Source organism: Pedobacter sp. UBA4863, from assembly GCF_002399615.1.
Taxonomy (GTDB): Bacteria; Bacteroidota; Bacteroidia; order Sphingobacteriales; family Sphingobacteriaceae; genus Pedobacter.
In genome coordinates this window covers 93,566-151,236 of record NZ_DHDZ01000033.1, presented here as the reverse complement: position 1 = coordinate 151,236, position 57,671 = coordinate 93,566, and the positions used below count along the sequence as shown (strand labels likewise).

Below are 57,671 nucleotides of genomic sequence, written 5' to 3'. Positions count from 1 at the left end.
AATATTAAAGAAATCAAATGCCATTCCGTANNGTAAAGAAACGATCAATTGCCCAACCAGAAGTTAAACTTCCCAAAACAGCTCCTACTCCATTGGTCATCATCATAAATAAACCTTGTGCAGAAGAACGAATTTTAGAATCGGTATTGCTTTCTACGAATAAAGAACCTGAAATATTGAAGAAATCAAATGCCATTCCGTAAACAATACAAGAAAGCACAATCATCCATAAATTACCAGCAGGATCTCCGTATGCGAACAAACCAAACCTAAACACCCAGGCTAACATGGCAATAATCATCACTTTTTTAATTCCAAACCGCTTTAAAAAGAAGGGGATAGCCAAAATAAAAAGCGTTTCAGATACCTGAGAAATAGACATGATAATGGTAGAGTATTTTACCACAAATGATTCTGCGTATTTAGGAAAGTGTTTAAATTCATCTAAAAATACATCGCCATAAGCATTGGTTAACTGTAAAGCTCCTCCTAAAAACATCGAGAAAATAAAAAACAAAGCCATTTTATACGTGGCAAACAACTTAAAGGCATTTAAACCAAAAGTATCTAGGAAACTGGCTTTTTCTGAAATTAATTTAGAAGGCTTACATGGAGGCAAGGTAAATGAATATAAGCCCAATGCCAATGCACCGGTTCCAGCAATATAAAACTGATAGGCAGAAGCCTTGCTCCCCGTTAAATTAGTTACCCACATTGCCGCAATAAAGCCAACAGTTCCCCACACACGAATAGGAGGGAAATCCTTCACTACATCTAAACTGTTAGATTTTAAGGTAGTATAAGAAATAGAATTGCTTAAAGAAATGGTTGGCATATAAAAACACATGGCCAATAACATCGTCCAAAAAAACGAGTTGGGTGTTTCTACTTGAGGAATATAGAACAGTACAAAAGCGTAAAAAATATGTAGTATGGCATATAATTTTTCTGCATTAATCCATTTATCGGCAATAATGCCCGTTAAGGTAGGCATAAACAAAGATGCAAAGCCCATGGTTGCAAATATGGCTCCGAATTGAGTTCCATCCCATTGTTTGGTGCCAAACCAATAGTTGGCAATTGTAATTAGCCATGCACCCCACACAAAAAACTGCATGAAACTCATTATGGTTAAGCGTAGCTTAATATTCATAAATAATTATGTTTTTGTTTAGTTAGTTTTGAATGGTTTGAAGATAGGATTTTTTTTACTACATCATAAAATTTTATGTGTAGTTATATTTAGAAACTGTTTAAAATTTCAATGGATAAAATAGCTAGGCAGATGAGTTCTTTATCTTAAATAAGTTGCCAGCAAGTGCTTCTTGTTCTACACTAAATTCACAATTTCAAATTTTCACTAGTTTTTAGGATGTTTTTTATGAGCTTTTTACCGGAGTTTGTAGATGATTTACATCAATATTATTTACCAAAAACCTCATTTTTTAATTGTTTCGTTGAGGAGATTTTTTACCTGTGTTTTCTATTCATTATTGTAATAGTTAATGGTTTAAATGTGTTTTTAAGTACTTTTAATTGAGATTTTGATAAATAACGGTAAAAATGGTTAAGTTGTATTTTAGCTCATTTATATTGACCAATTCAGTACCAAAAATATATATGAAGTTAATTTGTTCAATGTCTTTTGTTTATTTGTGTAGCACCAAATTTATAACATTCCTGATATCATTTTGCTATGAACAAAGAATTAAGATTAGTTTTCATCTTTAGCCTTACTTTACTAAATTCAAATGCAGTAGTTGCTCAAGATATTGAGTCGAAAAAGATAAAAGTATTTACTACAGCTAAAAATACAACTGAGCGTATCAGCAGTAATGCAACGTTACAATTTAGGCCCAATAAACAACCGTTAGAAACCGAGCCAACCGTTTTTATAGATACAGAACGTACATTTCAAACTTTTGTTGGCATTGGCGGAGCAATAACAGATGCAGCAGCAGAAACTTATGCCAAATTGCCAAAAACCTTGCAACAGGAATTTCTAAAAGCTTATTATAGCAAAACAGAAGGTATTGGCTACACACTTGCCAGAACCCATATTAACAGTTGCGATTTTTCTTCCTACAGTTATACCTATGTTAAAGACAATGATAAAGAACTTAAAACATTCAATATTGCCCCCGACGAAAAACATAGACTTCCATTAATTAAGGCTGCTACAGCAATGGCAGGTGGAAATTTGCCTTTATATGTTAGTCCTTGGTCACCGCCTGCGTGGATGAAAGACAATAACAATATGTTGCAAGGAGGAAAGCTTTTGCCACAGTACCGTCAGGTTTGGGCAAATTATTACATCAGGTATATTCAAGAGTATGAAAAGAGGGGATTGCCGATATGGGGCCTAACCGTACAAAATGAGCCGATGGCAAAACAAACTTGGGAATCATGCATATATACAGCAGAAGAAGAGCGTGATTTTATTAAGGAATATTTGGGGCCAACATTACAAAAAGCAGGTATGGGCAACAAAAAACTAATAGCTTGGGACCATAACAGGGATTTGATTTATCAAAGAGCAAGTACAATTCTCAGTGATAAAGAAGCTGCAAAATACGTTTGGGGCATTGGTTTCCATTGGTACGAAACCTGGACAAAAAGCAATATGCAATTTTATAACCTTAAAAATGTAAAAGAAGCGTTCCCAGACAAGGAACTGATCTTTACAGAAGGGTGTAAGGAAAAATTTGATTTAGACAGCATCAACAACTGGTCGTTGGGCGAAAGGTATGGACACTCAATGATTAACGATTTTAACGCCGGAACTGCTGCATGGACAGATTGGAACATCTTGTTGGACGAAACAGGAGGGCCAAATCATGTTAAAAATTTATGTTTTGCACCCATACATGCAGATACTAGAACAAAAAAACTGATTTACACCAATGCTTACTACTATTTAGGCCATTTTTCTAAGTTTATCCAGCCGGGTGCTAAAAGGATTATTACTTCGCCTTCCAGAGATATTTTACAAACTATAGGCTTCATTAATCCGGATGGAAAAATTGTAATTGTAGTAATGAATGCTTCAGATAACGATTTGCCATACCAGCTATGGTTCAAGGGGTATGCCGCAAAAACAAATAGCTTGGCACATTCCATTACCACTTTTGTTATTAATTAAACACATAGGTGTACCAATCTATTTTGTTTGCAATAATACCTTCTGATTATTTAAAATACTTATTTACAGCTTACAATATCATTATTTATCAAAAACAATAACAGTCAACAGCTCAATCTGCCAATATTTTTGCATATTCGTTTTATAATAAGCGTATTGAATCCTCCATGCTTATTTTTAAACCATATATTTACTTTCTATTCCCAATGCGGAGATATTGTATGAAGGCTTTTGTTGTATTTTTGTTTTTTTCGGCTGTATATTCTTTAGGATACGCACAAACAGGAGATGAGTTTGTACAGATGGAAAAACGTTTAGACTATTTGCTGCAAAATCAAGATCTTTTTATAAAAAAGCGACAAGATGATATCGAGAAGCTAAAGAACAGTTTAACACATCCTAAAGACAATTTTAAAAAGAATTATCAACTGTTAGAGGCATACAAGAAATTTCAGATCGATTCTGCGCTAACCTATGCCCTAAAATGTAAAACATTATCGGTTAACCTTTCCGATTCTATTAAAACAATCATAGATTTAGATGTAGCATGGATCTATTCTACCATTGGAAGATACATTGAAGCAGAAAACCTTTTGCAAAAGGTGAATAGAGCATCTCTGCATCAAAATCTACTACCAAAATATTATGATACCTATTCTGCATTTTATAGCCATTATGGACAGAGTAACAATCATACTGTAAACTATCATAAGAGCGAACTCTACCGAGATTCGCTTTTATCTGTATTGAACCCCAACTCTCATGAGTACCGCCTGTCTTACGCTACCAAAATTTTGTTTATGGGTAACCGGCAAGAGGCGAAAAAAAAGTTGTTAGCGTTGCTGTCTACGGCATCAATAGAAGAAAAAGCAACTGTCGCATACTTCTTGGGCCTGATTTATAAGCACGAGAATAACATTGAAAAACAGCAATATTATTATATCGTTTCTACTTGTGCAGATATTGAAACCGCTACTAGAGACAATGCTTCGCTACAGGATTTAGCACTTACCTATTATGAATTGGGCGATTTTGACAGGGCTTTTAAACTGATTGATAAAGCAATAAAAGATGCCATTGCCTGTAATGTGAGATATCGTATTATAGAAGGAACATCGTTTTACCCAATAATTAATGCTGCCTATCAAAAAAAGATTGATAGCCAGAATAAAAAGTTAATGATGAACTTAATGCTGATTAGCTTTTTATCGATCATATTGATAGCTGGCCTGATTATCATTTATAGACAAGTTAAACGGTTAAATAGAATTAAGCAGGAGTTGTCTAAAACTAATACGCAACTGCAACAGCTCAATTCTCAAGTTAATGCAACCAATACACAACTTTCGGAAGCCAACCACATTAAAGAAGAATATATTGCCCAGTTTTTTGACATGTGTTCTTCATACATAGAGAAAATGGACAGCATCAGGAAACATTTGCTCAAAAAAGCCACCACCAACCAAACCAAAGCATTAATAGAACAATTAAAATCAACACAAATGGTCGAAAAAGAAGTGGAAGAGCTTTACCACAATTTCGACCAGATATTTCTGAATTTGTACCCATCTTTTGTGGAAGAATTTAATGCGCTTTTAAAGGAAGACGAAAAAATACTTCCTAAAAAGGGAGAACTGTTAAATACCGAGCTGCGTATATTCGCCTTAATCCGTTTAGGGATAGATGATAGCATAAAAATTGCAAGCTTTCTTCGTTATTCTCTTCGAACAGTTTATAACTATCGTACAAAGGTGAGAAATAAAGCATCGGTGTCTAGAGCAGATTTTGAAGATATGGTTAAGCAAATTGCTGTTTTGGAACGTTAGATTGAACATTTAAATAGCATTTACAAGGCCTTAAAACCCTATCATTTATTCTCTTTTTAGTACTTTTTAGTTTTTAAGATAATATTTAAAATGTTGATTTTAAGTGTTTTGTGTTTATTTTTTAGTACTTCTTTACAACTTAGCCATACAATTCATCTTATCTCCGAGTAGTTTTGTTGTAGCAAATGCAGCTTAACCTAAACAGATTGTCTGCCCAACTTTGCATTAACCATTTATAAACCCAATTCAAAATCTAATTTTCGAATGAAGCATCTAGCATCTTTACGTTATTTGGTTTTGGTTATTTGTTTGACGGTACCCATTCTTCAGGCACATTCCCAACAAACCATTCAGGTAAGCGGACGTATAACCGATGAGCAAACCAAAGAAACCCTTATAGGTGTCTCGGTTTCTGTAAAAGGAAGCACAGGGGGAACCCAAACCGACACCGACGGAAAATTTGTGATTTCAGTCCCACAAAATGCCGTATTGAGAATATCCTACTTGGGATACGAAACTAAAGAAGTGGTGGCAAGTTCATCCACTTTACAAATTACATTAACACCAGCTACAAACATGTTAGAAGGTTTGGTAGTTATTGGCTACGGTACTGTAAAAAGGAAAGACGTAACAACGGCAATCTCTACAGTTTCTACCAAAGATTTGGATCAACGGCCAATTGTTAACGTAGCTCAAGCAATTCAGGGTAGAGCGGCAGGTGTGGCAGTAATGCAACCAAATGGCACTCCTGGTGCAGAAATGGCCATTAGGGTAAGAGGTACAACTTCTTACAATGGCAGTAACGATCCTTTATATGTGGTTGACGGCGTTCCGGTAGATAATATCAGATTTCTTTCTCCCAATGATATTGCAAGTATGCAAATCCTAAAAGATGCGTCTTCGGCAGCTATTTATGGTTCCAGAGCGGCAAATGGAGTGGTGTTGATAGCTACAAAGGCGGGTAGTACAGGAAATGCAAAAATTAGTCTTAACACGCAATTAACCTACAACGTGGTTGACAATCCGTTCCAAGTATTAAATACTTCGCAATACCGAGATCTGCAAAATGAAATAGGCATGATAAGCCTGCCTATGGGTTTAACAGACCAAACAGACTGGTTTAATGAAGCTTTCAATACCGGACGGATAGAAAGCTATCAGCTATCAGTTTCCGACGGAACGGAAAAACTAAAATATTTTCTATCTGCTGGCTATATCAACGAAAAAGGCACTTTGGATGCTGCCTTTTTCAAAAGATATAATTTTAGGGCAAATGTAGATAACCAGATTAGGTCGTGGCTAAAACTAAATGCCAACATCAATTATGCCGATTATGGTAGTAACGGTATTATTACCGGTACGGGAGCTAATAGAGGAGGGGTAGTTTTATCTACCGTAAATACACCAACCTATGCGCCCATATGGAACCCATTAAACGAAGCAGAGTATTACAATAATTTCTACGGTATAAACAACATTACCAACCCATTAGAGAATATGGCCCGTAGCAAAAATAACATTGGCAAAGAAAACAGGTTATTGGCTTCGGGAAGTGCCTTATTTACTTTTCTGCCTAAATTAACCTTTAAATCTACGTTTGCTCTCGACCGTAGAAATGCATTGAACACCACTTTTTTGGATCCTATATCTACATCGTGGGGACGAAACCAGTTTGGAGAAGGGTCGGATACCAGAAATATAAATACCGTACTCACATGGGATAATGTGCTTACCTACACTACCAGCATTAATAAGCATAATTTAGAAACTATGGCAGGTAGTTCGTGGACAGACTCTAAATATTCGAATAGTTATATCTACGGATCACATTATAGGAACGACCAAATACAAACCCTTAATGCGGCCAATAAAATTTCGTGGGATGGTACTGGAAGCGGTGGCTCTACATGGGCAATGATGTCTTATTTTGCCCGGGCAATGTATAATTACGATAGTAAGTATTTATTAACGGCAAACCTTAGGGCAGATGGTTCTTCGAAACTACACCCAGATAGCAGGTGGGGATATTTTCCATCGATTTCTGCTGCATGGCGCATTTCTTCCGAATCGTTCTTAGATGGTACGAAAAACTGGTTAGATGATTTAAAAATTCGTGGAGGTTGGGGCCAAACAGGAAACCAATCTGGTATAGGCGATTATGCTTATTTGCAACGATATAACATTAGTAGACAACGTTGGTTTGAAACAGGGCTGCAAAATGCACTTCCAACTATTACTCCTGCTAATTTAAGAACAAAAGATTTAACATGGGAAACAACTACACAGTTAAATGTTGGTTTAGACCTTTCATTTATTAAAAATAGGTTTTCGGTAACGTTAGACTATTATCATAAAAAGACAACTGATATGCTAATGTATATTACATTGCCAGAAGGGGCAAATGCGATAACCAGTTTGGCAAGAAATGAGGGCGAAATGACTAATAAAGGTTTTGAGGTAGCCATCAGCTCTAAAAACCTGACTAATAAAAGTCTTATTTGGGATACCGATTTCAATATCTCGTTCAATAAGAACAGATTGGACAAATTGGCTACGCAGCAAATCTATAGTACGGCGAGAACCAGTGAAACCGTAAACGAAGATGTAGTACGTAACGTACCCGGAAGACCTTTAGGTGGATTTTATGGCTACATTAGCGATGGTGTTGATCCTGAAACAGGAGAACTGAAATACAGAGACCTTAACGGTGATGGTAAACTATCAACCTCTGATAGAACCTACATTGGTGATCCTAATCCAAAATTTACCTATGGTATGACCAATAATTTCTCATGGAAGAACTTCAATTTAAGTGTATTCATTCAAGGAACTTATGGCAACGATATCTTTAACGCCAGCAGAATGGAAACAGAAGGTATGTACGACGGCAAGAACCAAACTACAAGAGTTTTAAACAGATGGCAAGTACCCGGGCAGATCACAGATGTTCCTAAAGCCAATTTTAATATGAAAAACTCAACCTATTTTATAGAAGATGGCAGTTATCTAAGGCTAAAAAATGTGTCGCTGAGCTATAATTTCGCTACTGATAAATTAAAGAAAGTGGGCATTGGCAAATTGCAACCTTATCTTTCGGTAAGCAACCTATTTACGCTAACAAAATATACTGGGATAGATCCAGAGGTAAACCAATGGGGAAACAGCGGTTCTGTTCAAGGTATAGATTGGGGGACTTATCCGCATAGCCGTTCATTTGTAGTAGGATTAAATCTCGAATTTTAATTGTAGAAAATCATGAAACATTCAAATATATTACCTGTTTTAATAGGCATATTAACAATTGGGCTGGCCTCATCATGTGAATTGGCAAGAGACCCAGTTGATACTTATTCTGATGTAACAGAAGGCGTTACAGCACAAGGAAAAGAAGTGGTCTTTAAAGATAAGGCGACAATTCAAAATTATCTTGCCTTTTTATATCAGCAAATGCGTGACCGCCAAGAGCATTGGTATTTAGATTTATTGCTTATTGCAGAATCTCATTCTGATAACGCTTATGCTGGTACAACCGGAGCGGAGGTAATTCCGTTTGAAAATAATTCTATAGAAGGATCTAACTCTGTAATCAATAGAGATTGGCGCAGATATTTGGAAGACATTGGCAGGGCTAACAGGCTAATTGTTTATGCAGATAGCGTGGCCGATAATTCCTTAAGCCAAAGCGAGATAAGTTTATTTAAAGCACAAGGAAGACTTTTTAGAGCATTGGTAATGTTTGATATGGTGCGTATTTACGGTTCAATCCCAGTAATTACCACAGTAGCGGGAGATATTACCGCAGAAACTATCGGTACAGTATATAAAGACTATTTTCCAAAACAATCACCAGAAATTGATGCTTATAGACAGATAGAAGAAGATTGTTTGTTCGCCCTTCAAAATGCACCAAATAATAATGCGGCAAATAAAACCATTTTCTCAAAATCTGTAGCTAAGGCGTTGTTGGCAAAAATATATGCCGAAAAACCTTTACGCGATTATACAAAAGTAATACAATATAGCGATGCTTTGACAACAGACGGCTTTGACATTATAGGGGATTATACCGACCTATTTGGAATGAATGCAGCCAATACAGATGCCAAAGTAAGAAATACCCAGGAATCTATTTTGGAAGCGCAGTTTTTGCCGGGAGCAGGTAACTGGGCAACTTGGATGTTCGGTCGTGATTTAGCTAACTACGCCGTTAATTTTACATGGGCCAAATGGGTAACACCTTCGCGAGATTTGATCCAAACTTTCCAAAACGAGGGAGACACTAAACGTTTTAGTGAATCTGTAGTTTATTACACCACCACTTGGAGCAATTATTATCCATCTACCAATTATCCATTTATGTACAAACTGCGTTCTGCATTTAGTAGCATTATTAAAATACGCTATGCAGATATTCTTTTGCTTAAAGCAGAAGCCTTGGTAATGGGACCAAATAAAAACTTGGAAGCAGCAGCAGTAATTGTAGATAAAATAAGAAACAGAGTTAACCTACAACCACTACCATTTAATGTAAGAACCAACCAAAAAGCGATGGAAGATGCCATTTTAAAAGAGCGTAGGCTAGAATTGGCATTTGAAGGGCAACGTTGGTTTGATCTGGTACGATTAGATAGAGTAGAGGAAATTATGAACGCAGTATATGCAAAAGATTCGGGAAGAAAGGCGAGAGTTTACCCATTTGTGAAAAACTCATACAGGCTTCCTATACCACAATCGGCTATAGACCAAAATCCAAATTTGGTACAAAATCCGGGTTATTAAACAGAAAAATATATGAAAAATCTTAATAAAAAAAATATGCTATATACTACCTTATTGCTCTCTAGTTTGTTTTTAGCCAATTGTGAGCGTAGTAGTTATCAGGCTTCTCTTGCGGATGATGGCCTTAAAAAAAGCGGAAATGTGGCACTTTACGTAACGACCAACAATCGCTCTTATGATTTTCAGAAACTTTATCTGGATTTCAGCACAAAATTCAACATGTCGCCAAATACTATCACCATAGATCCGGCCACGACGTATCAAACTATGGATGGTTTTGGAGCGGCAATTACGGGTTCTGCCTGCTATAATCTCATGAAAATGAGTAAAGCGGATAGAACAAAGTTCTTAACCGAAACATTTTCTGATAAAGATGGTATGGGAATGAGCTATGTACGTATTGCTATAGGTTGTTCGGATTTTTCTATGAGCGAATATACTTGTTGGGATACGCCAGGAAGAGAAAATTTTGGGTTGCAAAGCGAAGAAAAGCAATATATCATTCCAGTATTGAAAGAGATATTAGCGATTAATCCTAACCTAAAAATCTTGGGTTCGCCCTGGACATCACCTAGATGGATGAAAGTAAACAACCTAACCAGTTTGCAACCATATAACTCATGGACTGGCGGGCAACTTAATCCTCAACACTACCAAGACTATGCATGGTATTTTGTAAAATGGCTACAAGCGTTTAAAGCAGAAGGTATAGAGGTAGGAGCAATTACTCCGCAAAACGAACCTTTAAATAAAGGTAACTCTGCATCGTTATATATGCCGTGGCAAGATCAGTTGGCCTTTGTTAAAACAGCACTTGGGCCACAATTGCGACAAGCGAGCTTGGCAACAAAGATCTATGTTTTTGACCATAACTATAACTACGATGATATTGCCGAACAAAACGATTATCCAATTAATATATACAACGATCCAGTTGCTGCCTCTTTTATTGCTGGGTCTGCATGGCACGATTACGGAGGCAACAGGGCTGAACTGTTGGATATACATACCAAACGTCCCGATAAGGAAATTATATTCACCGAAACATCTATTGGCGAATGGAATGACGGAAGGAACTTAGGAGTAAGATTAACCCAAGATATGGCTACAATAGCTCTGGGAACTGTTAATAATTGGAGCAAGGCAGTAATTGTATGGAATTTAATGCTCGATTCCGATAAAGGTCCAAATCGATCGGGAGGGTGTCAAACCTGTTACGGGGCAGTAGATATTCAAAAATCAAACTACAAAGCTATCACACGTAATTCCCATTATTACATCATCGGGCATTTATCGGCCGTTGTTAAACCTGGTGCAACGCGTATTGGCGCTTCTGGTTATAATGCAGAAGGTTTGCAATACCTTGCATTTAAAAACACAGACAATTCGTACGCCGTAGTATTATTAAACGATTCTGGAGAAAGTAGAAAGATTACACTTAATGATGGTAAGAACCATTTTAGCTACGAAGTACCCGCTAAATCTGTAGTGTCATACCGTTGGACCAAATAATTGAACAGTTATGAAGAGAATTATTTATAGTTGTATATCCCTAGGGATTATTCTTTTTGCAGCGTGTAAAAAAGAAGAACAATCATATGCTTATTTTAAGGGCAATCCGGTGCTAACATTAAAATCAAGTGTAACATCTGCCCATTTTGGAGATAGTTTAGCTTTTAATGTACAGGTATCAGATACAGAGATACCGCTTTCTACAGTAAAGGTCCAATTATTTTATACAGACGACAAAGTTCAGGAAGTGACCATTAGAACAAAAGAAAACGGCGAATACTCGGGAAAGATTTATGTGCCTTTTTATAAAAATGTACCAGATGGAGCGGCTACCATAAAGTTTGTACTACAAAATATCAGTAAGAAAACCACAGAGCAATCTTTTGATATCAATCTTTCTAGGCCAGATTATGAATATCTGTCATTGATTACCGAAACAGGCACGTTAAGAATGGATAAGGTTGGGAGAAATGAATATGCCATCACCGCAAATCTTCCTTATCAGGTAAAGGGATATATAGAAGCTCCAAAAGTGGGCGCACAGGGTAATGTGTTAAATTTTGGCTGGCAAAATAATACTGTCGAGTTTGGTTCTACATCGCCAATTCCTTTTTCCAACTCATCTTCGGGTGTGTATACCATCCGTTTCAACACCTTAAATTACGAAGCTTCTCCTTTTATTGTCGCTTATGCGGTTAACGGAACAGTAATGAACAGGGTAGATGACAGTAATTACAGGGCCGATATCAATTTAACAAAAGATGCCGAAGTTGTTTTTGATGGTATACAGGATTTGACCAGCTGGTGGATAGATTCAGATTTCTTTACAAAAACAGGAGGGAAATTATTCTTTAATGCATTAAGCGGAAAATACAGAATTACGGCAAACTTTACCAATAAGTACTTTATAGTAGAGGCTATGGATGGCAATAATTTGGCTACCTTAAAAGGCGATGGTACTGGAGCAATATGGATAATAGGTACTGATATTGGCAAACCAAGCTTGGCAGCAAATGAAGTTGGATGGAATACAGACAAGGCATTGTGTTTAGCTCCAATAGGCAATAAGAAATACCGAATTACTGTGGTTGGTGGGCAAACCATAAAAAGAGATGCCATTAACTTTAAGTTTTTCCATCAAAAAGGTTGGGGTGGCGAGTTTACAAATGCAGCACTATCAACCACAAGCGATATTGTTTTTGTAGGAAGCGGAGGCGCCAGTGGCAGAGATCCTGGGAACCTTGGTTTGATAGCCGGAAAGACATTTGAGGAAGGAAGAACCTATGTGTTTGTAGTAGACCTATCGCTGGGAAACACACAGGCAGTTTTAACGGTAACCCCACAATAAGAGTTTATAGACTTACGAAGTTTAAGCATATATAATTAAACCTCGTAAGTCTTCAAAATACCTTTTTGCTGTTATATACATAACGGTATGGTCATCTTTTGCTTCAATAAAATTTATTAAACCAATAAAGTAAAAATTATGAATAGAAAATTTACAAAACTAACATTGTTTATTTTTGTGTCTATGCTGCTCTTTATGGGCAAAGCAAGTGGACAGGCTTATTATTTTACAGGGCCAGTTAAGAATACTAACGGTGGAGCCAATGTTGTTTCTGGCTATGTAACCAACAATGGTGGTGCTTTCGATTTTGCAGAAGGGGTAGTAGAAGGCTGGATAAAACCCGATTTTGATTCGGGCAATCCCTATGTGGATGATCCTTCTAATGCAGAAAACCCGTTTATATTTTCTGTGATGGATTGGGGAGGTCTACGTTGGGGCATAGCAATGAGTCCAGATTATTGGGGCATAGGTGCAATAGGACAGAATTGGGGGGCGCAGGATTGGAAGCCATATTCCTTTCAAAAGGGGCAATGGTACCATATTGCTGCGGTATTTACAGCAGATAACAAATTTAGGGTATATATCAACGGTCAACCAATTACAGATCCCGTATCGGTTGGTACAGACCAGACTGGTAAACCATTTAAAATTGGCATCAGTAATTCGTGGGAAGGCAAGAACTTGTTTAAGGGAGCAATAGACGAGGTAAGAGTTTGGAACGTGGCACGTACACAAACAGAAATTCAAACCAATATGAACACCACCGTTTCTACTTCAAGTACTGGTTTGCTTGCATATTATAAGTTTGACCAAGTAGCATCTGGTACTTTCCCTAATTTACCTAACGCAACAGGAAATACTGCTTTAGACGGAAATATAGGCCCTTGGGTATCAAATGCATCGGCGGTTAACAATGCTCCTACCTGGATAGCAGGCAATACCGTACTTCCCCTAGATTTTGTATCGTTTAAGGCTGTTAAATATAACAACGCTATTTTGCTTAACTGGCAAACTGCCAATGAGGTAAACACCAGCCATTTTAACGTGCTGCATAGCACCAACGGCACAAATTGGGCTGCGGTAGGTAAAATTGACACAAAAGGCTTGGTTAGCAATAGCTATAACTACAAACATATTGGTGCAGCAGTAGGAAATAACTATTACAAATTACAGCAGGTAGATGCCAATGGCGATTTTACCTTTAGCGAAATAAAAATAGTAGATTTTGCATTGTCAGCTGCTGCCGTAATGGTATACCCAAATCCAGTTACTGAGACTTTAAACATGCAATTACCTTATGTTGCTAAGGCAGTAAATTATGCCATCTATAGCACTAATGGGCAAAAATTAAAAGAGGGTATAATCAATTCGAGCTATCACGCTGTTGATGTTAGCACATTGACAAAAGGTGTATATCTTGTAAAAATTGATGGCGAAGCATCTGTTAAGATAATTAAGAAATAAATAATCTATTATAGAAGGAGTGTTGATTATTTACCTGCATTCCTTCTATTGATTTCATCCCTTATTCGGGCAGCTTTTTCATAAGCTTCCTCGGCAAGGGCTTTTTCTAATTTTTGTTGTAGTTCTTCTACGGATAAACTTTGAAAACCCGAAACAGGTATAGGAGAGGAGATTTCTTCGGTTGGAGAGTTGGTAATACCTTCCATGTTTTCTAAGAAAAGAAAATCATTTCCTTCTATAACAATACCGGCTGAGGCTAGAATAAATTCATAGGTGTAGATTACAGCATTAAACCTTACAGCAATGGCAATGGCATCAGATGTTCGGGCATCTATTTCTATTTGTTCCCCATCTTTATTGCACATTAATTTGGCAAAGAAAACACCATCAACAAGATTGTAGATTAAAACTTCGTTAACTTCTACCTGATAAGCTTGCGCAAATGATTTGAATAAATCGTGGGTTAACGGACGGGTAGGAGACATTTTCTCTATTTCGATGGCAATGGCTTGTGCTTCAAACGCTCCAATAATAATTGGCAATCTTCTTCTTCCATTAACTTCTCCGAGGACTAGGGCATAAGCACCAGATTGGGTCTGGCTATAGGAGAGGCCTACAATATCGAGTTTTACTTTCTTCATATACAAAATTAACCCTTATCGGTTTATGAGCGATAAGGGTCTGATTATACAAAGTTAAGCTTTATGTGCCTTTAATGCTGCAATTATTTTCGGAACTACTTCAAAAGCATCGCCAACAATACCGTAATCGGCTACTTTAAAGAACGGCGCCTCTGGGTCTTTATTAATTACAACAATTACTTTGGATGAACTTACACCTGCCAAGTGTTGTATTGCACCAGAAATACCGATAGCAATGTACAGATTAGGGCTAATGGCAATACCCGTTTGGCCAACGTGCTCAGAGTGAGGTCTCCAATCGGCGTCTGATACTGGTTTTGAGCAAGCTGTAGCTGCACCCAACAGATCTGCCAATTCTTCAATCATGCCCCAGTTTTCTGGACCTTTTAAGCCTCTACCACCAGAAACTACAATTTCTGCATCGGGTAAAGAAACCTTATTAGTTGCACGAACAATCTCTTTAACAATGGCCGTTAAATCGTTAGCTTTTATTTCAGGATTAAAGGCTTCGATAGCTATACTACTTACATTTTCCTTTATCCCAAAAGAGTTTGGATTTAAGGCAATCACTTTATTTTCAGAGGTTAAAGTAGCAATAGCGAAAGCTTTACCTGAAAAAGCTGTTTTCTTTACAGAGAAACCACCATCTGCAGTTGGTAATTCTACTGCGCCATCAACCAAACCTGCTTTAAGCTTTACTGCAATACGAGGCGCTAAGCCTTTACCAGAGAAAGAGTTAGAAAGCACTATAATGTTTGCAGCTTCTTTTTTTGCAGCTTCAGCAATTACCGAAGCGTAGGCTTGGTTTACAAAGTTCTTAAGCTGATCGGCCTCTACTTTTAAAACCTTACTTGCCCCATATTTTCCAAGCTGGTTAAGCTCACTTTCTGCAACGTTACCAATTGAAATAGCACTTAAGCTAGTACCTTGTTGGTCTGCAATTGCTTTTGCATAAGAAACAGCTTCGAAAACAGATTTTTTGAATTTTCCTTCAACTTGTTCTACATATACTAATACTGACATATTAATCTATTTGAAATCCCTCTATGGGATGATATTAACTAATTAATGAATTGTGTAAAATTCCCCTTTAGGGAATTTAGGGTTTTAAATCACTTTCGCTTCGCTATGCAGTAAACCAATTAAATCTTCTGCACTTTCTGCCGGAATTAACTTTACCGAGCCACGAGGAGCAGGTGTTTCAAATTTGCTTATTTTGCTAACTTCTTCTACGGCAACAGCTTCAACTACTTGTAACGGTTTGGTTCTGGCCGACATGATTCCTCTCATGTTAGGGATTTTAGCTTCGGCAGTACCTTCAGCACAACTAGCTACAAATTTGCCGCTTACGCTCACTACTTCTTTACCGCCTTCAATTTCACGCTCAATAGTTGCGGTAGCACCATCGTAATCCAACTTTTTAATGATAGATATAGATGGGATAGCTAATAATTCGCCAATCATAGCAGCTACTTGAGATCCATTGTAATCGATAGATTCTCTGCCGCATAAAATAAGATCAAATTCGTTTGATTTAGCATATTCAGCAATTTGAGTAGCCACAAAATAAGCATCTCTAGGTGCTGCGTTTACCCTTACTGCATCATCTGCACCAATGGCCAATGCTTTTCTAATAGTTGGTTCTGTTGCTACTTCGCCCACGTTAATTACGGTAACGGTACCTTTTCCACCTTCGCAAAGTTCAATGGCACGGGAAAGTGCAATTTCATCGTAAGGATTTACAATATACTGCACACCGGCGGTATTGAATTCGGTATTATCGCCCGTAAAAGTTATTTTTGTGGTTGTGTCTGGAACGTTACTGATACAAACTAATATTTTCATAATGATTTTTAGGTTAAAAAATTGTTATGCTTGCATAATATATTTGCAATGATATATATTCTAAATCTATTTTCATAAAATAATTTAGTATATCTACAAGTAAGTGTTTTATATCATTAAAATATGAGCACTCCGCAAATATTATGCGTTAAATAAATTATACAAATTTAATTAAAAAAGCAGGGATTAAAAATGCAAAACCAGCGATTAGCCAAATTGTTTGAATTTTTGGAAGCCGATCCAAATGATAGTTTTATACTGTATGCTATTGCCACAGAGTATAATGCACAAAATGATACAGAAAATGCGCTTAAATATTACCTTAAGTTAACACAAAAACACCCTGATTATGTGGGCACTTACTATCATTTAGGCAAATTGTACGAAAAAATAGGGCAGAAAGAGGAAGGGATTAAAACCTATCAAATAGGAATGCAGGCAGCTCGACAAAAAAGAGACATGCATGCTTTATCGGAACTACAAGGTGCTTATAACAGCGCCGCTGGTTTAGATTATGAGGATGATTAGTTCGTAGATAGGAATTAGGAGCTAAGGATCAGTTTGTAAATGACCAATAATCAATTATTCGATTTTCAAATAAGCTAACAAACAACTGCAATCGTAATTCGTAAATCTAAAATCGTAAATCTAAGTGGCTAAACGACAATTCTTTTTCATTAGAAATGTGATCTACTTTACCTTCTCCGCATTTGGTGGGGCACAGGCACATTTGTCGTTATTGTTGCGCTATTTTGTAACTAATATCAACTTTGTTACCGAAGAAGAATTATTAGAGTTGAATGCTTTAGCACAGGTTTTGCCAGGGCCAGCATCTACTCAAACATTAGTAGGTATTGCTTATAAAGTGGGTGGTTTAAAGCTAGCTATCATTACGTTTTTAATATGGATTTTACCTTCTGCGGCTATCATGACATTGGCGGCAATTTGGTATTCGTTGTTAGACCAAAAAGATAAATTAGTATCAGTTTTTGAGTTTGTACACCCGGTAGTTTTAGGCATTGTAGCTTATGGAGCTTTTAAATTGGGAAAACGGGTTTTAACTACACAAGTTTCCGTTTTTTTAGCTATTGGCGCTTTGGTGGGTACTTTAGTATTAAAAGAAGCATATGTTTTTCCTTTGGCCATATTAATTGGCGGCATGGTTTCTTCGGCTATTGGTACACCTACCGAAGAAACTGAGCTAAGAGTACGGCTTTTTGCCAATATCAACCCCAAAAAATTAGGATATTTTATTGGCGTATTGCTGTTTATGGCAATGCTAGGTGCTTTAATTAATAGAACTTCGCCATTTAGTTTACCTATTAGGTTGTTCGAAAACTTTTATCGCAACGGCATTTTTATTTTTGGTGGCGGGCAGGTTTTAGTGCCTATGATGTTTACCGAGTTTGTGCAAATGAAACATTACCTTAGCCAAACCGATTTTTTGTCTGGGTTTGCATTTCAGCAAGTATTGCCAGGCCCTACATTTTCGTTTACGAGCTACATAGGTGCGTTGGGCATGAAGCATGGTGGTTATGGGATTGTTGGACAATTAACCGGTGGCTTTTTAGCCGTTTTGGGCATTAACTTGCCGGGTTTAATTTTGGTGCTTTTTATTGTGCCATTTTGGAACGACTTAAAGAAAGTGAGTAGAATAAAATATTCGCTTTCGGGAATTAATGCAGTAAGTGTGGGGTTTATTATTGCCGCATTTTTTATGTTAATAGCGCCAATTGGGTTAAATTGGTTATTTTTAGCTATTTTATTGGCCACCTTTTTAGTGTTGAATTTTACAAAAATTAGCCCGGCGCTAATTATTATTGCAGGGGTTGTTTTGGGATATATTATATAATAAAAGTTGGTATTTTGTTAGGCAGAGCCTGTTGAAGCCCAAACTATCAACTATAAACTATTAATCAAATAATACAAGAAAGAAAAATGAACAAGTTTGTTAGAGAAGAAGTAAGTTTTTTAAAAGGGGCAAGAACTAGATGGCAAGAATTGAAATATGTTTTAGGCGTAATTTATCAGTTTTACAAAGGATTTAGAAAATTACATTTTGTTGGCCCATGTGTTACAGTTTTTGGTTCTGCAAGGTTTAAAGAAGATCATCCATATTATGAAATGGCTCGTAAAGTTTCGGCAGAAATATCAAAACTGGGTTTTGCCATTATGACTGGCGGTGGCCCTGGTATTATGGAAGCTGGCAATAGAGGAGCTAAAGATGCGGGAGGTTTATCGGTAGGTTGTAACATTGTTTTACCTCACGAACAGCACGAAAACCCGTATTTAGACACTTCTGTAAATATTGAATATTTCTTTGTGAGAAAAGAACTGCTGAGAAAATATTCTTATGGATTTGTAGTGTTGCCTGGCGGTTTTGGTACGCTTGATGAACTTTTTGAAACGCTAACTTTAATTCAAACAGGTAAGGTAGAAAAGTTTCCTATTATAATTATGGGTAAAGAGTTTCATCATGACGTTTATCTACATATCGAAAAAATGAAGATAGAAAAAACTATCAGCCCAGAAGATATGGATTTATTGCTGTTTACAGATGATATTGATGAAGTGGTAGATCACATTAGAAAATACAAAGAAACAGCTCCAATATTTAAGTTGAAATCGCCTAAAAAAGCATGGTGGATTTTTGGAGAAGAAAAGCCTGAAGCTAAGGCGAGTTAGTTAATCAAAATCAAGTTTGTTTGATTGAATGTTAAAGTTATATTTGGCAAATTTTTAACCAAACAAAAAATGAAAAAACTAATTATCGCATTCTTATTATCAATAGGAACATTCACAGCATTTTCGCAACAAAAGGGTAGTTTTGAATTAGGAGTAAATGTAGGATATAACGGCGCAACCGTATCCAATGGTACACAGACTAATTCTAGCTCTAGGAATGGTTTAAACTTGGGAATTTCTGGAGATTATTTTTTCTCTGATAGATGGAGTATTAAATCGAAACTAACTTACGATCAAAAAGGTTGGGATAGGGGTTATATACAAGATTTAAACGGACAAAGTTATACAACTGATTATAGATTAGATTACATCACTATTCCTGTTATGGCTAACTGGCATTTTGGTAAGAAGAGGAATTGGTATTTACATTTTGGACCTTACCTTGGTTTTCTGATGTCGGCGAAAGATACACGTTTTAATATAGATTTGAAGTCGATGTTTCAGTCTGTTGATGCTGGTTTGGATTTAGGTATTGGTGTTAAAATTCCCGTATCTCAAAAAACAAAATTATTTTTTGAATTAGATGGACAATCGGGCTTTGCAGATATTAATGCCCAATATCAAGCTAATAAATTTTTGAACTCTAGATCGAGCATTAACATAGGTTTTGTATTTGACCTGAAATAATAAGCACATTTTGATTTGTGAGTTATGTAATTAGCATTTAGCTTACTAAAAAAGGCCGTTATCGAAAATCTCGATAACGGCCTTTTAACTTATATAATGAGGGTGTAGTGTTTTTTATAGTAGTAATAACTGTAATTAAGTATCCTAAAAAATATATTTTTTTAAAACGGAGGATCATCATCCAACATATCATTCATACTCGATGGTCTAATGATGATATTTCCAGGATTGCCAAAGTTTTCTGAAGGCATCATTGCGCTATCGCTACCTGCAGAGAAGCTAGAAGGCGGCATAAAACTATCTTCTAAATCACCAAACTTCACATATTTACCAATAAATCTAAGCGGTACAATTCCGGTTTCGCCATGACGGTTTTTACCAATAATTACCTCACCAACACCAGCGTTTGATCGGCCGCTTTCGTCTTCCATAATACCATAATACTCTGGACGATATAAGAAGAGTACCATATCCGCATCTTGCTCAATAGATCCAGATTCACGCAAATCGGATAGCATTGGTCTTTTACCATTTTGTCCTGGTCTGCTTTCGACCGCACGACTTAACTGCGAAAGTGCTAAAACTGGCACTTCCAATTCTTTGGCTACAGATTTTAGTGCTCTCGAAATACTACCAATCTCTTGCTCACGGTTACCTCCGCCTTCGCCTTTACCATGCATTAACTGCAAGTAATCGATAATAATCATTTGAATATCGTATTGCGATTTTAACCTACGGCATTTCGCTCTAAACTCAAAAATATTTAGGGCAGGAGTGTCGTCAATTAATAAAGTAGCCTCCGAAAGTCGGCCAATTTTACTATGCAATTGCTGCCATTCCCATTCTGCAAGGTTACCTTTTCTAATTTTCTCTTGTTCAATTTCGGCCTCTCCAGAAATTAAACGGTTTACCAACTGAACAGACGACATCTCTAATGAGAATACTACGGTTGGTTTGTTAAAATCTACGGCTGCATTACGTGCTGCAGTAAGTACAAAGGCTGTTTTACCCATCGCCGGACGTGCAGCGATAATTACCAAATCAGATTTTTGCCATCCGCCAGTAATACGATCTAAATCTGTAAATCCAGAAGGAACACCTGTTAAACCATCGGTTTTAGTTCGTAGTTCTTCTAATGAAGCCAAAGATTGCTTAATGATATCGTCCATTTTTTGCGTATCCCTACGCAAGTTGTTTTGGGCAATGTCAAAAAGGTTCTTTTCGGCCATATCCAACAAGTCGAAAATATCTGTAGTATCTTCGTAAGCGTTTTTAATGATTTCGGTAGAAATTCTAATAAGCTCACGTTGGATGTATTTTTGCGAAATGATACGAGCGTGGTATTCGATATTGGCTGCCGAAGAAACTCTGTTGGTTAAATAAGTAACGTAATATGCGCCACCAATCATTTCTAAATTACCATTGGCTCTTAACTCTGAGGTTACCGTTAAAATATCAACAGGTTTCGATTTTTGAAACAGAGATTGGATAGCTTCAAAAATTCTTTTATGTCTTTCGTCGTAAAAAAGTTCTGCTTTCAATACATCAATAACTGCAGAAAGGGCATCTTTTTCTAACATCAAAGCTCCCAAAACAGCCTCTTCCAAATCGGTAGCTTGCGGTTGTATTTTATCTACAGTGCTAATGGTATTGGCTAGTCTATTCTTCCGGGCAGATACTGAAAATTTGCCTTGTCCTTTTTGTTCGTTATCGGTACTCATGAAGCAAAAGTAACTAAAAATAGAACCGTTTGTTTGAATAAGTTATTAGACGTTTGTCAACAAGTTGAATGCTAAACCGATGAAATTTTTTAGTATATTATAACCTCAAATTGAGTTGTAAACAATTCTGTGTGGATAAAGGGAAGTTGTGGCAGTGTGAAACTGCCAAAATGTTAAAAGTATGAAAATAAAATTATTATTCGCTCGTTCAAAAAGCTATTGATTACGAAAACTGCCAACTGAAATAACTACTTTTGCAAATTCAATAATAGCTATGGATAATTTTAGACGACCTCAGCGTAACGAACGCGTTAAAGAAAATAATGAATTTGTATTTGGTATTAGAGCTGTAATAGAAGCAATTAAGGCTGGTAGAGATATCGAGACTATTTATGTGCAAAGAGGTTTGTCTGGAGATTTGTTTTTAGAGTTAAAGGCCTTGTTGTCTGGTTCATTAATTCCGATGAGTGTGGTGCCTATAGAGAAACTGAATAGGATGACCCAGAAAAATCATCAAGGAGTTATTGCCGTAATTTCCCCAATTACTTATCAAAACATTGAAGATATTATTCCAGCTATCTATGAAAAAGGAGAGACGCCACTAATTTTGATTTTGGACAGTGTTACCGATGTGCGTAACATGGGTGCCATTGCCCGTACTGCTGCTTGTGTGGGTGTACATGCCATTGTTGTTCCGTTAAAAAATGCTGCCCAAATTAATGCCGATGCCATTAAAACATCTGCGGGGGCTCTGTTTTCTATTCCGGTTTGTAGGCATGCAAATTTGCACAAAGTGTGTTTGTTTTTACAAGATAGTGGCTTGCAGATAGTAGCTTGTACCGAAAAAACTAACGATTTTATTTATGCTCCAGATTACAGCTTGCCTACTGCCATTGTAATGGGCTCGGAAGATGAAGGTATTTCTAATGATTTGTTAAGGGTTTCGGATCATTTAGCTAAAATTCCGATGGCAGGTAAAATCGAATCGTTAAATGTTTCTGTAGCTGCTGGAGTTATTTTGTACGAGGCCATAAGGCAACGAAATCCATAATATAAAGTTATTTGATAAGTTTCCTGTAGGAGGGATTGATGTTTTAAATAAACTTACCTCCAAACTTAGTTTTTACATCAGCTACTATATTTTTCACATTCTGTTCTTCGGCACGCTTGCAAATCATTAGCGTATTGTTTGCTTCTACTACAATATAGTCGTGCATGCCTTGTAAAATAACTAACTTATCTTTTGGAACATTTACCATGCAGTTAGAAGAATTGTACATCATTACATGCTCTGCAGGTATAACGGCATTGCCCACGTAATCTTTTTCGGCCATTTCGTAGATAGAGGCCCAGGTGCCTAAATCAGACCAGCCAAAATCTGATGGCAGTACAAATACATTATCGGCCTTTTCCATAATGCCAAAATCAATAGAAATATTGGTACAAAGCTGATAGGCATTAGCTATAAAAGCCTTTTCATCAGCAGTGTTATACACAGCTCGGCCGCCACTAAAAATCTCGTGCATGTCTGGTAAATGCCTTTGTATAGCTTTATTAATTGATTTAACAGACCAAATAAATATACCTGCATTCCAAAGAAAATCGCCACTTTGAAGAAAGGATTTTGCCAGTTCTAGATTGGGCTTTTCGGTAAACGTTTTTACTTTATGGACCTCCTCGTTTTCAGCCAAAACCTCCTCAGTGTATTGGATATAACCGTATCCAGTATCGGGTCTGTTTGGTTTAATGCCCAAGGTTATTAAACAATCAGATGTTGCAGCAACTTCTATTGAGGTTTCAATTGCATTAATAAAAGCTTTTTGATTTGCAATGGTATGATCTGAAGGTGCAACAACAATTACTGCATCAGGATTGATTTCTGCAATTTTAATAGAGCCATAAGTAATGCAAGGAGCCGTGTTGCGCATTAAAGGCTCTGCTAATATTTGGTTATCGGCCAAATTTGGCAGTTGTTCTTTAATTAAATCTGTATAGATTTCGTTGGTAACGATAAAAATATTTTCGGGTAAACAGATGTTTAAAAACCTTTCGTAAGTGCTCTGTATAAGTGTTTTGCCAACGCCAAAGAAGTCGATAAACTGTTTAGGGAACTCTGTGCGGCTAACTGGCCAAAAACGGCTTCCAACGCCACCGGCCATAATTAATGCATACCTGTTTTTATTCATTTCAAGAGCAAATATATATATTTAAATGATATGGTTTTATTACAACAAATTTAGGAACTGAATCCATATAAAACAGCCGTTTTTTGTTAACTGTTATTTTATTTACTAACTAACAACAACTAAGGAACTAAGGTTTTATAATTATGTTTTTTAGCGGACTGTAATGTAACAATTACAAATTTTGTGACAGATTTTACTTTTTAAAGAGAATTAATTAGTAAATTAATACTTTAATTACTGCAAAAAATATGTTATTTTGAATAATAATAGCACACAATATTTAGCACAAGAAATGGACGTTAAGAAATCCTTATTTGATAACCTTCAAACTTTTTTCGGATTCGATAATTTTAAAGGTGATCAGGAATCGATTATCACCAACATATTAGAGGGGAAGAACACTTTCGTAATTATGCCTACCGGTGGGGGCAAATCTATTTGTTATCAATTACCTGCATTAATGAGCGAAGGTACTGCCATCGTAATTTCGCCACTTATCGCCCTAATGAAAAATCAGGTAGATCAAATTAGGGCTTTTGGTGGCAGTGATAGTGTGGCCCATTTTTTAAACTCTTCCTTAAATAAATCTGAAATTACACAAGTTAAAACAGATTTGTTAAACGGGCATACTAAACTGTTGTATGTTGCGCCAGAGTCTTTAGCTAAGGCCGATAATATAGAGTTTTTACGTTTGTTAAAAATTTCGTTCGTTGCGGTAGATGAAGCGCATTGTATTTCTGAATGGGGACATGATTTTAGGCCAGAATATAGAAAAATTAGGCAAGTAATAGCTGGGTTAGGAGAACATATTCCAATTATTGCATTAACGGCAACGGCTACACCTAAGGTGCAGCAAGATATTATTAAAAACTTAGGTATGACGGATGCAACGTTGTTCAAATCGTCGTTTAACAGGCCCAATTTATTCTACGAAATCCGTCCTAAGAAAAATATTGCCAAAGAAATCATCAAATACGTGAAATACAATCCGGGCAAGTCTGGCATTATTTATTGTTTGAGCAGAAAAAAAGTTGAAGAAATAGCAGAAACTTTAAATATTAACGGCATTAAGGCATTGCCTTACCACGCAGGCTTAGAACCAAAAGTAAGAGCAGAAACACAAGACAAATTCTTAATGGAAGATGTAGAAGTGATTGTAGCCACCATTGCTTTTGGAATGGGCATTGACAAGCCCGATGTAAGGTTTGTAATCCATCATGATATTCCGAAAAGTATGGAAGGCTATTATCAAGAAACAGGTAGGGCCGGTCGCGATGGTGGAGAAGGCGTTTGTGTAGCTTTCTATTCTCAAAAAGATGTAGAAAAGTTAGCCAAGTTTATGAAAGATAAGCCAGTTTCTGAACGCGAAATTGGCACACAAATATTAAAAGAAGTAATTGATTATGCCGAATCTTCTGTTTGTAGAAGAAAGCAAATTTTACATTATTTTGGCGAGAACTTTAACGAAACGGGTTGTAACTGCATGTGCGACAACTGCAAGAAACCTAAACAATATTTCGATGCAGAACCTCATTTATTGACCTTGCTTAAGTTAGTGGGCAGCACCGGTGAGAAGTTTGATGATGCCCATTTGCTAAATATTTTTATGGGCTACGAAACTGCTCAAACCATAGCATACGAGCAGAGTAAATTGCCAGAGTTTGGTTTAGGCAAGGCCGATGGAGAAATCTTATGGAAATCGTTGTTAAGACAAGCTGTTTTAAATAATTTCTTAGCAAAAGACATTGATAACTACGGCCTATTAAAACTTACTAAAATAGGTAACGATTATGTGAAAAATCCATATAGTTTAAAATTCATCCTAAATGAGATTATAGAAACAGCCAATGACGAAGATGAGGAAGAATCTAAACAAGGCACAGCTGCTTTAGATACGCAATTGCTACAGTTGCTAAAAGATCTGAGGAAAAAAATAGCAAAACAGAAAAATGTACCACCATTTGTAGTTTTTCAAGATCCTTCGTTAGAGGAAATGTGTACGCATTATCCAATAACCAACGATGAGTTAAAGCAAATTTCTGGAGTAGGAAACGGAAAGGCACTAAAATTTGGTGGACCTTTTATAGAGATCATCAAAAAGTACGTTGAAGATAATGATATTGATAGGCCAATAGATATGGTAATTAAAACGCAGGCCAATAAATCTGCGTTAAAGGTATCCATTATCCAAAATATTGATAGACAAATTGGTTTAGAAGATATAGCCCGCTCAAAAGGTATTGCTTATGCAGATGTACTTAAAGAGCTAGAGGCTATTGTAAACTCTGGAACTAAACTGAATTTAACCTACTATGTAGATGAAATGATTGACGAAGATAGGCAAGACGAGGTGTTTGATTATTTTCGTTCGGCAGAAACCGATTCGATAGATATAGCGTTAAAAGATTTGGGAGAAACTGATTACAGTAGAGAAGAAATTCAACTAATGCGCATTAAGTTTATGAGCGAATTAGGGAATTAGCATGCAAATCATAAATAGGCTTGTTTAAGCCATTCCACTCTTGCGCTATAACAAATTTAGCGCAAGAGTGGAAAAATACTGTTGTTATAAAGCTAGCAGTAACTTTTTAATTAATAATCGTTTATATTTTCATCACTAGAAAATCTGTTCTCCTATTTTCCTGTCTGCCTTCTGGTGTACCATTATCAGCAGCAGGCCTTGTTTCGCCGTATCCTTTGTAACTAAGCTGTTTTTTGGCAGCGCCATTTTCTAACAGGTAGTTGTAAACTGCTTTTGCTCTATTTTCAGAAAGTACCTGGTTATCCTTTAAACTGCCTACATCATCGGTATGCCCCTGTATCTCAACTTCCATAGTGGGATTGTTTTTTAATAGTTCGGTTACAAGATTTAATTCTACAATAGACTGTGGCAGTAAATCAAATTTATTGGTGTCGAAAAATATATTGTTCAGCTTTACTTTGTTGCCTGCTTTAATTTTTTCCATCAATATCTCTAAGTCTATTGGTTTATTGGCATCTTCATTTTTTATATCTAGGTGCTTAGAGTAAAGCATGTAACCATCGGCAATTACATTAAAAGAATATTTGTTGTTGGTAGGCGTTACAGCAATAAACTCTCCAGTTTCTGGATCTGTAATCTCGTTATAGGCTGTAGATTTTTTGTTTAAGTTAACCACAATTACATTTCCTTCTAGCGGTTTATTTGTGTCTTTGTCTCTAACTGTGCCTTTTACATAAGTAATTGGGTTTGGCTTTAAATGGTTGGGAAGTTTAAATTTATAGATATCTACATCTCCAAAACCTCCGTCTAAATCAGAAGAAAAAAGCCCTTCTTGCCCATCAGCAGTTACAATAAAGCCAAACTCATCGTTAAAAGTATTGATAGGATAGCCCAAGTTTACTGCCTTAGAAAAGGTGCCATCACTTTGTAGTTTGCTATAAAAAATATCTTTTTGCCCTAATCCTGGCCAACCGTCTGAAGAGAAAAATAAGGTTTGGCCATCGGCATGGATAAATGGTGTGCCCTCATCATAAGGTGTGTTAATGTTTGGGCCTAAATTGGTTGGCGTTGTCCAATGTCCGTTTACATCTAAATTAGATTTCCAAATATCGTAACCGCCGAAACCACCCGGTCTATTACTTAAAAAATATAAAGTGTTGCCATTTGCACTAATTGATGGTTGCGATTCCCACTCGTTAGTGTTAATTACATTACCTAGGTTAATTGGTTTTCCCCAATCGTTCCCTTCTTTTATGCAAACATAGATATCGCACCTTCCCACTCCATCGGGGCGGTTACATCCAGTAAAAAATAAATACCTGCCATCGGGCGATATAGATTGTGCACCTTCGTTATAGTTAGGTGTATTGATATTATTGCTTAGTGGTTTAGCTTTTTGCCATTCTCCATTTTTTTGGGTAGAGGTATAAAAATCTTCATTACCTTTTATATTTCTGGTAAAAATAATGGTTTGTCCATCGGCAGTTAATGCCGGAAAGTAATCTCTATATTCGCTATTTACATAAAAACCCATGTTAAATGGTTGGTAGGCTACCGGATTTTTAATGGCTTCTATAGAGAAATCACAATCTAAGATATATTTTTTTGCCTTGTCAATAATTTTTTGATTTAACTGCTTGCCCTTGTTTAAAAAGGTTTCAAAGCTTTGTTTTGCTTGTAAGTAGTCGCCAGTTTGTAGCTCAGTTTCGCCCAATAAAAAATAAACATTGGCATTTTCAACAGGAGCAGCGTTAACCGCTAATCTGTAATTTTCTTTAGCTTTTTGGGTATTTTTTAGCCTTTTGTAAATATCGCCCAACTGGCCATAAGCTTGTTGAAATTTAGGATCGGCTTTTACTGCCGCGTTTAAATGCTTTATTGCTTCGTCGAAAATGTTTTGCCTTACGTATTGTTGCGCATCGTCAAAACTATTTTGTGCTTTTTTAACTAACGATTGCCCAAAAGCTACGTTGCATATAATAAAGAATATAAAAAGTAAGTACCTACTCATGAAAAGTGAAAAGTTAAAAGGAAAAATTGGCTAAGCAATTTACAAACAATTAACCAACTTAGAACGATTATACTGCAAGAACTATTATGGAATGTTCAAGAATTTATGTGTTTGCAAAGAAATTTCCCATTTAGGATTGGCCATTACATAATCAACAATTAACGGTGTTATGGTTTTGGCCTTAGACCATTCTGGCTGAAGATATAATTTGCAATTAGGGCCAACCATTTCGGCATATTTTTCTGCCCATTCAAAATCGCTTTTGTTAAAAACGATTACTTTTAGTTCGTTGGCAAACGGAGCAATGTCTGGTCTGGGAGCTTTAAATTTTTTAGGCGATAGACAAATCCAATCCCATGAACCGGAAAGGGGATAAGCTCCAGAGGTTTCTATAAAAGTTAAAATTCCTTTGGCTTGTAGTTCTTTAGTTAGGTAATCTAAATTATAGATTAGCGGCTCGCCACCGGTAACCACAACGGCTTTGCCCGGAAAAGTTGATGCCTTTGCCGCAATTTCATCGGCTTTAGTGAGCGGGTGTAGTTCGGCATCCCAGCTTTCTTTAACGTCGCACCAATGGCAACCTACATCGCAACCGCCTAAACGAATAAAATAAGCAGCTTTACCTGTGTTATAACCTTCGCCTTGAATAGTGTAAAAATCTTCCATTAAAGGAAGTAAAGTGCCGTCTTCTGGAATTTGATGTGCCATAAATTAAGGCTGCAAAGGTAATTAATTATGCTACAATATGATAATATATGTATCTTGATAAAGTAATTTTACTACTAATAATGAAATGGGTTAAGATAGCTATTGAGTTGCCTCAAGAAGATTTTGTGAAATTAATAAAGTTAGAGGGCAAAAAAATATGTTTGGTTAAGCACCAACAAAAGTTTTACGCGATGCAAAACACTTGTCCGCATGCTGGCGGTATTTTAAGTGGAGGTTGGTGTAAAAGTAGAAATATTGTATGCCCAATACACCGTTACGAATATAACTTGGAGACGGGAAAAGGAGCGGAAGGACAACGCGATTATATTGATGTTTATCCGGTAGAGGAAAAAGCAGATGGAATTTATGTAGGGTTAAAAGAAAGTCTGTGGGAACGGTTTTTTAGTTAAGTAATTTTTACAAGATGATATTTCGATAATAACATTTCTAATAGCTAAGGCTATACCCAATAGCGTTAAACTAAAAAAATAGAAGATATTAGGTATTGTTTAATAATACGAACGTATGCTATAAAGTTTAGTTTAATAAATTAGCAGCTTCCTTGTCTATAAACCACTGCAAATCTCCATTTAAAGGTTTAATGATTTGCGAAGGGTAGTTGGCAACATCTTTTTCTGTACTTAAAACTTTTTGCAAAGCTTTGGCCTTATTGTTGCCAAAAGTGATAAAAACGATGTTTTTTGCTTGATTAATTAAAGGAGCTGTTAAACTAATACGATTGGTATTCAGTTTTTCTACCCAAACGCTGGCAACAGTAGCTTCGTTATTATTAATCAAATCTGTTTGAGGAAATATGGAAGCCGTGTGGGCATCATCGCCCATGCCCAACAAAATAAGGTCGAAAATAATAGGGGCGCCACCAAAATGTATATTTAGTCTTTTTTTATAATCTGCGGCGGCTTCTTGTGGTTGTAAATTGGTGTTTACGTAAAAAATATGATCATCTTTTAACGATAGGTTATCAAAAAAGTTCTCTTTGGCCATTAAGCCATTATATTCTTGTTCAAAAGGCAATACGGTTCTTTCATCCCCGAAAAAGAAATAGGTTTTGTTCCAGTCTATTTCATTTTTGTAAGTAGTAGATAGTAGTTTGTACAAACCTTTTGGTGAGCTTCCGCCAGTTAATACAAAATTAAACTGGTCTTTTTCTGCAATGGCTTTATTGGCAATAGCAATAATTTGTTTAGCCAATTGTTCGTTTAATTCTTCTTGACTATTAAATATGTTTAATTTCATGTTTTCTATTTGTTAGCGCCTAACACTCAATAAGGATAATTTACCTTATCTGTTGTACAGATTATCAAAATAAATGCATTAAAAAACTCATTACTTTTAATAATGAGTTTTTTAATTAGTGGAGCTGAAGGTATTTGAAAATATCTAATCAATAACCTTTAAGCCAGTTAGTTATATATTGGTAAAACGTGAGTGCCACGATTTACGCTAGCTTAAAATATACAAGAATGTGATTAACCAATAGCAGTTTTACCTGCGATAACAATCACTATTAATTTAAAGAACTTACATTTCCTTTTACAAAGGTACTAAGAAACATAATTTTTTCAATAAGAAATCAATTGTAGTCAGGCTGTAAGAGGTTATAAATAATTTTAAATTTCAATAAACATTAGATAAACAAGTTTGACATGAACCGAAGATATACCTGCATTTAAACAAAATTAAAAAGCACTAGTTCAAGTTTAATCAATTTTTCACTGTCTTGGTGATTGCGAAAAAGGAATGAATAGGAAGTTTCAAATCGTTTTCCTTCAAAGCTAAAACATAAATGATGTGATTTTAAAGTTTCAACCGCAGTGTTAATGATCTTAGTAAATCCTGAGGCCTTAGTGTTGAAAATTAAGAGCGCAGCTTTTCCATCTCTCCAAACAATATATCGGTTGAAAAGTTGATTAACGGCAGCTTTTAAATTTGCTTGTCCCGACCACAGCTTGCACTCCGCTACCAGAAGAACTTCTTTTAAAGAATTTCGTATTAAGATATCACTTTTTCCTGCTCCATGGAATGTCTCTCCTGTTGCCATGTGGTTATTAGATAATGAATCAAGGTAGTTTACAAAATAATCACGATAGCGCTCTTCATCCATTTTACATGATAGGTTTCTAAATCCTTCCAAACCAACTCCTAGCTTTATAATATAATCTAGAATTTGATAGTAAGCAATGTCACTGATACCAGAAATAACCTCATCCTTGAATATAGGATCCGCCGGACTGCGTGAAAAATAATTTTCTAAAGTCAAAGTAACCTCTTCCTGCACCTCAATAATATTGTATGGTCTTCTAGCATAAATAGTAAGATCACTATGGTTGCTCTTAGGTGTAATGTTAACCCTATCAACAGATTTGAGTTTTCTTATATGGTTAGCGACAATATTTAATAATTCATTGGATCTCAAATAAACTTTTAGCCAAGAAATGTTCTCCTTATTCTTGACTTCCGTTTCAAATTTTTGTCCTGAAATGGATATTATGTTTTCTGTGGCACGTTTTGGATAGACTATTTGTTTTAGTTCTATTTCAGAAGTTTCCTTTTGCTTTTGAAACTCCTTCAAAATTTTTTGACATATATTATCATTTGGAAAATCTTTTGCAACGTCATAAAGATAATTAACCGCAACACGTGGATATAGTATATGTATTAATTGAAGTAAGTGTATTGGATTTAATAGATACTTCTTTTGTGTATGGCACATTAGTAATATATCCAAGTCATGATTTAGGTCTTTGATAACACCCTTTTCATTATTTTTCACGTAGTTGAATAAATCATTTATGAATATGTTTATCGCATAGTGAATGTTGGAATCATTATCCAATTTATTTCCATTCTCATGCAGTAATGTGATTATTGCGCCATATTCCTTTGATTGTAAATGTTGATATATTATTTCCTGACTAAACATTTCCTACTTATAAATTATTAGATATGATGGCAACAAGAAAAGCCTATTTTGATTTTATTGATTTCAAAAATATAACTTACATTAAATAATCTTATCTTCTAATAAGTATTTCATAAAAAGAGCACTTGTATAGGCGGCAAATTTCTTGACATTGGTACCTCCTGGGGCATCTTCTTTCTTCCATGTATGATCCATAACTGATTTGAAAATAATTGGGATTGTTGATCCATAGTTAGCCAACTGGCAGGCTCTGGCTAAACCATATGACTCCATTTCGACAGCAGCAGCCTTTCTATGTATTGCCTTTATGACTTCTTCGAAGTAGCCTTTCTTATTAATCACCATCGTTCCCGATGCCATAGGTTCTATTGCAATCGTAATTTCAGGGGGGTTAGTACTAAATCTGAAATCTTTCTTGATTTCACTATTTATTTTAGATCTTATATCTTTCAAGTGCATATTTAAATCTTCTTCGACTGATGAATTCAAATTTATCATAGCATCTTGCTCCAGTTCAAATTTTTCGATTTTTACCGTTATATGTTTACCTTCCGTGTCAAACAAAAGTGTTGGATCAATTGCGTTTTTGTCCTTATCATAAAGTAGAAATGGTTGGTCTTCTTTGTTTTCATCCTCTAGTAAGTCTAGTAAAGTCGGATGGTCAGATAATTTGCCTTTTTGGAATGCGAATACTTTTTTAGCGACTATAATATCTCCAAAGCTATATTTTTCTGCACCTCCGCATACACCAGACATAAGTAAGTATTTAGGGCTAAACAGTTCAAGAATCATCGCTGATACTATGCCTGCTTCGATAGGTCCAGTTTCATTTAAGAAAGTGGCAATTACTTGAATTTTATTATTAGATTTTAAATATCCAACCCTAAAAGTTTTAGTAGTAACCTTTATAACTTCATCTTTTGGGAAATTAAATATCTTTTCAAGCTCTTCAAATTCGTCCTCATATAGCGCTGTCAATATCGCATAATCAAAATGTTTTTTAGTTACAGTCTCAGCTTTATTTTCAATGTTTATTCCTAATTTTTTAGAGTTTGAAATCTCCCCTTTAGTCTGTCTCACAAAATTGCCGATTCCCGTATGGATGTTGTCGTACGAATACACTGTAATTGCATTGTTTTCACCATTTTCATAAATCGCCTTTTTCGAAGTAGAAGAAACATAATAGACAGCCAAATTCGGAAACTCAGCCAATATTTTGGAAGCATTAAAACTAGAAAGACCTTTGTTTTCTCTTGCATGGTCAAGATGCACGAAAAAGAGAAACTTTTGTTCTTCTGCGAAATCCCTTTCCATTGTTGTTTTCATCTTGTCCAAACTATCTATTAATATGGCTTCTTTGAAAACCTGAGGAATGAGTTTTTGTTGGGTAATATCTTTACTGAAATTTTCCTGCGTATCCCAAAAAAGTAGAATTGTTTGCTCTAATATTTTATAATCCATTGTTTTATATTTTTGAAAGCTTAATCGTTTGAATAAACTTTTCGTTTTCTTTTCTTGCTTCGTAAAAAGTATCTATGGGAAGCGAATTTATTAGTGATAATTTGTTGAGTCCTTGCCCGCCACCGTTTTCTGAAATGGACTTTATATCATTTGAAATTGTAATTATTACCCAATTGTTTACTTCTTCAAGTTTTAACCTAATCCCTTTTTCTTCATCGGCATATCTGAAATTTGATGCCAATTCCTTAAATATCACCTCTCTTAAATATAGTTGTGGAATATTTATTCTGGAACTTGGGAGACTGGAATTAATATTTATCGTTAAACTAGGATAAATGGTGGACAGCATTGATTTGAACTTTTCGAACTCTGTTCCAATATTCTCTACAGTGATATTGCTGAATAGCTTATTGGTTTCTGATCCATCTAAAATGAACTTATGAAAAAATTCATTTATGGTTTCTATAAGTAGTTCTACATTGCTAAACTCTTCATTATAAATTGCATCATCGACAAGCCCCACTAAATCAGCTAACGACTTTTTGCCACTGGTGTTATCGTTAATATAGTTGTGTGTGAAAAAGTATGACCTATAGCTATTATAGAAATTTAAAAGGTTCGCAACAAATTGGGATATATTACTCCAATGACGGTGAATTACGGTAAGAATTTCGGACGTTGGTTTTCCATCGGTTTTAAATTTGGATAATAGCCTTAGTTGAGATGCTACAATTTGTTTGTCATTATAAATATATTCATTATGGAAAGCATCATCGATTACACGCCCATAGGCATTCTTCATGTTCGCTAGAGCATCTAAAAAATTTTCTTCATGAGAAGGTAGAGATGAAATGAAAATTGAAAATCGCTTTAAATGACGTTTTGTATCAGGATTTATGTCGCTACTCTCTTTAAGAACTTCAATAAGATGTTTAACTGTTCCAGAAAATGGTTTCTTATTTTGATCTGCAGGGTTAATAGGAAGGTACTTTAGAAGCCTGTAGAATATATAATATAAGTCTGATTCTTTTGCAACGAAATCTTTGATGATTGTCTCAAGTCTATTGGTGGTTAATTTATCAAATAGCGTTCTTCCGCTGAATACTATAAAAAATAAATGTATTATATTTTTATTTGACCATTTATAATACAAATCATTTTTAGATAATTTTTTTCTGTCATCTCTCTCTGGATTTCCAAATAATATAGTTTGTACGAAAATTTCTATTTTCTCGGTCACATCTGGTAAAACAGTTTTTACCTTTGAATATAATTCTGGTTCATGAAGAAATACTGCACAAATTGACTCAATCATTTTAGTTCGGTCGGTAGCTTCCTTACCCTCATAACGCTGAATAAATTTGTCGAAAAATTCAAAATACTCAGTGTAATATCTGTAAGATGTGATTTTACCAATTTCTTCTTTAACTAGTATTAATTCTTTAATAATGCTGATGTCATCTTTACGCTTTAATAGATATCTATTACTTTCATCAGTTATGTCTTTTAGTGATAATTCAATGAGAATGTTATTCGCTATTGACTTAATTCTGCCAGGAAGATTAGGTATTTGAAAAACATTTTCCAACCATTGCTTTTCCCTTATTATAGGACTTTCCTCTATATAATAGGTAGGGATATGCCATTGAACACCAAAAAATACATGAACTGGAATTACTCCCGCTTTTCCTGTAATAGTATTCAGTCTAGTGAAAAAGTCTTTTTTATGATCATTTAATCTGCCTATTATTGACAAGACAAATATTTCTTTAACTTTTAATGCAGCTATTTCATCAATCATTTGCATTAAAGAATCACCAGAGCATGATCCATCGTCAATTATAAGTGCCCGTTTGCCAGTAGTTAATCCGTACATGTACTTCGGAGGATGAGGGAAACGCCACCCTTCGTTTGTACTAAATCTTTCTAGCTCTGCAATGGTAATTGCGTGGTTCTTAAAAATTTCAGATCTTAATATTTCAAAATCAAGCTGCTGTATTGCCGATCCCTTTGGATAAAATATTAAATCTACTTCCTGAGATAATTTTCCTTTTAACTTAGTGAATAAATTAAGAAATAACTCTTTTGCTGTTGATAAGTTTTGTAAAACACCCCCCATATCAAAAAAATAAGGATGAATAAGGTTGTTAAATTTAAAGTATCCAGCCTTTACTTGACTTTCGTCTATTATTCTTATAAATTCATCATTTTCCATTAATACTCGGTCCGCCATCGAATTTTCTTTAAGGCTTTCCATGATAGGGGTATTTGTATAAGGATTAACCCTTAAAACTTGAATTTCATTATTAGCAAGTTTGTCACTAATGCTTTTTCTTCTGAATTTGGTCATTTTCATCTTAACAACAGAAATAACCTTCTTTCTAACTTCCTCGATTACAGTTTCAGGTTCAAAATCTTCGTCCATTGCATCTACAAGAACAGCAATTTTTTCTAATCTGGCTCCAATTTCATTAAGTCGATTACATATAATATTTGTTAAATAGCCGGTTGAAAAAAGATCACATATTATGACGACCTTATCATCCTTATTGATTAAATCCGATATGCTTGAATCGTAAATAACTGAGTGGTAATTATCTAAATAAATAATATTGGGCTTTTGGCCAATCTCAAATTTAAATTGCTTAACTATTTGCTGACTACTGGAGGTGACACATATAAACTTCAACGTTTTGCTTATTTCCAAATGACGATTAATCTCCATTTGTAAAGCGGCGGCCAATATTTTGCATTCTTCAGAGTTGCTTATTGCATCATATAATTGAAGATATTCATGCTGATAGTAATTTCCAGGACATAAAAATACCCGATCATTTTTTCTAATGATATATTTTGAAATAATGGATTGAACAGTATCTGAAGTTGAATCTTCATTTCTTTTTTCAAAGTAATTCCTTATTTCATCTACGCTGATATAAGAGTGTAAGTTTCCATGAAAATCATAAAAGTTTATATTACCAGTAACTGCATTTGGATCTTCAAAATCACTTCTTCTAAGGTCATTTTGCTCTAATAGTAGGTCATTAAGTTTCTTTGCATCTTGTTTGTTATATACTCCCATCCAGAATATATCAATTCCACCTTCTATCTCTTTAATGAATGGGATTGGATGCAAACGATAGCTTTCCACATGTAAGTTTAGCTGAAGAATTTCATTGTTGAGGTTCTCAAGAAATTCATCTGGCGGTGGATTTAATACAACAATATTATTTTCTGAATTGACGTTATAGTCAGATATCAAAAAATGAATTATTTTTTTTGTTATTCTTTCATCAATATTAAACCCACTAAAATCGAAATAATGAATTTTACCTTTATTTCCATTCCTTGAAATTTCTTTAACTATGGAATCGAACAATTTACTGTAGATTTCACCTTTAGTAATATTGCCATCGTCAACAGACTTAAGAAACTCATAAAGGTTAATGTAGTTTGCCGTTAATGGCTCCTTATGCTTGAATCTCGATATATTCGGAACTGAGATTTTAGAAGTATCGAATTTTTGAATGCTACTTCTTTCCGGTATAAATATTGTTATTAGAGTGCCCGGGAAAAAATTACTATGGTCCCCAAAAACGTTTGCATCTTGAAATTGTTCTGAAGTATTTGAAAAGTCAAAAAATATTTTACCATAATTACTTCTAGCAATTACAAGTCCGTTGAATCTTCTGACGATGCTTAAAAGATCATAAAGACCGCGTGGTATAACTGTCTTATCTAAATATCTTTTATCTAGAGGGTCCTTTGACGAGTCATATTGAAATGCTAGTTTCAATATCTCCGAATCAACTTTCTCTTTTGTTTGAATTTCGGTAACACCACTATTTCTACGATTATATTCCTCTCGAAGGGTAGAAACAATTCCGGGTCCAAAATCTAGAAATGAAAATTGGAGAATAGATTGGTTGAGAAACTTTTTAGAATGTTCGTCATAGTAGAAGTTTTTGAGTTCTGGGCTGGATTCCTCAGTAAAATTTTTGCTTAATATTGCCTGAATTTTATTCTCTTCCATCTTTCTCAATTTTGGTACTAGAGAAAGGCTTAAGAATGCATATTTAGGGGATTGAGTGAAAATTGATTGTGAAACATGGTCCAAGAAATTTTCGTACAATTCTTTTGTGATAATTGAGCTTAAGGTGTGATTTTCAAAAGGCATATTACAACTATGCAGTCGAAGCACTTCATTAGTAGCTTTGCTTAACGAATAGGTTTCAGATAGCATTTCTCCAATTATGCGATTATCATAGTTAGCAATGCTCTCTAATGTAATAAATGGTGTTATACCATATCTATTATAAATTTCGCTATTATTTTGTTTTATAGAAAAGCGTCTTTCTAAATCTCGAACAATGTTGCCATGTATGTCAAAGTATTTGTGAAACTCACCTTCGGGTGCTATTTTATAAATTTTCCAAACATTCCAAATTTGAGATATTTGGTTTACAACCCTGCGATCAATATTGGCTGTAGATCCATTTTTTAGAAAAAATACTTTAAATTTCGCATCCTCTTCTACCAAGTATTTGAATATTGCAGTTAACACTAGCATTTCCTGATTCGACATCCATTCTACTTCTGAAAGATCAAATTCATAATAGCCATCATTTTTGTTGACTGAATAAAATTTGTAAAATCCATCAACAAAATTATCTAGTTGATTACCGCTAAATTTATTGGGAAATTTAAAATTGTAGTTTTTCATAGTGCGTTAATTAGGATCAATTACTATTAGACCCTCTTTATCTTATCTCGCTTAATTGTCTTGACGTAACTTATTGACAGGCTCTGACCCTCTATCTGTAAATGAAACAGACTGATGGAAAATTCTAAAATATTCGCAGATTCTACGTACGCACTCTTTAAAAATTACGATATCTCCGGCATATGCTGTCTGATATATCATTAGTGTTCGTGTTAAGACTTCACCTTTTCTAGCTGATTTGTACTCATTAAATTTTACATTAAAATACCACGCTTCACATAGCTTTTTTAAGCTATTTGTTGTCCTTAAGCAATCTGCATGTGTTTCACAACTTATAGTAACCTCAAGGCACTGATAAAATTCTCCATTATACATATTGGAACGTTTATACTTCTAATATCGAAGTTAATTTGATTATTTAGCCGTGATTTTTAAATTTATTTGAAAAATGTATTTAATAAAGTGGCTAACTTTCTGATTTATCTACAGTTTAGATTTTCGAATCCATAATCGGCTTGAAGGGTTTCATTTGATTACTATACAGATATAATAATTGCATTTTTATTTTATGCAAAAAATGCTATCAGTGATTTCATCAAGCAATTCCTCCTGTCTTATTTCATTTAGATATTGTTGATGAATAGCTAGAGAAGTATGCCCGAGAAGCTCCATTGTAATCATCGGGTTATTGATCTTGTCGATTGCCATTCTAGCGAAAGTGTGTCTTGCAACATGGGACGAGAGTGGCTTAGATATTCCCGCCATTCCAGCTATTACTTTTAGATGTTTATTGACGATAGTAGTACAGCATTCTTTATGTTTTAGTCGAATACGATCATTCTCAAATTTTGTAATTCTTTCATTTGGTTTCCAGGTAAAGAAGGGGAGGAGGCGGTTGTATTTTCCCATGTATTTTTCTACTATTGGCTTCGCAGCATCGATAATCTTTAGAGAGTATCTTTTACCTGTCTTGCCATCGGTGTAGTTGAAACGTCCATCTTCAAAGTCGCTGGAAAACGCCTGCAGAAGGTCGCCAATGCGTATACCACGCAGATAGATCTGGAGAAGGAAAAGATCCCTTGCGGCAGTGATAAGGTCGTTGTCAGGTAAGCGGAGATCTTCGATGCGGGATAGTTCCTCTCTTGTGAGCTTCACCTTGATCGACTTTTGTGTGGGGATGCGGATATTGCGATGTTCCTTTGTAATACCTTTTTCTGAATACCTGCCGATGATTCCCCTTAACAGCTTTATCTTTTTCTGGATGGTAGAACCTATATTTCCCATTTCCCTGAAATGGTTTACAAGTTGTTCGATCCATTTTCTGTCTATTTCGAGGATGTCTATATTAAGGTCTTCTATCTGTCGTTTTAGCGCCCGCACCTTATCGTACTGGCCAGCTTTATGCTCAGTCTCCATCCTGGTAAGTTCCAGGTCCATTGCACTGCCTATGGTCATCACCGCCTGCGGCCTGAATATTTCAGATCTTGACCTGGTACCGAGTTTTATTTCGTAGAGTTCCTTTTCCGCCTTCAGGTACTCAACCGTCAGGTAATGGTTGATCGCATCCGCATTTGGGGCAGAAGATCGGAGCCTTTTGGATCTGTCGTCCCAATCTCTTTTCCGGCATCTGGCCAGCACCCTGCGTCTTGCCTTTCGGTCGATGGTATACTGGAGCATGATGGGGTGGGTACCGTCTGAATAGGTCTTATGGATGTAACAGACAAGGTTGAGGTTTATTCTCATATTGACATGGCTTTGGGTTGTTTAGCCAAAACGAGTCTGTGCGCAGTTATATTTCACATCTGTATTGTACAAGAATGCCAACTACGAGGAGTACAGTTATACCGCAGAGAAAGTTGGTGTAAACATTTGCCAAAGCCCGGTGTAAACAGGGTGTAAAAAGACGCACTGGAACTAGTGTGTTTTTGTGGATACGTGAGAAAAGGAAGTGCCCTGGAGTATCCAACAACGCACTTTTTATGTTTGGGTTCGGGAGATTCGGGACAATTTTAACCTAGCTATAATGTTCTGATTTTCAGTATCTTATAGCTAGGTTTTTTCTCAGTGGAGCTGAAGGTATTTGAAAATATCTGTTCAATAACCTTTAAGCCAGTTAGTTATGTTCTGGTAAAAAGTGAGTGCCACGATTTACGCTAGCTTTAAAATACACAAGAATGTGATTAACCAATAGCAGTTTCACCTGCGATAACAATCACTATTATTTAAAGAACTTACATTTCTATTAATACAAAGTTACAAATACCTTTTCTTATTGCAACTTAAAATAAACTTAAGTATATCATTCAATGACTTCCTTATGAGAATATAGAATAAGTATCGTTTTAAGTCATATTGTTTATGAGTATAGTAAGTGTATTGCCTATTTCTTTTCTATCGTTAGTAGAGGTTTGTTTACTGTTTAGAATAGTTTTGAGAGTTAGTTTGTTGATTCCAAATCTTATCAAATACAAAGTCTAAATACTGGCGTTTGAAGTCTGGATCATCCGTGAATTTTTTATACAAATCCGTGTATTGGAAAATCACATCTTGCATCAAATCCTCCACCTTTTTATCAGAAGTGATTTTAGCGTTCTGTTTGTCACTGTTTTTAACAGCATTGACTGTGGCCTCATCACGGGCAAAATCGGCTGGTAATTGCTCGAACAGGAATTTCTTTACCTTATCATCATCCGTCCAGTTATCTATGCCAAACTTTGTATTAAATTCTTTGAGGATAGCATCCAACTCATTAAATCCAAGTTCTCCTTTTTTACCCTTCATTACTGGCGGAGTAGGGGCTAATTCTTCATCACCACTTAGTTTGATGTTCTCCTTTGTTGTTCGGGTTAGTCTGTAACTATCCAGGTCTATTGCTTCCAAAATGCCCTTGGCTAAATCCTCAATTTCTTCCGGCTTAATTTTAGGGATCAGGAATTTCAGAAACCAATACAACCTTTCCCAGTAAGAATTATTGAAGGATAAAAGCTTAGAAAGAAATGCATAGATTCTAAAGAAGGATTTCGCCTTTACATAGAAATCAATCTGGGCATCTTCATTCAGTTCAGTTTTAAACTCCGCAACGCACTTATCTATGATTGGGTCTAATTCCTGCCTGTCTGCTTCTTTGAAATATAAGTCAGTGAAGTTGACCACATCATCCTGAGAATAGACCTGAGCATTGTCTAAGGCATCTTGTAAATCATTGAGTTTATTAGCATCTGTTTCTTCACTTAGGATAGTGGTGGTATAGAAAGGCTCAAATGCTTTTTTAATATCTTCGGTGGTATTGAAGAAATCCATCACGAATGTGTCTTCCTTGTAAGGTTTATAGGCTCTATTGAGTCTTGATAAGGTTTGTACTGCCTGAACATCAGCTAATTTTTTATCTACATACATGGTATGCAATAGTGGCTGATCGAATCCTGTTTGAAACTTATTGGCTACAATCAGGAAGCGGTATTCCTTTTTCTTGAACTCTGTTGGAATGTCATTGCTTGGGAAATTGTTTAATCTGGCTTCATCCCAATTTTCTCCATCTATTTCTTTTGTGCCTGAAAATGCTACAATGGCTTTGTATGGTGAGTTGATTTCTTTCAGATACTCGTTAAAAGCCTGATAGTAAAGAATGGCGTTTTTAATGCTTTTACAAACAACCATTGCTTTTGCCTGACCATTGATGAGCTTTCTAATGTCCGCATGGAAGTGGTCTAACATGATTTTAGATTTTTCCATGATGGAGAAAGGATGACTTTCTACATAAGCACGTAGCTTTTTGTTGGCTTGTCGGGTTTCAAACTCCGGGTTGTCTTCAACAGCTTTATCTAATTTATAGTAGGATTGATAAGTGGTGTAATTCTTTAGCACGTCAAGGATAAATTCCTCCTCGATGGCCTGCTTCATGGTGTAATTATCAAAAGCTATGAATTTACCTTCTCCTGTTTTTTCTCCGAAGGTTTCCAATGTTTTGTTTTTCGGGGTTGCCGTAAATGCAAAATAGCTCCCGTTTTTCAGCATTTTGCGGTTCTCTATCAAGTCATTGATAATATCCTCAGAGGTGGGTGGTTCGGGTTCATCACGGTATGGAACTTCCTTGTCGGACAGCACCCAATTCATTTTACTGGCCGTTTCACCACTTTGGCTGCTGTGTGCTTCATCAATGATGATGGCGAATTTCTTTGCCTGTAAAGCTCCGATTTCATCTATGATGAATGGGAACTTCTGAACTGTGGTCACAATTATTTTCTTTCCATCTTCAAGGGCTTGTTTTAATTGTCGGCTCCCTTTATCAATCGCCTCAACAACACTACTTACCAGAGCGAATTGCTTGATGTTATCTCTAATTTGCTTATCCAAGACACGTCTGTCTGTTACTACAATAACACTATCGAAAACGGTCTCAGTATTCTCGCTATCGTGTAAACTCACCAACTGGTGGGCTAACCAAGTAATTGAATTTGATTTGCCTGAACCAGCCGAATGTTGAATGAGGTATTTCTGGCCAACACCGTTTTCTTTGGAATGATGCAGCAGTTTTTTCACCGATCTGAGTTGGTGGTATCGAGGAAAAATCAGTTTGCGTTTAACTTTTCCTGTGTCTTCATCTTTTTCTTCAACAATTTGAGCGAAGTTTTCCAGTATGTTGCTCAGGCTATCTTTGGTCAAAAGATCTTTCCAAAGGTAATCAGTTTTTAAACCTGCGGGGTTTACCGGATTGCCTGCACCATCGTTATTACCCTTGTTGAAGGGTAGGAAAAAAGTCTTTGTGCTGTTGAGATGAGTGGTCATGTAAACCAAATCGGCATCTACAGCGAAGTGAACCATACATCTGCCAAAGGCAAACAAGGGTTCTTTCGGATCTCGGTCTGTTTGGTATTGGCGTATGGCATGTTTTACATTCTGACCCGTCCATTGGTTCTTTAATTCAAAAGTGCTGAATGGCAAGCCATTGATAAACAAAACTATGTCTAAAGAGTTGCTGTTCTCCAGACTGTAGTACAACTGTCGGGTAACGGAAAAAATGTTGCTGCTGTATTGCTTCTGTGTTTTATCGTTGAGGAGTGAGGTAGGTTTTTTAAAATAAAGCTGTACTCTTAAATCCAAATCCTTGACCCCATTGCGAAGTATTTCAATGATACCTTTCTGGCGGGTTTGGTCTGAAAGGCGTTTCAAGAATTTGTCTTTGCCTCTTTTGATGATGGTATCATGGGCATTGGGTTGCGATGCTGCCAAAAACTCGAACAAAAGCTTTTCATTGATGCAGAGGTCACGGTCATAGTCGGCACTATAGCTTGCAATAAAGCCATTGTGATTGATTAAATGCTTTTCTATGATAGTTTCCAAGCCCTTTTCTGATGTATCTGTTGTATACATATTTCTACACTAAAACTTTCTTGATTGTCGTGAATATTTGTTTGCAAACATCATTAGCTAAAATCTTTTCTTGATTTAAGTAGTCTGTTTGTGCAATACAAACTGTATTTGTCATTCCAGATTTTTGCAACTGTCCTACAGTTCCGACTAATGACTTTTTATGACTGTATTTGACCTTGTTTACTTTAAGCAACACAGTACCACTTTCATCATAAGTTAGCTTTTCCTTGAATAGGTTGCAGGATGTGTGGATGCTTAGGAATTTTTCTGCTTCACCAAAAATGTCATCATTATCTTGACGCATTAATGGAATGATTACATCTTCTAAATTTCCACTGTCAGTTTCACCTTCTTTAAAGACATACAAGCCAATCTTGATGTCCTCTAATACTGGAAATTGGCTAAAGTCTGGTATGGGGTCGAATGAGGCTTTTTTGAAAACTTCTTGACATTCTTCAAATACTTCTTTTGCCCTCTGCTCATATCCTTTATCGTCTGCATCCAAGCAATAAAGGACTGAAATTGTGGTATTAGGTAATGCCTGAATTTGGTCCTCATCAGGCTCATTCAAGTCATTCAATCGTTGAAGTAATTCCTTTCTTTTTAATGATGAATCACCACCAACTGTATAGATTATGACATAGTTGGTATCCTTAACCATGACATATTGTGGCATAAAACGAGTGCGAGCTTCTTGAATGTTTACAGAATCAACATCACTTAGGCTTAAATCTTTTAGAAAAAAATTGGACAAGTAATTCGGATACTCATTGATTTTCTTTTCTTCCCTTTTGAGACCGTTCGCTTTTAATATCAGATACAAGAATGCTGCATCATGAGAGCCTTCTGTAAGTATGTACAATAAATTCTGAGCCATTATCTTATATCAAAATTTATTGAATCAATTAATCTTTCTAAACGGCCTCCTTCAATGTATTTGCAGGCTATTTCGCCATCTACTTCCGATAGGGCGTAGGCTCTTATAAAGTCGTTATGGTAGTCATTCTTAACAAAGGCATCTATACACTCTTTGCTGTGGGTAGAAAGGAACACCTGAACATTAAACTGCTCTGCTGTTTGTTGGATAAACTTGGTAAACTCAATCAATAGGGACCTGTGAATAGCACTATCAACCTCATCAATGCATATCACACCGTCTTTGCTGTAAACCATTAACAATGCTATCTCAAACACCCTTTGTAAACCCTCTCCATACTTGGTAATATCTACCACCTCATTTATTCGAGAAGAAGAAACCATAAACCTGCTTTCGCCTTCATCACTAATCATCTCAATTTTCTCAATGCTTGGGTCTAAATGAGTTTGTATAAACTCTACCACTCGGTCAAAGTATTTCTCTTTTACTGCATTGGCATGGGCTTTTTTGAGTAATTCAGTATTGTACCTGAATGGGCTGGTAAAAGTAGCGGGGCAAAGCACCTGAGATTTTGAGAAACGAAGTTCCGGTTCTTTAGTTGTATATAGGTGAATGGAACTCTCTAATGTGATGTCTTTTACTTTTCCTTCTGATTCTATGGTAGAGAGATAGCCTGACTTTTCAATATCATCTTCGGTTTCCGTTTTTGTGAGGTACAGACTGGTTTCAGCCCCATTGAATGAGCCTTCCAATTCAATGTCTGAAATGAAATTTTTGTGAATCCATTTAGAATGAAAATCTGAATAGAATTTGCCTCTGTATTTTTCCAAATCCAGAAACGCATTGATGTCATTCAGTTGGCTCAGTAGGTAAAAACACTCCAATAGGGAGGTTTTACCTAAGTTGTTGCCACCTACAAATATGTTGACCTTAGACAGGTTCTTAACTCTGATTTTGCGGAGCTTTCTGTAGCTGTGGACAAATATTTCGCTGAAATGATTATCAACTGGGGTAAAGTAGCTTGCCAATCTTTTGTCATTGATGGCTACAACTGCTTTACTTGAAGGAATTAATCGGTCTAACTTGTCTTTTAACCTTTGTATTTCTCCATAATCGGGTTCAGTTAAATGCTCGCTAAAATTGAATGCAACTTGTACCTCTTTGCGAAGGGTATCTAAAGCATTTCTTAGCCTGTTTTCACCAATTACATCACTGTAAGAATAAGCCTCAGCGATGCTACGGCTTTCTTCCATCAATTCTATTGCTTTTGGGTCGCTTATGAATTTGGCAATATCTTTTATTTGCCTGTATTGGCTGATAATCGCTTCTTTGGTTGAGCCCCGTTCATTACCATCTTCATCAATTTCAATATCCTCGGTTTGAGATACCCAGCTAAACAGTCGTTCTAAGTTTACCGCATTATGGGCGGTCATGTTTTCATTGCTCCACTCAATCCAGCTACGCATTTCCGGTGTTGAAATTACCGTTTCAAAAATGGTGTACATAGGCGATTCAAATTGGTCGCCATAGTCGCTTTGCTTGTATTGTTGGATGAGGCTAAGTGTTCTTAAGCCTCTACGCAGTTTCACGGTAGATATACCAAGCGCATCACAAACCTCTTGCTCTGTCTTGTTATAAGTACTTATTAGGTCACTTACCAATTGAGATTCGTTTACTGCACTCCATCTCTTTTTACCACTAATGTGGTGGAGCCCCATAGCGATTAAGTGCTGAATTGGCTCTTCATCTTCTATCAATACCAGGTTGACACTTTTAAAGTCGGATTCGGTAAGGCGACCTACATCATTGCCCTTTTTAAATTCGTCATACAAGTACTTTAAAGTGGCAATACGTCTGTTGCCTTCTAGCACCAAGAGGTTTTCGCCCACCTCAGTGACCTGAATCTGGTCAATATCCAAAAAGCCATTGGTGGTAAAGCTGCTAATGAGGTCTTTTACATTTCCATTGTTTTTGCCAAGGATAAAATTTAGCGTTCTCTGCTGAACACGGGTATCAGCAAGGTTGGCTTGATCTACAGGCTTGTACTCTGGTCTGTCCTTGAACCTGTAGTTGTTAGGGTCAAGTATCAGACGGTCTATATGTCTGGTTATTCTTTTACTTGGCATTTTCCAATACTATTTTAGTGTGAACCTTTACATCCTGTTTGCCCAATACCGCTTCGGCTATCATGGCTTCCCGATACTCTTTGATGAGTTCTATTTCTTCTTCTGCTTTCGCAATGGCCTGGTCTATTTTGGCGGTTTCGGTTTTGATTTGGGCAATAATTTTGGCTTGCTCTTCTTTTGGCGGAATAGGTAATTTTAAGTTACCAATGAAACTCCAACTTGCTCTTGGCATTTTAGCACCATAAGTTGAACTGTTTACAACTTCTATAAAATCAGAAGTCATGAATCTTTGAAACAAATATTCACTTGTAAAATATTTACTATCAGGCGTTAGAACTAAAAGCTCGCCTACAGAAAAACCTTCCTCTTTTGCTACATATGCCTTAGCTAAATAAGGCCTTAGCTTATTGAACAATACATCTCCCTTTTTAAAGAAGTTACCTTGGCCTTCAAAATCAGGGGTTTCTGTTTCAACAAATTTCCCTGTCCAATTATCAATATTCTCTAAGGCTATTTTTAAGTACTGTTTACCTTCTGTGTCAGATGGAATTGGATTAGCATTAAGCGAAACGCAATATTTAAGCTTTCTAAGCGTCCAATGCTCAGGAATATTGCCCAACCATTCAATACCGCTATCCTTTAAGGTTACATCAGAGTTAATTCCTTTGATTACCGCTCGGCTGATTATCGTCTGCCTTTGTTCTTTCAGCAATTCAATAAAGGCTTGCTTTTTCTGGATGAAATGCTTTATCTTTTTGGACTTGGCTTTTATGTAATTCACTATCTGGTCTTGCTCATCCTTTGGAGGAACAGGAAGTTTAAGCCATTTCAATTCTAAAAATCCAATACTCTGTCTCACTCCACCACCGAGACTATAGAAGTACTTCATTATGTCTAAAGCATGAAGGAAATAGTAATAAAAGGCTGAGTTGAGTTCTGGATTTTTCAATTTTAATCCAGTATAAGCAGACGTTATTATTCCTATTTCTTTTACAAGACCGACCCTTAAGCTCTTTTTATCATTTTGTAAATCTGTCAGTCTCAAAACAATATCCCCATCATTTACAATCTGATAGGTTTCAAAACTTGCTGGCAATAAGCCCATATTACTTTCAACATCCCTTCTTATAATATTTCCATAACTTAATGAAAGAACATTAGAAACAATATTATTCTCATTCTTCGTCTTATTATCCTCAAACAAAGCCCAAAGAGGGTATGCATTCCAATGATTTGGAATATCGGCTAACCAATTATGTTTATATGAAATGACTTTCATTAGTTATTTACAATATCTATTAACAAATTCTCCGTTTCTTTCTCAATCAACAGAATATCAGTTTTTATTTCTTCTAAATCTCTAAGTGTTTCAAACTCATAGAAATACTTGGCAAAGTTTATTTCATAGCCAATTTTGGTTTCGCTCTTTTTATACCAGGCATCCGGCACAAAAGGGATAACCTCTTTGGCAAAAAAGGCATCAATGTCGTCCTTTAAAGGAATGTTTTCCTTGTCTTTAAGTGCATTATCGCTTCTCGGTTTGCCTTTGGCATCTTTGATGATATTGCCGTTTTCATCACGCTGTGGGCGGTGTACGATTATCTGGCTGTAGCCAAAGTCCTCATTATCGAGAATGATGCTGTGCTCATTGTTCTCAAAATTTAAAAACAGGTCGGTAATCTTGCGGATATGGTCTTTGCTAAACTCTACTCGCTTTTTGCCCAATGGCTTGCGCATTTTACTGTAGAAAGCTTCAGAAGTTACATTGATGAGTTGTAGTTTACCCTTACGCTTTTCTTCCTTCTTATTGTTCAGGATAAAAATGTAGGTGGGTATGCCCGTGTTGTAAAACAAATCGTTGGGTAGGGCAATCACCGCTTCCAATAAATCATTCTCAAAAAGATACTTGCGTATTTCGGTTTCTCCTTGTCCTGCATCGCCAGTAAACAACGCTGAACCATTATGAATGGTAGCTGCCCTGCTACCCAATTCGCTATTAATTTTGAGCTTGGAAACAATGTTCATTACAAACAGCAATTGGCCGTCATTTACTCGGGGAACACCTACGGTAAAGCGAGGATCTATGATGTCTTTTTTATCCAATATGGCATCTGCATCTACTTTCCATGTTTTCCCATAGGGTGGGTTACTAATCATGAAGTCAAATTGGAGGTTTGGAAAGCCGTCTTTGCTCAGCGTAGAGCCGAAGGCAATCTTCTCCGGGTCTTCATCTTTTATCAGCATATCTGCTTTACAGATGGCGTAAGTCTCTGGGTTTACTTCCTGACCGTACAAGTGGAAAGTAGCTTTGGGGTTCAATTTTTTGGCAAAGTATTCCGCTTCTGTAAGCATACCACCACTACCACAAGCAGGGTCGTAAATGAGATAGGTTCCGTCCTTTATCTTTCCTTTGAGCGGTTCGAAAATCAGGTGGGTCATTAAGCGAATGATTTCCCTTGGTGTAAAGTGTTCTCCCGCTTCTTCGTTGTTCTCCTCATTGAACTTGCGTATAAGTTCTTCAAACACATAGCCCATCCCTAAATTGGTCAAGCTTTCCATCACCACATTGCCGTCTTTATCTTTGACAGGCATTGGACTTAGGTTAATAGTGCTTGAGCAGAATTTTTCAATCAGAGGGAAGGTAATGTTGCCTTCTTCCAAGGTCTCCAATTGGTTTCTTAACTTAAATTTACTGATGATGTCCTGCACGTTGCTGCTAAAGCCATCCAGGTAGGTTTCTAAGTTTTGGCGGATGTTGCCCGGTTCGTTCAACAACCTTTTGAAGGTGTAGTTAGAGGTGTTGTAAAACACATAACCGCTGGTTTTGCGCAATTGTGCAGATTGGTTGTCAATCTTAATTTCATTCAGCTTTTGGTGCATCTCCAAAACTTTGTCTTTGGTTGGCTCCAAAATGGCATCCAGTCTGCGCAGTACGGTAAATGGTAAGATGATATCTCTATACTTTCCACGGGTATAGACATCACGTAACACATCATCAGCAATACTCCAGATGAAATTAACGATAGCGTTATGTTGTACTTGGTTCATTCTTATTTGGTGTTTGCTTGGTTTATATCCTTTTGAGCGATTTTCAAGGCTTGTAATGCCTGATCTTCGTCTGTTACAATTTCCTTGATTTGGTCTGCTAACCACAAAGCCAATAATTCCTGTTCGCTTGCTTTGAGGATTTCGGCAATTTTCAGTACCTGTTCCCGTTTAGCTTTCCGCCCACCACGTTCAATTTTGCTAAACATGGGGGTGTCAATCTCAAGGTTTGCCGCTAACTGCCGTTGCAACAATCCCTGGCTTTCTCTAAGCTCTCTTATTCTTTCACCGAAAAGCATGACCTGTTAATTTATGACTTGTCAATATTTGGCTAATATAAGAAACGCAAACTGTAGATTAGATAGCAATAGAAATTTAATAATGATAGATGTATGCTTTTTGACTATCTAAAGCACGCCTTCATTATTTAGAAACATAGTCCAACATGAATGTATTTAATAGAAGCACCCATATTTAGGTTTTTTCTAAAAGCAATTTTAGACCCTTTCTTTGATGGGATAGGGTTAGCTATATTTTCCTTTTAATATCAAATGTTAAATCGAACCTAGCTGAACCTGATGCCAATATGAAAGCTGTGATTTAATCGCTCTTAGTTGTCTTAATAATGAATGTTTATCATCAACATTATTGAACACATACTTTTCATTAAGATATATGGCTGTTTCCCTCGGAATATTAAGCTCAATAAATTTCCTAGTGATAGGTAAAAACGCACCTAATTCAATAAACCGAGTAAACATTGCTTCCGGTTCAGAAATGTCGTAAATTGGCTTCAGCAATAATGGTAATCCGTAAGAGACTTTATTTTGTAAATCGCTAATCGTGCTTTCCACTTTCGTAGCAGTATCATAGTATGGATCACTAAACAATTCAAATAAGGATTTTTCTTTGAGCCACTTATCTGTTAGAATGCACATTCGCATTATGTGATCAATTTCTCGTCCATTTTTATCAAAAGCATTTTCAATGCCGAAATACCTGCTGTAGTAAACAGAAAAGTCTTGCTTCAATAGAAGCAAAATAGCTTTCAGTTTATTTGCAATGTTATTTTCAGAAGCGCTAGTCGGTAAAGAGTAATTTATTTTCAGACTATTTAGTTTGTCAAGATCAATTGGATCCCAATATCTGTTTCTTGAGCACACTTCTCTTGGAACCGCGAGGTTGTTCATAGATGCGACAATCACCTCAAGTTCTTGGTCGCTTAATTTGATACCTACTTTTTCCAAAAACTTAGGCGAATTTTGGCCATATCTTAATACTGTTTGACGCAAATATGTTGTTAGATATGAATATTCTTGATTGTAAGGGGTTGTGCCTATATTATTTTGTAGATCGTGAGATATCATCTTATAATGTTCAGTATATCTGCTACCGTATCCAACACTCAGTTCTTTTGAGGTATTTTTAAAGATGTCTAATTGCTCAGTTTTGTCATCCTGGAAACTTTGTTCGTCCAGGATAAATGTTCTTCCAACAAAATCTTTTAAAAGTCTTCCAGCTCGGCCACGTAGATTAGCTATCTCGTAATTGGACAATTTGACCTTTCCCTCGCCACTTTGGACGAATAAATTTGGGTTTCGAATGATTATATTTTGCACTGGTAAATTCACTCCTTGAAGAAGTGTTGTGGTCGATACAATAGTTCGAATTTTCTTTTTTCTTATGGCGTCTTCAATTAGTATGCGTGCATGGAATGGTAGTTTTCCATGGTGATATGCAACACCTTTTTTGATAGTGTTCGCTAATGGGAATTGAGGATGTACGGTTGTAGAAATAAAATCCGACAAGCCATTTAAAAACTCTCCATTTACAATGTTTTCATCTTCACCTACTGCAAATGCAATTTTACTACACTGATTTGAAGTGGGCGAAAATATCAGGCTACATTCGTCATTTTTAAACGATTGCATTAATGATTTTACGTAGCCTAAAAATACTTCGTCATATCGAACTTTACCGTAACCTTGGATTTTTTCGGTGTTTGTTATTTGTACTTTTTCAACTGAATCCAGTAAATCAGAGTAAACATTAAAGTAATACTTCGTTTTGATTTTTGATATAGAATAGGTTAGGTTTAATACTGGGGAGGCGTCGGTTTCGTTTTTCTTTGCAGCAGAACCAAAAAGAGCCTTCCCGAGCTCGTCAATTTTAACAATCTTGGGTCCTGAAATCACTACGTGATCAATATTCGATGAGTTTCTAAACTCAACAATTAAGTCATAAAGTACCTTAGAACGCTGATCGTCAGCCTCAGCCACCTTTTCAACATTTTGGATTTCGTCAATTACGACAATTCGAACTTCTGAAAAGGGAATGTCGCTTTGCGAAAAAGCAGCAATTGCCTTTTCTTGCGTTAAAACATAAATAGATCTCGAATTTGTTGTGGCAATATTGAAAGTTGACTCAATAGAATAATCTAAGTGGAAATCATCTAAAGTTTTTCGAAAGTCCATCATTACCTGAGAGACGAGGCTTAAAGTTGGAACAATATATATAACCTGACCTTCCTTTTTTATTATTAGATCTATTGCCTTAAGAAGAATTATAAACGATTTCCCTGCAGATGTCGGCGCAGATATACCCACAATATTATTATTGTCAATTGAATCCCATATTTCCTTTTGGAATTCACTAACTAAAAATCCTTTTTCACCAATTTTTATTTCAGAAACAGCTTGCTCAATAGCTATTGCAAACTGGTTTATCAAACTTACAGATGAGGAATATTTGTTGTCTTGATAATTATCATCTACCATAATTGAAGAGGGCGCAAATCCAGCTCTTGAGAGAAACAGAATAAGGTAGTTTTTTAACCCATCCCAAGATAAATCTCGATATGTCCAAATAAGAGCAGATATGGCTACTATTTGTCTCTTGTGTAACTCTGTCGGGTTTACCGATAAATCATTTAAAATGGATATGGCTTCGGTTAACAAGTCTATATCAAGTACAGTAGGTTTACTAGTGTCAATAAGATTCAGCCTTTGAGCATTTGCCCAAAGTTCGAATTGAAATAATCGCCTTAAAATTTCATTTGGAGTGCTCATTTACCTATTAATTTCTGAAATAGCTGGATTAATGAGTCAAGCTCCCAGACTGGAAAAATTATGTAGTTGAACCGGGGATGAAGCCCGTTGTCAATTAAATCAAATAGCTTCTTATCAACATTTAATCCTCGATCTTCAATTATTTTAGTGATATCAACTTTAATTTGTGACTCAGAGCTTTTTTCAAGTTTATTTGTTTCTTCATAAGTGATAATAGATACTAAATGAATTTCTACATCTTTTAGTGTTCCGTTTTTGTAATCCCTTGCAATTGTGATTAATTCGTCGCTAATGAATGAGTCATAGATATAAAGACCTAACTCCTTTCTATGATTACTATAAGTTTTTAAAATACTTTCAATAGCGTCTTTCAATGCAACATTGAAGCGATATTTACTTGTGTATGTCTTTGCTTCACCTAAGAAGAATAAATGTTTATGGTCCTTATAACTATAGTGTATAGCGTCAGCGCCAAATCTCTCCATTTCTGCGGAGGTGGTAATCGGCATTTTTCGCAGGAGGGGAACAGCATTAAAAAATGCCTGTAAAAAATTGAATAAAAGTAATTCACCAAATTGTCCCTGAAGTGTAACTTCTCTTGTATCAGAATTTCTAAATTTCTCAAAAGTTTTGTTGGCGAACGCCATTTGAGCATTTATTGTTGAACGACCTTCGGTAATTAGACCATCTAATATTGAAGTCGCTTTGGAATTGCTATAAACCCACTCAGGGATTGTATTTACTAATTCAGTACAAAATTCTTCCCTATATTCTTGCAAATCGACGAAGTTGATACTTGTTCCCAAATGATCTTTGTTAGGGACAAGATTGAAAGACTGTTGTACCCAATGCACATGGTTCATGAACATTTTCGTACAAGACAATAATTTTTCTAACTCTTCTGGAGGCATCAATAATATATATTCTATAGTGCTAATTTACAAAGTTTTTGAGGTGGCATATAATAAAAACTATAATTAAAGTATACTAGAGTAGAAATTGTATGAAATTTCTATCCGAAAGCATTCATTGCAACAAGTAGCATTTAGAGGTGAATTTGGTTTATTTACAGATTGAAATAGCTATTATTGGATTAAAAACTAATTTCCAGAATCCCTTGCATCAAAATTTTTAGAGTAAAGGTATATCTGAGAAATTGTTTTCAGAAAAATGCTAGTTCTTCTTTATAACCAAATAGCTTAGGCTAGGGTCATTTAGCAGCTTATCAACTTCGATCTGAATAATATCCGTAACATCCTTTTTTATCTGAATGTAATTTTGTTGAACTGCTAACTGGTCTATGCTGCGAATTTGTGGAATTGTTTTAAATCCTTGCTCTTCCATTTTAAGCAGTTCATGGTTATTAATGATCTCTGAATGAAAGGTCTTTAAGGTTATTTTGTTATCCGGGTCGTCGGCCACCATGCCCACGAATTCACCCGAACTAAGCCCCGAAATTGAGGACTGAGGAACTGCTGATTCAAGCTGCTTACTTCTGCTAATCGATGTATCCTGGCTGTTAATTGAAAGGCTTTCCCTGTCCTGCATGATTTTTCCAAACCTTTCAGAAAGTGTCTTAGCGGTATCTCCGGTTACTTGGCCGGAAACTATGTTTCCTACAATATTGGTAATCACATCTGCTTGCTCACGACCATAATCCTTGCGCAATTGACTAAAGTCCTGAATACCCAAACAGGTGGCCACCTTATTGCTACGTGCTGTGGCAATTAGACTATCCATATTGTTGAGATAAATTGTAGGGAATTCATCGAAGACCAAGCTTGATTTAAGCTTGCCTTTCTTGTTTACCAGCTTCACCAACCGGTTAACATATAGGGAAAGTACAGCGCCATAGATCTGTATCTTTTGAGGGTTGTTGCCCATGCATACCAGCTTGGGGTTATCGGGGTCGTTAATATCCAAAGTAAAGTCTGAACCTGATAATACATAGTATAATTGAGGGGAGGATAGGTGGGCCATGGCGATTTTTGCAGAGGCAATCTGACCTTCCAATTGTTCCATGACATCATTGAGGTAGGCATTGACGAAAGGATTGATCAAAACCTCAATTTCCTTTTCTGTTCTTAACAGGCTAAACAGGTCATCATAATCGGCCTGCATCAGCTCGATGACATGGGGCAGGGTACAGAACTCACCATCCCGGTATTTGCGCAGAAACCAGATGATGGCCGTGAGGAAGTTGATTGGACTTTCCACAAAGAAATCACCCTGTTTTTTAATCCATTCCCGGTTAAGTCCGAGCAGGATCGTCCTTGCCGATTCTGCGGCATCGGTAATGTCCAGCATTCCCGAAGGGTCAAGGGGATTGCACCTATGAGTTCGGGAAAGGTCATCAAAATTAATTACATAAAATTCAGATGCTTTCTTGTACCGATGTTTGTTCTTCAGCCATGTGTTATAAACGATGATGGACAGGTCATCGAACTTAAAGTCATAGACGAACATGCTAAACCCTTTCTGTATGTGCTGGGTAATAACATGGCGGATGACAAAGTATGATTTACCCGCACCAGGAGTTCCCGCGACCAATAGGCCACGGAAAGGGTTGATGATATTGATCCAGCTATTTCGAAGCTTCCCTTTCAGGTTGTATCTGGCCGGAAGGTTGACAGAATATTCGTTCTCCAGCAGGCGTTCCTCCTGCGGAAAGGTCTCATTTTCCTTGTTGAAGATATCCTTATCATTGAGTTTTTTCTTGATGATACGAGAGAGGAACATACCTCCTGTCAGTACCAAAAGAAAGCCGATAGAGCAGCTTCCAATATAAAGTATCGTAATTATATCTTGTGGTGCTGACCACATCAATAAGACAGCGCTTGAAAAATATAACAGCAGACCAGTCCCAAGATAGGAGATTGCCGTTTTGATCTTCAGCTTTTCGTCCTTTCTTCCTTTAGCTCCGATGAGCGAAATTGAAAGGAAGAGTAGGGCAATGAGCTTGGATTTGATAAAGCTGCTGAACAAACCAGTTCGTTGGATATTGCCCAATAATCGGTCGGTAAGTTCGATGGTCAGCTCCCAATCCAGAAAAGCCTGGTAGCAATAATAATAGTAGTGAATGCCCAAAATGATGATGGCAATCAACCTTGTCATGTCAAGGATCTTCCTTAACGCCTCTGTGTTCTCTCCCGTCTGCATATCCTTTTGTGTTTAATTGTTAATCGTTGGACTGTTTCCTGCGTTTCTTTTTCTTTTTTCCCTTTAGCTCATAAGGGGTTGGATTGTAAGTGTGTTCAGATTGTGTCAATAGGTCGATGAGATTATTCCCGATTGAATGTTGCAGTTGTTGATCTGGACTCCCAACAACTGCACCCAAACCTTGGTTGTTTACATTTGCTGATTGATATTGGTTTTGTTTTGCAGTACCGGAACTGCATCTTTCCAGGATACCTTTTGCACTATATGGCTTTCCAAGTTCACTGCCTTTCAGTGCCACTTTCCTTTTGTGGTCAACATAGGTCAATCCATAAACCTGTCCCTTCGCACTGGTTCGTAGGATTATATCTATTCCCGCGCTTTTCAGATAGGCAGACAGGGCGTTGAAATTTGGTGAACTGTTGTTGGTAAAATAGCGGTCTATCGTATGCTTAAGAGGTGATCTAAACCTTGCCCTGTTCGCCCTGTTCTTTTCAAACATGGACTCCAGATATTCAAGGGTAGGGCGCTGACCAAACCTGCTGGCCTTGATGGGGACACCTACTGGTTTGCCCTCTCCGTCCAGTATCCTATAGAGCAGGCCACCAAACCTGTAGACCATTGATGTTTCCCTGCACCTGTCGGCAGTCACGTTGTACAAGTTAAGCACCGCATTCAGTTCTGCAATGGAGGTATAGTTATAGGTGTTCAGCACATTGGATAGAACTACGGCAATGGCCTTACGGCTTTCCATTTTCCCGTAATCGATCTTTTGGGAATAAGCAGATTTAAGATTATAAATTTCCTCTTTTCTACCTTCAGCTTTTACAAGTCCATATTGTTCTTCTATAGCCTTTCTTGCCGGTTCGGAAAATCTCTTTCCGATAAGGTGGGTGTCCATTCCCTTACCTTCTAAATTTACCTTTACAGAAAGGATATGGACGTGCGGATGTCCGGCATCAAAATGTCTATAGACCAGGTACGGCTGCCTACCAAAACCAATGCGTTCCATGTACTGTTTCGATATCTCTTTTAGCTTGTCATCAGAGAGCTTTTCCGATGGATCAAAGTTCAAAGAAACATGCACGCTGTTCACTTTAATACGGCTGTTCATTGCTACAAAGTTCTCCAATGTACGTAGCCTTTGGCGGGAACTTAGCCGTTCAAATTCGGTGTGGAAATTGGCTGCCAATAACCCAATGGCTTCGCCCTTTCCGATCTTGTTTTCGTTATAGAAAAAGTTGTCGTTCAAGGCATCCTTGATGCTGATCCTGGCTACCATTTCGCTCCCTGTTCCTCGATGAACAACTGTATCTTTTCGATGTGCCTGAGCAGTGATCTTTTGTCGAGTTCATAACTGACCAAAAGCTTTTCGATACCCTCGGTCCTAGGAGTCATGTGCAGCTTTTTGACAAGCTGGTTAAAGTTGTTGCCAATGCCGTTAAGTTCCGATCTTAGCCTGATTGCTTCTGCCATAAAGTCGTCCATAGACTTATTCCGGTAGCTGGCAACGATAGGTTTTTGGAAGATCATTTTGCGAATGAAATCACTTAATTTTCTGCAATTGCTAGCCTTCCATTTTTTTTCAATCTTTTCAAATTCCACTAAAGTCAGCCTAACCCCGACTATCCGATTTCTCTGGTTTTTTCCTTCCATCACTTATCTATTTCACTTACCAAATTCATTCAAATCCCACTAACGAGTTCCGAGTGGCCGGTGGGCAAGATTTCTGTTGTTTAACAACAGTACATCTTGCGGATTGCAAAAACACCCTGCAATCCCCTTTAGACAATCAGAGGGATATTCCTATTGTCGTAAAAATATCATAACTGCCTGTAAGCCGTCTTTGGTATTATTTTATGTC

At 36.4% G+C, this 57,671-nt stretch carries 40 protein-coding genes (2 of these 40 running past the window's edge); 14 read left to right on the top strand and 26 right to left on the bottom strand.

All coding sequences use genetic code 11. The features are described 5' to 3' along the window. Both B3I52_RS07420 and B3I52_RS07415 read right to left on the bottom strand, forming a co-directional pair. Positions 1-24, bottom strand: the 5' portion of a protein-coding gene (locus B3I52_RS07420; protein ID WP_293300005.1) for a hypothetical protein. 405 nt of this gene lie to the left of the window's left edge; the window shows 24 of its 429 coding nt (coding positions 1-24); it begins with the start codon at positions 22-24; its stop codon lies beyond the left edge, outside the window. Then, positions 14-1,117 carry an MFS transporter gene (locus B3I52_RS07415; RefSeq protein WP_422662126.1) on the bottom strand — a complete coding sequence of 368 codons (1,104 nt, stop codon included), beginning with the start codon at positions 1,115-1,117 and terminating at the stop codon, positions 14-16. Before B3I52_RS07415 ends, B3I52_RS07420 begins: the two co-directional genes overlap by 11 nt. A 579-nt stretch (positions 1,118-1,696) precedes the next feature. Here B3I52_RS07415 and B3I52_RS07410 point away from each other — a divergent pair. From B3I52_RS07410 to B3I52_RS07380, 7 genes are all read left to right on the top strand, one after another. After that, positions 1,697-3,142: a glycoside hydrolase family 30 protein gene (locus B3I52_RS07410; protein ID WP_293300001.1), complete on the top strand. Its 1,446-nt coding sequence runs from the start codon at positions 1,697-1,699 to the stop codon at positions 3,140-3,142. A gap of 221 nt (positions 3,143-3,363) precedes the next feature. Continuing rightward, entirely contained in the window at positions 3,364-4,968 is a 1,605-nt protein-coding gene (locus B3I52_RS07405; protein ID WP_293299999.1) for a DUF6377 domain-containing protein, read from the top strand. A gap of 264 nt (positions 4,969-5,232) precedes the next feature. Then, a complete protein-coding gene (locus tag B3I52_RS07400) occupies positions 5,233-8,211 on the top strand; it encodes a SusC/RagA family TonB-linked outer membrane protein (protein WP_293299997.1) in 2,979 nt (992 codons plus the stop codon). Between the two features lie 12 nt (positions 8,212-8,223). Further along, a complete protein-coding gene (locus tag B3I52_RS07395; RefSeq protein WP_293299995.1) occupies positions 8,224-9,747 on the top strand; it encodes a RagB/SusD family nutrient uptake outer membrane protein in 1,524 nt (507 codons plus the stop codon). Between the two features lie 12 nt (positions 9,748-9,759). After that, positions 9,760-11,259 carry a glycoside hydrolase family 30 protein gene (locus B3I52_RS07390; RefSeq protein WP_293299993.1) on the top strand — a complete coding sequence of 500 codons (1,500 nt, stop codon included), beginning with the start codon at positions 9,760-9,762 and terminating at the stop codon, positions 11,257-11,259. Between the two features lie 10 nt (positions 11,260-11,269). Continuing rightward, positions 11,270-12,607 (top strand): DUF5125 domain-containing protein, encoded by a 1,338-nt coding sequence (locus tag B3I52_RS07385; protein ID WP_293299991.1) that lies wholly within the window; start codon positions 11,270-11,272, stop codon positions 12,605-12,607. A 138-nt stretch (positions 12,608-12,745) separates the two neighbouring features. Beyond that, complete coding sequence (locus tag B3I52_RS07380; RefSeq protein WP_293299989.1) at positions 12,746-14,071, top strand: LamG-like jellyroll fold domain-containing protein; 1,326 nt, start codon at positions 12,746-12,748, stop codon at positions 14,069-14,071. A gap of 26 nt (positions 14,072-14,097) precedes the next feature. On the opposite strand, the gene B3I52_RS07375 is transcribed toward B3I52_RS07380, so the two are convergent. The 3 genes from B3I52_RS07375 to B3I52_RS07365 all read right to left on the bottom strand — a co-directional run bounded on the left by B3I52_RS07375 (position 14,098) and on the right by B3I52_RS07365 (position 16,557). Next, entirely contained in the window at positions 14,098-14,712 is a 615-nt protein-coding gene (locus tag B3I52_RS07375) for a bifunctional nuclease family protein (RefSeq protein ID WP_293299987.1), read from the bottom strand. Between the two features lie 54 nt (positions 14,713-14,766). Continuing rightward, positions 14,767-15,735: an electron transfer flavoprotein subunit alpha/FixB family protein gene (locus B3I52_RS07370; protein ID WP_293299985.1), complete on the bottom strand. Its 969-nt coding sequence runs from the start codon at positions 15,733-15,735 to the stop codon at positions 14,767-14,769. A gap of 84 nt (positions 15,736-15,819) precedes the next feature. Continuing rightward, positions 15,820-16,557, bottom strand: coding sequence for an electron transfer flavoprotein subunit beta/FixA family protein (locus B3I52_RS07365; RefSeq protein ID WP_293299984.1), 738 nt, complete (start codon positions 16,555-16,557; stop codon positions 15,820-15,822). A 192-nt stretch (positions 16,558-16,749) separates the two neighbouring features. Between B3I52_RS07365 and B3I52_RS07360 the strand changes: the two genes are divergently transcribed. The 4 genes from B3I52_RS07360 to B3I52_RS07345 all read left to right on the top strand — a co-directional run bounded on the left by B3I52_RS07360 (position 16,750) and on the right by B3I52_RS07345 (position 19,929). Beyond that, entirely contained in the window at positions 16,750-17,085 is a 336-nt protein-coding gene (locus B3I52_RS07360; RefSeq protein WP_293299982.1) for a tetratricopeptide repeat protein, read from the top strand. A gap of 124 nt (positions 17,086-17,209) precedes the next feature. Beyond that, positions 17,210-18,409, top strand: a complete 1,200-nt coding sequence (gene chrA / locus B3I52_RS07355) for a chromate efflux transporter (protein ID WP_293299981.1) — start codon at positions 17,210-17,212, stop codon at positions 18,407-18,409. A gap of 86 nt (positions 18,410-18,495) precedes the next feature. Next, a complete protein-coding gene (locus B3I52_RS07350; protein WP_293299979.1) occupies positions 18,496-19,242 on the top strand; it encodes a TIGR00730 family Rossman fold protein in 747 nt (248 codons plus the stop codon). Between the two features lie 69 nt (positions 19,243-19,311). Continuing rightward, on the top strand, positions 19,312-19,929 hold the full coding sequence (locus tag B3I52_RS07345; RefSeq protein ID WP_293299977.1) for a porin family protein: 618 nt from the start codon (positions 19,312-19,314) through the stop codon (positions 19,927-19,929). A 161-nt stretch (positions 19,930-20,090) separates the two neighbouring features. Here the strand turns inward: B3I52_RS07345 and dnaB are convergent, their stop codons facing one another. Next, positions 20,091-21,650, bottom strand: a complete 1,560-nt coding sequence (gene dnaB, locus B3I52_RS07340) for a replicative DNA helicase (protein ID WP_293299975.1) — start codon at positions 21,648-21,650, stop codon at positions 20,091-20,093. 274 nt (positions 21,651-21,924) lie between these two features. On the opposite strand from dnaB, the gene rlmB reads away from it, so the two are divergent. Further along, complete coding sequence (gene rlmB, locus B3I52_RS07335) at positions 21,925-22,701, top strand: 23S rRNA (guanosine(2251)-2'-O)-methyltransferase RlmB (RefSeq protein ID WP_293299973.1); 777 nt, start codon at positions 21,925-21,927, stop codon at positions 22,699-22,701. A 43-nt stretch (positions 22,702-22,744) separates the two neighbouring features. On the opposite strand, the gene B3I52_RS07330 is transcribed toward rlmB, so the two are convergent. After that, positions 22,745-23,836 (bottom strand): mannose-1-phosphate guanylyltransferase, encoded by a 1,092-nt coding sequence (locus B3I52_RS07330; RefSeq protein ID WP_293299971.1) that lies wholly within the window; start codon positions 23,834-23,836, stop codon positions 22,745-22,747. A 292-nt stretch (positions 23,837-24,128) separates the two neighbouring features. Here B3I52_RS07330 and recQ point away from each other — a divergent pair, with 292 nt between their 5' ends. Then, complete coding sequence (gene recQ, locus B3I52_RS07325) at positions 24,129-26,318, top strand: DNA helicase RecQ (RefSeq protein WP_293300198.1); 2,190 nt, start codon at positions 24,129-24,131, stop codon at positions 26,316-26,318. 121 nt (positions 26,319-26,439) lie between these two features. Here the strand turns inward: recQ and B3I52_RS07320 are convergent, their stop codons facing one another. After that, complete coding sequence (locus tag B3I52_RS07320; protein ID WP_293299969.1) at positions 26,440-28,329, bottom strand: OmpA family protein; 1,890 nt, start codon at positions 28,327-28,329, stop codon at positions 26,440-26,442. Between the two features lie 84 nt (positions 28,330-28,413). Further along, the gene (locus B3I52_RS07315; RefSeq protein WP_293299967.1) at positions 28,414-29,037 is read right to left on the bottom strand and encodes a 7-carboxy-7-deazaguanine synthase QueE; all 624 of its coding nucleotides are present in this window, start codon (positions 29,035-29,037) and stop codon (positions 28,414-28,416) included. 80 nt (positions 29,038-29,117) lie between these two features. Between B3I52_RS07315 and B3I52_RS07310 the strand changes: the two genes are divergently transcribed. Continuing rightward, a complete protein-coding gene (locus tag B3I52_RS07310) occupies positions 29,118-29,447 on the top strand; it encodes a Rieske (2Fe-2S) protein (RefSeq protein ID WP_293299965.1) in 330 nt (109 codons plus the stop codon). 127 nt (positions 29,448-29,574) lie between these two features. Here B3I52_RS07310 and pgl read toward each other — a convergent pair whose 3' ends face one another. The 17 genes from pgl to B3I52_RS07225 all read right to left on the bottom strand — a co-directional run. Then, positions 29,575-30,294: a 6-phosphogluconolactonase gene (pgl, locus tag B3I52_RS07305; protein WP_293299964.1), complete on the bottom strand. Its 720-nt coding sequence runs from the start codon at positions 30,292-30,294 to the stop codon at positions 29,575-29,577. 433 nt (positions 30,295-30,727) lie between these two features. After that, entirely contained in the window at positions 30,728-31,981 is a 1,254-nt protein-coding gene (locus B3I52_RS07300; protein WP_293299963.1) for a hypothetical protein, read from the bottom strand. 81 nt (positions 31,982-32,062) lie between these two features. After that, positions 32,063-33,442 (bottom strand): hypothetical protein, encoded by a 1,380-nt coding sequence (locus B3I52_RS07295; protein ID WP_293299962.1) that lies wholly within the window; start codon positions 33,440-33,442, stop codon positions 32,063-32,065. Positions 33,443-33,446: 4 nt separating this feature from the next. Next, a complete protein-coding gene (locus B3I52_RS07290) occupies positions 33,447-38,165 on the bottom strand; it encodes a phosphoribosyltransferase (protein ID WP_293299960.1) in 4,719 nt (1,572 codons plus the stop codon). A 561-nt stretch (positions 38,166-38,726) separates the two neighbouring features. Next, positions 38,727-39,908, bottom strand: a complete 1,182-nt coding sequence (locus B3I52_RS07285) for a tyrosine-type recombinase/integrase (protein WP_293299958.1) — start codon at positions 39,906-39,908, stop codon at positions 38,727-38,729. Positions 39,909-40,577: 669 nt separating this feature from the next. Then, positions 40,578-43,535: a type I restriction endonuclease subunit R gene (locus B3I52_RS07280; RefSeq protein WP_293299956.1), complete on the bottom strand. Its 2,958-nt coding sequence runs from the start codon at positions 43,533-43,535 to the stop codon at positions 40,578-40,580. Positions 43,536-43,539: 4 nt separating this feature from the next. Then, positions 43,540-44,412, bottom strand: coding sequence for a DUF3226 domain-containing protein (locus tag B3I52_RS07275; RefSeq protein WP_293299954.1), 873 nt, complete (start codon positions 44,410-44,412; stop codon positions 43,540-43,542). Continuing rightward, positions 44,412-46,538 (bottom strand): AAA family ATPase, encoded by a 2,127-nt coding sequence (locus B3I52_RS07270; RefSeq protein WP_293299952.1) that lies wholly within the window; start codon positions 46,536-46,538, stop codon positions 44,412-44,414. The genes B3I52_RS07275 and B3I52_RS07270 overlap by 1 nt, the downstream gene beginning before the upstream one ends. Beyond that, positions 46,528-47,817 carry a restriction endonuclease subunit S gene (locus tag B3I52_RS07265; protein WP_293299951.1) on the bottom strand — a complete coding sequence of 430 codons (1,290 nt, stop codon included), beginning with the start codon at positions 47,815-47,817 and terminating at the stop codon, positions 46,528-46,530. Before B3I52_RS07265 ends, B3I52_RS07270 begins: the two co-directional genes overlap by 11 nt. After that, complete coding sequence (locus B3I52_RS07260; protein ID WP_293299949.1) at positions 47,817-49,586, bottom strand: type I restriction-modification system subunit M; 1,770 nt, start codon at positions 49,584-49,586, stop codon at positions 47,817-47,819. The genes B3I52_RS07265 and B3I52_RS07260 overlap by 1 nt, the downstream gene beginning before the upstream one ends. Before the next feature lie 2 nt (positions 49,587-49,588). Next, a complete protein-coding gene (locus B3I52_RS07255) occupies positions 49,589-49,882 on the bottom strand; it encodes a helix-turn-helix domain-containing protein (protein ID WP_293299947.1) in 294 nt (97 codons plus the stop codon). A gap of 255 nt (positions 49,883-50,137) precedes the next feature. Beyond that, the gene (locus B3I52_RS07250) at positions 50,138-52,651 is read right to left on the bottom strand and encodes a DEAD/DEAH box helicase (RefSeq protein WP_293299945.1); all 2,514 of its coding nucleotides are present in this window, start codon (positions 52,649-52,651) and stop codon (positions 50,138-50,140) included. Then, complete coding sequence (locus B3I52_RS07245) at positions 52,648-53,562, bottom strand: HamA C-terminal domain-containing protein (RefSeq protein WP_293299943.1); 915 nt, start codon at positions 53,560-53,562, stop codon at positions 52,648-52,650. The genes B3I52_RS07250 and B3I52_RS07245 overlap by 4 nt, the downstream gene beginning before the upstream one ends. Before the next feature lie 262 nt (positions 53,563-53,824). Then, the gene (gene mobC / locus B3I52_RS07240; RefSeq protein WP_293299941.1) at positions 53,825-55,810 is read right to left on the bottom strand and encodes a conjugal transfer protein MobC; all 1,986 of its coding nucleotides are present in this window, start codon (positions 55,808-55,810) and stop codon (positions 53,825-53,827) included. Positions 55,811-55,829: 19 nt separating this feature from the next. Next, positions 55,830-57,089, bottom strand: a complete 1,260-nt coding sequence (locus B3I52_RS07235; RefSeq protein ID WP_293299939.1) for a relaxase/mobilization nuclease domain-containing protein — start codon at positions 57,087-57,089, stop codon at positions 55,830-55,832. After that, on the bottom strand, positions 57,083-57,463 hold the full coding sequence (locus B3I52_RS07230) for a plasmid mobilization protein (protein ID WP_293299937.1): 381 nt from the start codon (positions 57,461-57,463) through the stop codon (positions 57,083-57,085). The genes B3I52_RS07235 and B3I52_RS07230 overlap by 7 nt, the downstream gene beginning before the upstream one ends. A gap of 206 nt (positions 57,464-57,669) precedes the next feature. Then, positions 57,670-57,671 carry a 2-nt sliver of a toprim domain-containing protein gene (locus B3I52_RS07225; protein WP_293299935.1) on the bottom strand. Its footprint extends 868 nt past the window's final position, so only 2 of the gene's 870 nt are visible here; its start codon lies beyond the right edge, outside the window; its stop codon straddles the right edge of the window (only 2 of its three bases are visible, at positions 57,670-57,671).

What these genes read in the sequence shown, in the direction of transcription:
- B3I52_RS07365 (WP_293299984.1), bottom strand. Translation starts at nt 16,557, where the DNA reads ATGAAAATATTAGTTTGTATCAGTAACGTTCCAGACACAACCACAAAA.
- B3I52_RS07310 (WP_293299965.1), top strand. Translation starts at nt 29,118, where the DNA reads ATGAAATGGGTTAAGATAGCTATTGAGTTGCCTCAAGAAGATTTTGTG.
- B3I52_RS07390 (WP_293299993.1), top strand. Translation starts at nt 9,760, where the DNA reads ATGAAAAATCTTAATAAAAAAAATATGCTATATACTACCTTATTGCTC.
- B3I52_RS07265 (WP_293299951.1), bottom strand. Translation starts at nt 47,817, where the DNA reads ATGAAAGTCATTTCATATAAACATAATTGGTTAGCCGATATTCCAAAT.
- B3I52_RS07260 (WP_293299949.1), bottom strand. Translation starts at nt 49,586, where the DNA reads ATGAACCAAGTACAACATAACGCTATCGTTAATTTCATCTGGAGTATT.
- B3I52_RS07385 (WP_293299991.1), top strand. Translation starts at nt 11,270, where the DNA reads ATGAAGAGAATTATTTATAGTTGTATATCCCTAGGGATTATTCTTTTT.
- B3I52_RS07280 (WP_293299956.1), bottom strand. Translation starts at nt 43,535, where the DNA reads ATGTATACAACAGATACATCAGAAAAGGGCTTGGAAACTATCATAGAA.
- rlmB (WP_293299973.1), top strand. Translation starts at nt 21,925, where the DNA reads ATGGATAATTTTAGACGACCTCAGCGTAACGAACGCGTTAAAGAAAAT.
- B3I52_RS07270 (WP_293299952.1), bottom strand. Translation starts at nt 46,538, where the DNA reads ATGCCAAGTAAAAGAATAACCAGACATATAGACCGTCTGATACTTGAC.
- B3I52_RS07375 (WP_293299987.1), bottom strand. Translation starts at nt 14,712, where the DNA reads ATGAAGAAAGTAAAACTCGATATTGTAGGCCTCTCCTATAGCCAGACC.
- recQ (WP_293300198.1), top strand. Translation starts at nt 24,129, where the DNA reads ATGGACGTTAAGAAATCCTTATTTGATAACCTTCAAACTTTTTTCGGA.
- B3I52_RS07255 (WP_293299947.1), bottom strand. Translation starts at nt 49,882, where the DNA reads ATGCTTTTCGGTGAAAGAATAAGAGAGCTTAGAGAAAGCCAGGGATTG.
- B3I52_RS07345 (WP_293299977.1), top strand. Translation starts at nt 19,312, where the DNA reads ATGAAAAAACTAATTATCGCATTCTTATTATCAATAGGAACATTCACA.
- B3I52_RS07245 (WP_293299943.1), bottom strand. Translation starts at nt 53,562, where the DNA reads ATGCCTCCAGAAGAGTTAGAAAAATTATTGTCTTGTACGAAAATGTTC.
- pgl (WP_293299964.1), bottom strand. Translation starts at nt 30,294, where the DNA reads ATGAAATTAAACATATTTAATAGTCAAGAAGAATTAAACGAACAATTG.
- B3I52_RS07250 (WP_293299945.1), bottom strand. Translation starts at nt 52,651, where the DNA reads ATGAGCACTCCAAATGAAATTTTAAGGCGATTATTTCAATTCGAACTT.
- B3I52_RS07235 (WP_293299939.1), bottom strand. Translation starts at nt 57,089, where the DNA reads ATGGTAGCCAGGATCAGCATCAAGGATGCCTTGAACGACAACTTTTTC.
- B3I52_RS07320 (WP_293299969.1), bottom strand. Translation starts at nt 28,329, where the DNA reads ATGAGTAGGTACTTACTTTTTATATTCTTTATTATATGCAACGTAGCT.
- B3I52_RS07290 (WP_293299960.1), bottom strand. Translation starts at nt 38,165, where the DNA reads ATGAAAAACTACAATTTTAAATTTCCCAATAAATTTAGCGGTAATCAA.
- B3I52_RS07330 (WP_293299971.1), bottom strand. Translation starts at nt 23,836, where the DNA reads ATGAATAAAAACAGGTATGCATTAATTATGGCCGGTGGCGTTGGAAGC.
- B3I52_RS07370 (WP_293299985.1), bottom strand. Translation starts at nt 15,735, where the DNA reads ATGTCAGTATTAGTATATGTAGAACAAGTTGAAGGAAAATTCAAAAAA.
- B3I52_RS07350 (WP_293299979.1), top strand. Translation starts at nt 18,496, where the DNA reads ATGAACAAGTTTGTTAGAGAAGAAGTAAGTTTTTTAAAAGGGGCAAGA.
- B3I52_RS07300 (WP_293299963.1), bottom strand. Translation starts at nt 31,981, where the DNA reads ATGTTTAGTCAGGAAATAATATATCAACATTTACAATCAAAGGAATAT.
- dnaB (WP_293299975.1), bottom strand. Translation starts at nt 21,650, where the DNA reads ATGAGTACCGATAACGAACAAAAAGGACAAGGCAAATTTTCAGTATCT.
- B3I52_RS07410 (WP_293300001.1), top strand. Translation starts at nt 1,697, where the DNA reads ATGAACAAAGAATTAAGATTAGTTTTCATCTTTAGCCTTACTTTACTA.
- B3I52_RS07295 (WP_293299962.1), bottom strand. Translation starts at nt 33,442, where the DNA reads ATGGATTATAAAATATTAGAGCAAACAATTCTACTTTTTTGGGATACG.
- B3I52_RS07230 (WP_293299937.1), bottom strand. Translation starts at nt 57,463, where the DNA reads ATGGAAGGAAAAAACCAGAGAAATCGGATAGTCGGGGTTAGGCTGACT.
- mobC (WP_293299941.1), bottom strand. Translation starts at nt 55,810, where the DNA reads ATGCAGACGGGAGAGAACACAGAGGCGTTAAGGAAGATCCTTGACATG.
- B3I52_RS07285 (WP_293299958.1), bottom strand. Translation starts at nt 39,908, where the DNA reads ATGAGAATAAACCTCAACCTTGTCTGTTACATCCATAAGACCTATTCA.
- B3I52_RS07405 (WP_293299999.1), top strand. Translation starts at nt 3,364, where the DNA reads ATGAAGGCTTTTGTTGTATTTTTGTTTTTTTCGGCTGTATATTCTTTA.
- B3I52_RS07360 (WP_293299982.1), top strand. Translation starts at nt 16,750, where the DNA reads ATGCAAAACCAGCGATTAGCCAAATTGTTTGAATTTTTGGAAGCCGAT.
- B3I52_RS07275 (WP_293299954.1), bottom strand. Translation starts at nt 44,412, where the DNA reads ATGGCTCAGAATTTATTGTACATACTTACAGAAGGCTCTCATGATGCA.
- B3I52_RS07315 (WP_293299967.1), bottom strand. Translation starts at nt 29,037, where the DNA reads ATGGCACATCAAATTCCAGAAGACGGCACTTTACTTCCTTTAATGGAA.
- B3I52_RS07395 (WP_293299995.1), top strand. Translation starts at nt 8,224, where the DNA reads ATGAAACATTCAAATATATTACCTGTTTTAATAGGCATATTAACAATT.
- B3I52_RS07400 (WP_293299997.1), top strand. Translation starts at nt 5,233, where the DNA reads ATGAAGCATCTAGCATCTTTACGTTATTTGGTTTTGGTTATTTGTTTG.
- B3I52_RS07380 (WP_293299989.1), top strand. Translation starts at nt 12,746, where the DNA reads ATGAATAGAAAATTTACAAAACTAACATTGTTTATTTTTGTGTCTATG.